Below are 50,644 nucleotides of genomic sequence, written 5' to 3'. Positions count from 1 at the left end.
GTTTACCTCACCGGGTAGCGCGATTTCTGGGTCAGTCGAGCCGCCGCAGCCCGGCCGAGAAGCGGTGCCAGTTGGCAACGTAGCGCGCTGCCGATTCAAGGAGTGTCGCTTCCGTCGCGGGATCGAGCGTGCGCACGACCTTGGCCGGGGCGCCGACGATAAGGGAGAAGTCCGGAAACTCCTTCCCCTCGGTCACCAGCGCATTGGCGCCGACAATGCAGCAGCGCCCGATCCGTGCCTTGTTCAGTACCGTGGCGCCCATGCCGATCAGCGAGCAGTCACCTACCGTGCAGCCGTGCAGGATGGCGTGGTGGCCTACCGTCACGTCGGCTCCGATGGTGAGCGGCGCGCCGGGGTCGGAGTGCAGCATGGCGCCTTCCTGGATATTGGTGCGCGCGCCAATCGCGATGCGCGTGTTGTCTCCGCGCGCCACGGCACCGAACCAGAAGCTGACATCCTCCTCCAGGGAGACGTCGCCGATGACCTGCGCGTCCGGCGCGATCCAGAACCGGCCCGCTTCCGGCAGCGTCGGTGCCGCCCCGTCCAGCGCGTAAAGTGCCATGTCTATGCCTCCCTGAAGTGCGTTCGCCTACTCGATCACAATCTTCCCACGCTCCGCGACGCCCTTCCACTTCGCCTGCTCCGCCTTCAGGAAGGCCGCGAACTCGGCGGGCCCCTCGGCAAGCGGCGTGGTGGCCTGCTCCTCGAAGCGGGCGCGAACGGTTGGGTCGCGCATCGCCTCCCCGAAGGCGGCGTAGAGCGCCTCGATCACCGCGATAGGCGTGCCAGCGGGCGCCACGATCCCGCCGGAGCCGAAGGTGGTGACGTCCTGCAGCCCGGTCGCCTCGGCCATGGTCGGCACCTCGGGAAGCTGCGGCCGGCGCGCGGTGTCCGTCACGGCAAGGGCCCGCAGCTGCCCGTCCCGCACCAGCGGGATGGAAGAGGCCGTGCTTTCCATGACGAAGCCGAGGGAGCCCGCCATCAGGTCCGTCAGCGCCGGACCGGAGCCGCGGTAGGGGATGTGTTGCGCCTGCGCGCCGATGCCCTGCAGGAACAGCTCGCTGCCCATGTGCTGGGTGGAGCCGGGGCCGCTGGAGCCGTAGTTCATCCCGCCCGCGCGCAGCTTTTGCACCAGTTCCGCCGCATCGCGAGGTCCCTCCTTCGGCACCAGCAGCACCAGCGGCGCCTGGAAGACACGGATCACCGGCACGAAGTCGCGCTCGGCGTCGTAGGGCATGTTCCGCATGATGGCGGGGTTGATGGCGAGGCTGGCAAGGCTGCCGAAGCCGAGCGTATAGCCATCCGGCGCCGCGCGGGCGACGGCCTGCATGCCGATGGTGCCGCCCGCGCCCGGGCGGTTCTCCGTGACCACGCGGCTCGCGCGGAACCGCCCCTCCGAGGCCTTGTCGGCCAGCAGGCGGCAGAAGATGTCGTTCGCTTGGCCCGGCGGGAAGGGCACGATGATCCGCACCGGCCGGGACGGCCAAGCCTGGGCGAAGGCGCGCGGCGCGGCGGTAATGCCGGCGGCGATGAGCAGCTGGGCCGCGTTGCGACGGGACAGGCTGATCATTCTTGTTGTTCCTCCAGTTCGTTCTTCATCCTGGCCCGGCGTCGAGGCCGGGCCGCCTCACTCGGCGGCCATGGCTGTCCGGCTCTCGGCGTGCAGCGTGCCGTCGGCCAACAGCGCCGCGATCTCGGCCTCGCTCAGCCCGGCCTCCCGGGCTATCGCCACCGTGTGCTCGCCAGGGCGCGGCGGCTGGCGGCGCAGGCCGGTGCGACCGCTGCCGAGCAGCACGGGCAGCGCCGGGATACCGGCCGCGGGCATGGCCGGCTGCCCGCCCGGTCCCATTACCATCTCCACCGGCAGCAGCCCGCCGGACGCCTTGAGGTGCGGGTCGTCGAACAGGTCGGCAGGCTTGGCAATGGGCGCGAATGGCAAGCCCAGCCGCTCGAAGCGGGCCATCAGCTCGGCCTGCGGCACGGCTCGGAACACCTCGGAGACCCGCGCCAGGATGCGCGGCCGGGCGGCCGCGAGCTGCTGCATGGTGGCGAGCGACGGGTCGTCCCGCACCTCTTCCAGCCCGAACTCGCGGCAGAAGGCCTGCCATTGAGTGGTCGTCACCGCACCGACGAAGACTTGGCGCCCTTCCTCCGCACTGTCGAACACGTCGTAGAGTGGCCAGGGCTTGGGCATGGCTTTGTCGCCGAAGGGCGGCGGGTTGCGTCCGGTGATAGCGGCCGCCGCCATGTGCTGCGCCACCAGCAGCATGTTCGTCTCGAACAGGCCGGACTGGACCATCCCGCCGCGCCCGGTCGCCTCGCGCTCCCGCAGCGCCGCCAGCACGGCCACAGCACCGAAGACGCCGCCCATGATGTCGTTCACCGAGGTGCCGGCGCGCATTGGCTCGCCGGGCCGGCCGGTCATGTAGGCCAGCCCGCCCATCATCTGCACCACCTCGTCCAGCGCGGCGCGGTTCTCGTAGGGGCCGGGCAAGAAGCCTTTGCAGGAGAGATAGATCAGGCGCGGGTTGGACGCGGAGAGGGCCGCGAAGCCCAGGCCGAGCTTGTCCATGGCGCCGGGCCGGAAGTTCTCCAGCACCACGTCCGCGTCCGCCGCCAGCTTCTTCACCAATGCCAGGCCGGCGGGACGCTTCATGTCCACGCAGAGGCTCAGCTTGTTGCGGTTGAACGTGGTGAAGAACCCGGCCGCCAGCCCCGTCAGGCGGCGCGTGTTGTCGCCGCCCGGCGCGGGCTCCACCTTGATCACGTCGGCGCCGAGGTCGGCCAGCACCATGCCGCAGCTCGGGCCCATGACCATGTGGCTGAACTCGACAACCCGTAGCCCTTCCAGCGGCAGGCGAGCCTTCGTCGTGGCGGGGGCGGCGTCGTTGGCGGGCGGCGGCGCGGCGCGGGCCGGACGGTAAGTGCGGGGTAGGCCGGCGGCGGCAACGCGGCCGTGCAGGAGCTCGTCGGGCAGCCCGGCCTTCAGCATTTCCCGCGCCGCGATCAGAGCGGGCAGATCGATGCCGGTGTCGAAACCCTCGGCCTCCAGCATGTGCACGAGGTCCTCGGTGCACACGTTGCCGACCGAGCCGGGCGCGTAGGGGCAGCCGCCGAGGCCACCCAGCGCCGCGTCGAGGCCGCGCACCCCTTCCTCCAGCGCGGCCAGGGCATTCGCCAGCGCGGTGCCGAGCGTGTCGTGCAGGTGCAGGTTGCCGAAGCGCTCCGGCCCCACCTCAGTCCGAACGGTCCGCACCAAGCGGCGGACATGGGAGGGCGTGGCGTATCCCAGCGTGTCCGCCAGGGCGATCACATCAGCACCCGCCCGCGCCAGATCGGCCGCCAGGGCCACGACCTCCGCCTCCGGGACCAGCCCCTGGAGGGAGCAGCCGAAGGCGGTGGAGATGCCGGCCTCAATCCGCGGCGCGCCAGCTCCGAGGCCGCGCGCCCACTCCGCAACCCGTGCCACCTCGGCCACCTGCTCAGCGCGGGCGCGGCGGACATTAGCTCGGCTATGCGCCTCGGAGGCAGAGACAGGAATGATGATCGACTGCGCGCCGGCCGCGGCAGCGTTCTGCGCGCCCCGCAGGTTCGGGGCCAGGGCGACCAGCCGCAGGGAAGGATGGGCAACGCGGACGGCGCGGACGACCTCGGCGGCGTCGGCCATCTGCGGCAGGGCGGCGGGCGGCACGAAGCTCGCCACCTCCATTTCCTGCACCCCGGCGGCGACCATGGCGCTGATCCAGCGCAGCTTGGCCGCCGTCGGCATAACGGACTTCGCCATCTGGAGGCCGTCGCGCGGCCCCACCTCTCGCACCGTGACCATGGACGTCCCTGCCGCGTTTCCTTGGCGACATTCTGTTTTCGCCAGGAACGCGGCAGAAGCGCTATTTCGTGACCGCTCCGTTCACCAGTGGTGAACGCTCAGCCTCGGGGCCGAGGTTTGATCCGCCGGCAGCAGGTGCTCCAGCAGCATCCGCGCGGGCTGGGCCAGCCGCTCGGGCGGGCGGGCCACCAGCCGCAGCCGGCGCCGTGCCCATCCCTCTGCCAGAGGCACGCCGGCAAGGCCGAGCGCGGCCTCGTAGGGCCGCGCCACGCCCTCCGGCATCACCGTGATGCCATGGCCGGCGGCCACCAGCCGGCGGCAGGCATCGGTGCTGGCCACCCGGAAGCGGTAGCGCGGGCGGCGGCCCAGCCGCTGCGCCTGCTCCTCCAGCAGCAGGGCCAGCGCGCCGCTCTCCACCGCGCCGATCAGGGGCTCGTCCAGCACCGTGCCGAAACCGAGGGTCGCCCGGCCGGCCAGAGGGTGATCGCAGCGCATCACCGCCAGCAGCCGGTCCTCGCGCCAGGGATGCACCTCCAACCCTGCGGGCACCGCGCCACCGACGGTGACAATCCCAAGGTCTGTCTGCCCCTCCAGCAGGTTCTGCAGGATGACTAGGCTCGTCTCCTCGTACAGCTCCACCTGGATACCGGGACGTGCCGTCTCGAAGGCCGCCAGCGCCTCGGCCAAGCCATGGCCAGCAATGCAGGAGGTGGTGGCCTGCAGGCGTACGCTGCCCAGCCCCCCGGCCGCGAGGGCGCGCAGGTCGTCGTCCAGCCGCGCCAGCCCGTCCTGGGCAGCGCGGGCGTGGCGGATGAGCAGGTCGCCCGCTGGTGTCGGCCGCACGCCGCGCGGTCCTCGCTCCAGCAGCGCGGTACCGCAGGCCGCTTCCAGTTGCTGCAGGCGCTTCGCCGCAGCGGAGGTGACCATGCCACAGTGCGCCGCCGCGCGAGTGAGGCTGCCCAGCTCCGCGGCCGCCAGCAGGATCCGGAGCGTGATCCAGTCAGGGGTGATCATCCTGCCCTCACCGTCCGGCTCCCGCCCCGCCCGCCGTGCCATCGATCGATGGGTTGCAGTCCATTTTTCGAAGGCAGGCCCAGCCCGCCAATCGCCAGGATAATCGAAACGGGTAAAATCGGACCCTGGTCCAAGCCGCTTGGTTCGGCTTGCCTTCCCCACTATTCGTCGTGCCCTGGTATCACGGTGTTCTCCGGCTTCTACAGAGACAACTCGCAATCCTCACGTGCAAACAGCCGGCTAGCCGGTTAGATCCCTCGCTCGGAGCTATGGACGATGCCCACCCGGAAGGCGGGCCGCTGCAGTGGCAGCCGGCTGATCGCTGTTGCTGGCGGTCTGCGTTGAAGCTGCTGACACCTGCAAGGACGCCTGTATGAGGATGCATCGCCCGAGCTCGGCTTTCGGGGCACCTGCGAGCGCATGATCGGGACTGACGAATGGGGGAATCGCAGCGGTACCCCGCTCGACGACCTCTCGCCCGAGCAGTTGGACGCGCTCCCCTACGGGGTTATCGGGGTGGACAGCGAGGGAAGGGTGACCTCTTACAACGCCACGGAGGGCCGCCTGTCGGGCCGGTCACCCGACCGGGTGATTGGGCGCGACTTCTTCCGGGAAGTCGCACCTTGCACGCACCTGCCCTCCTTCCACGGCCGGTTCCTCGATGGTGTCCGCCGCGGCCACCTCGCAACCGAGTTCACCTTTGTCTTCGGCTTTGATCCGCCCGTCCGCGTCCGGGTGGCCATGCGGAATGCCCGCGTGCCGGGCCGCTACTGGATCACTGTCCACCCGATCGGCGCCCTCGCGCCGAGTGCCCAGCGCCTCGTGTCCCGAACGGCTGAGGAGGTCGTGGAGCGGCGCAGCCGCGCCGAGCCCGTCGATGCCGGCGTATGCGAGCGCGAGCCAATCCATCGGCCTGGCGCCGTTCAGCCGCACGCGGTGATGCTTGCGTTCCACCTGGCCGCCCTTACCGTCGATGCTTGCAGTGACAACGTCGCCGACACGTTCGGCCGCGGCCCAGACGAGCTGCTCGGCGAGACGCTCGAGGAGCTTCTGCCCACGCAGCTCGTCGGCGTACTTCGTGCCGCCCTGGCCAAAGGTGCCCTCGCCGACCCGGCGCGTCCGCTGCGGCGCGATATCCGGCTCGGGGCCGAGGGGCGTCCCTTCACCGTGGCAGCGCACCGGCACGACGAGCGTCTCATCGTCGAACTCGAAGCCCTGCCCGAGCGCCCCGAGGATTTCGGGGCTGCCTCACCCTTCCAGGCGACGGACGCCGTACGCGAACTCCGCGCCGCCCCGACCCTCGCCCGCGCGTCGGCCGTCTGTGCCGACGAGATCCACGCAATGACCGGCTTCGAGCGCGTCCTCGTCTACCGCTTCGATGCCGATTGGAATGGGGAGGCGATCGCGGAGAGCCGGGTCGAGAGCTGGGACGACACCCTTCTTGGCCTTCGTTTCCCCGCCTCCGACATTCCCGCCCAGGCGCGTGCCCTCTATACCCGCGCCCCGGCCCGCTGGGTTGTGGACCGTGATGCGGTGCCCGCGGCCGTGCTCTCCGGGCCACAGGCCAGGAACACGGCGGTCGATCTCACCTACGTCGCCTCGCGCGCCCTCTCGCCCGTGCACCTCGAGTACCAGCGCAATCTCGGCGTAAACGGCTCCATGTCCGCCTCGATCCTGGTCGAGGGTGCGCTCTGGGGCCTTGTGATCGGTCATCACCGCCGCCCGCACTACGTCACGCCGGAGACGCGTGCCCTTGCCGGCCTCGTGGCCGAAGCCTTTGCGCTCCGCCTCCACGAACTCGGGAGCGTGGAGGCCATGCGCGAGCAAGGGGCGGCGCTTGCGACCCAGAACGTGCTCCTGGAGCGGCTCGCCGGCGCGGACGACTTCGTTGCGGCACTCACCTCCTCCGGAGGAGGGGCGGCCTCGCTCCTCGACCTTTTCGGTGCAAACAGCGCCGCGGTGGTGAGTGAGGGGCGAGTTGCCTGCGTCGGTAGCACGCCGCCTTGCGAGGAGCTGGCAGGGCTCGCTTCCTGGCTGCGGGCCACCCTGCCTCCGGATCAGCAGGTCTTCGCGACGGACGACCTGTCCGCGCATCACGCCCCGGCCGCGGCTTGGCGAGAGAGCGCCTCGGGGGCGCTCGCGGCCTTCGTGGACGAGGCGCGACAGCACCTCCTCGTCTGGCTGCGCCCGGAGATCACGACGACGGTGGTCTGGGGCGGCGACCCCCGCAAATCGGTCCTCGCGGACCCCTCGACCTGCGTCGTCCTGCCCCGCCGCTCCTTCGAGCGGTGGGTAGAGGAGCGACGTGGGCGCGCGGAGCCCTGGGCGCCCTGGCAACTTGGCGCGGCCCGTGCGCTCGCCGCGGCGATCGAGGGCGTTGTGCTCCGGCAAGGGCGCAAGATCGCGGAGCTCTCCGCCAAGGGGGAGGAGCTCTCCCGCGCCCTGGAGGCGAAGGACATCCTCGCGCGCGAGATTGACCACCGGGTGAAGAACTCGCTCCAGATCGTGGCAGGCGTGATGCTGATGCAGGCCCGCGGCGTCTCAGACCCGGTCGCCCGCGCCGCCTTCGAGGACACCTACGCGCGCGTGATGAGCGTCGCGCGGGTGCATGACACACTCCACCGGTCCGAGGACATCGAGAACGTCGACCTCGGCGCCACCCTGCTACGCCTCTGCGACGATCTCGCGTCGGGGATGACCGGTGCGGAACGAAGGCTGGCGGTGGCGACAGAGCCGGGCTTGATGGTTCCCAGCGGGGTGGCGGTCGCTCTGTCCCTCATCGCCACGGAACTCGTGACGAACGCGCTGAAGTACGCGTACCGCCCTGGTGAGGAGGGGCCTGTCGAGGTCAGCATACGGGGCCGCAACGGCGGGGGGGTTGAACTGCGCGTCTGCGACGCGGGCCGAGGTCTGCCGCCTGGTTGGGAAAGCAAGCCCGCCCCTGGAACGTCAGGTGGGCTGGGCATGCGGGTCATACGGGCGATGCTCGGCCGCATCGGTGCGGACATGGCCGTTGAGGGCGACCGGAACCCTGGCACGTGCTTCACGGTGCGGGCGTGACTGTTGTGATGCTCCTATAGCGGGCAAGGGGCTGCTGGAGCGGTCTGGGGTGGATGGACTGGGCGGCAGAGGTAGCCAAAGATCTCGCGGGCGACGTAGCGCTTGAGGCAACGGATGATCTCGGGCTTGCTCTTCCCCTCTGCGGTGCGACGCCTGACGTAGTCGAGCGTGGGTTGGTGCGCCCGCATGCGGACGATGACCACGCGGTAGAGGGCGGCATTCGCCTGTCGGTTGCCTCCTCGGCTGAGGCGGTGGAGGGTGGTTTTGCCGCTGGAGGCTGGTACCGGACAGACGCCGCAGAGCTTGGCCAGGGCCGCCTCCGAGTGAATGCGTTCCGGGTTATCGCCGATGAGGATGAGTATCTCGGCGGCGGTGCCTGCGCCCATGCCGTGAGCTTGCATCAGCTTGGGTGCGCTCTGCTGGGTCAGCTGACCAAGGCTGGCATCATGGTCTTTGACCTCTGCGTCGAGGGCGAGCCAGCGCCGGGCGATCGCTCGCAGGCTGGCCTTGGCCGAGGCCATGGTCGAGGTAAGCGGGCCGGGGCGCAGGGCGGCGAGATGCCGGAGCAGTGCCATCTTTCCGGTTAGGCGGTCGAGCCCCTCGCGCAGGGCTGAGGGCGCGCTGACGATGATGGCCTTGAGCGCCTGCATGGCCTGGCTCCGGGCTTTGACGGCGGCATCGCGGGCTACCTTGAGATGCCGGATCATCTCGGCCGTGCTTGTTCCGGACTTCGGCCGTGCCGTGGCCTGCCCCGCAAGAAGGCTGCGGGCGGCGCTCTCGGCATCGACGCCATCATCCTGGCCCTTCTGGTGCCGGAGTTGGCGGCTGGGACGGTTGACCTCGAGCACGGGATAGCTGTGCTCGCTCAAGAACCGGGACAGACCGGCACCGTAGGAGCCGGTACCCTCGACGCCAAAGGCGCGGATCGGGCCGAGGGATCGTGCCCAGTCCAGCAGAGCCTGGTAGCCGCGGCTATTGGCCGGGTTGGACAGGCTACCGAGGCGGGCACCGAGCGCGCTAATCGCGACCGCGGCATGGATGGACTTGTGGGTGTCGACGCCGATGACGACGTCGGTGCTGGGTAGGATCTCGCTCATGATACGACGCTCCAGGCCGAAAGGAGGCCTGACCATCGAGCAAGCGGACAGAACTGTGATGGGATGGTGTGCCCTCAAGCTCCTATGAAGTCACGATCCGCTCGACAGACAGGTGCAGCCTGGAGGGTCGACACACCACCGTCACGACACCAGGTCAGTTGCATCGAGGGTCAGGCCCTCCAGACCGCACCAGTATACTCATAGTTGCATCGATCGGCCTGGCGGTCTGGCTGGGGTAGGTTCCTGAGGAGGCGACGCCCGTCCTCCTCCAGGAGAGCCCAGCTTGCCGTTCAAGGCGAATGCCGCCCGCCGTCACCGTATTCCGAAGCAGCGGTTCCGGGCGACGAACTGGGCGGAATACGATATGGCCCTGCGCGGACGTGGCAGTCTAACCGTGTGGTTCACGGATGCGGCGACTGCCGCCTGGAAGACCGAGCCCCAAACCACCCGGGGCGGGCAGCGGCGCTATTCGGCGCTGGCCATCACTATGGCCCTGACGCTTCGGGCCGTGTTCCGCCTGGCCTTGCGTCAAACTGAAGGGTTGATCGGCTCGATCATCGCCCTGCTCGGTCTCGACCTGGCAGTGCCGGACCACAGCACCCTCAGCGGCCAAGCCGAGACGCTGAAGGTGCCCCAGCCCCAGCCCAGGGCCCGTCCCATACATCTGATCGTCGACAGTACGGGGCTGCACCTTTGCGGACCTGGCGAGTGGCTGGTCGAGAAGCACGGGAGCAGGACACGCCGGTCGTGGCGCAAGTTGCACATCGGTGTGGATGCCGACACGGGGCGGATCGTCGCGTCCACCCTGATGACAAGCGGCGTCGATGACGCCTCGCAGGTCGGTCCCTTGCTCGATCAGGCCGCGGACCCAATCGCCTCCTTCACCGACGATGCTGCCTACGACCAGGACGCCGTCTACGGTGAGGTCGCCGCGCGGCACCCCGATGCTGCCATGATCGTCCCACCCCGCTCGGGTGCTGTGCCGATTGCCACGGCCGAGACGGCGCCAACCCGGCGCGACGGGCACCTCAGGACCATCGTCGGGCGCGTGCGCATGGGCTGGCAGAAGGCGTATGGCTATGACTGGCGCGCCTTCGTCGAGGCGGACATCAGCAGGTTCAAGCGCGTCATCGGCGGCGCACTGCGTTCACGCACGGACGGGCGTCGCGCGACCGAAGTGGTCATTGCCGTCCGCACAATCAACCGAATGCTCGAGCTTGGACGGCCGGAGTACGTCCGCATCGTGTGACTGCGGACCAACTTGTGGCCTACTGCGCCTGCAAGGTCATCCGTGCAACGCAGTCTGCTGCTGCGCCACCAGCACGAGTTCGCCAGGCTATCGTCCTGACCCTCGGCTCGGTCCCCTCAGCGCCACCGGCTCCGCGCCGAAGGCTTGGTTCAGCCGGGCACGGCCGAGCCCTACATCGACTTCCGAACGTGCCGCGGCGCTTGCCGCGTCGATTGCGATCTGGCGGACGCGGACGAGATCGAACAGCGTCATCTCCCCTGCCTGGAAGGCACGGTTGCCGGAGGCGAGCTGCTGCCGCGCGATGGCAAGGCGCCTCCGGGCAATACTCTCGGTCTCCTCCGCTGCCCGCAGGGCCACCTCTGCCCGCTGCACGGCCGCGTCGGTGAGACGCCGGGTCTGAACCAGTCGGCTGGTGGCACTCGTCAACTCGGACCTTGCCGCCGCTTCGCGGGGGCGGTTGCGGGCCGCACTCGGCAAAGGCACACGGAGGCGTAGGCCGAAGCTAGTTCCCTGCTCCGTGACGGTACCCTCCTGGCGCATCACGTAGCCGCCGAGTTCAGGGTTATCGATTGGGGTTGCCGCAACGAGCCGCACTTGCGCCTCGGCGGCAGCCACTGCGGCCGAGGCGGCGCGCAGCGCCGGGTGCAGGCCCGCCGCAGCGCGCGGTTCGGCGAGACCTTCCACGCCCTGCCCCGGCGCGGCGCCCCCGGTCAGCGCGCGGTAGGCCAGCTCGGCCTCCTGCTCGGCCGCCCGGGCCTGGGCGAGGGCCAGTTCGGCCGCCACCCGTTCGTTCTGGGCGAGCAGGAGGTCCGGCTCGGCGACTTCCCCGAGGTTGAGGCGGCGGCGCACGTCGCCGAGGATGTCGCCCGCGGTCGCCAAGCGGTCGCGCTGCACGCGCGTTTCAGCGCGACGCAGCGCCACCTCCCACCAAGCTTCCCGGAGCAGGTTGGCGAGCTCCAGCCGGCGTAGGCGGAGCCGCTCATCAGCGCTCGCCACGTCGCGCACCACCGTGCTGGCAACAGCCGAGCGCTGGCCTGGCAGCCAGAGCGGCGCGGCGAGGTCCACCTGCGCCTCCCGCGCCATGCCGGGGCCACGAGTGTCCGCGCGGAAGCTGCCGGAGGCGGCGAAGCTGCCTGGGACGAGACTGTCCGAAAACGCCGAGCGGGCGCGTGCAGCCTCGCGCTGCGCCTCAATCGCGTGGCTCTCCGCATCAATGGCAACAGCGGCTTCCAGGTGGTCGCTAAGCGTACCCTGAGCGGCGATCGGCGCTGCGGTCGAGGGCACAGCAGGGGCTGCTCTCCGAGGCGTGCTCCGGCGCGTCGCCGGGGTCTGGCCGCTCCGCGCTTCACCTCGCACAGAACCATCGACGGTTCTCTGGGTCGTCCCCTGAGCGGTGCCGAGGTTGGTACCCTGCGACACCGCGGGAAGAGGGACAGCTGCTATGAAGGCGAGCATCAACGATGCCGCCGGAGCAGCCGCCATAACGTATCGCATCGGTTTACTCCGCGGCCGAGGGAAGGCGCACGGCGCCGGATTGTGGGGCGGCACCTGTCGGATCAAGCTGGTCCGCCACGGTCTTCTGCGCACGCTTGCTCTTCGGCAGGGCGAAGCGGTCGTAAAGGATGGGCAGGAGCACGAGAGTGAGCAGCGTCGCCGTCACCAGCCCGCCGATCACCACAATGGCAAGAGGGCGCTGGATCTCTGCGCCCGGCCCGTCCGCGAAAAGGAAGGGGACGAGGCCAAATGCCGCGATGGTGGCGGTAAGGACCACCGGCGTCATACGGCGCTTGGCCCCTTCCAGAACGCCTTCCCGCAGGTTCAGCCCCTCCTCGGCAATGAGGCGGTTGATGGCACTGATGAGCACCACGCCGTTCAGCACGGCGATGCCGATAAGGGCGATAAAGCCCACTGAAGCCGGAACGGACAGGAACTCACCCGAGGCCCAGAGAGCGACGATGCCGCCGATTGCCGCAAAGGGCACGTTGCAGAAGACGAGCACCGCCTGCCGGACTGATCCGAAGGTGAGGTAAAGCAGCAGAAAAATGACCCCAAGCGCCATAGGCACCACGACAGCAAGACGGGCAGAAGCGCGCTGCTGGTTCTCGAACTGCCCGCCCCATTGCAGGCGGTAGCCCGCGGGCATCGTCACCTTGGACGCTGCCGCCTGGGCGTCCGCCACGAAACTGACGAGGTCACGGCCGCCACTGACATTGGCGAGCACAGTGGCGAAGCGGGCGCTGCCTTCGCGCACCACCTGCACCGGGCCTTCCTCCTCGCCGATGCTCGCGATGGCGCTGAGCGGCACGGTCCCGCCGCCCGGCAGAACGATCGGCACGCGTGAGAGATCGATGCCCGAGCGGCGCAGTAACTCCGAGCCCCGGAGCATCAGCGGCACGCGGGGCCCTTCAGCCTCGACCACGATGCCCAATTCCTGCCCGTCCACCCAGACGCGCAGGGCTTCCTGCACGTCCCGCGCGTTCAGCCCCAGCCGCCCGGCCGCCAGCCGATCCACGCGCACGGTAAGGTACTTCATGCCCTCGTTGCGGAGAGCGAAGACATCGGTAGCCCCACTAACGCCTCGCACGGCGCCGGCGACCTCCGTCGCGATCCGGTTCAGCTCGCCGATATTGTTGCCAAAGATCTTTACAACCACGTCGCCGCGCGCACCGATGATCATCTCTTGCACGCGCATATCAATCGGCTGAGCGAAGGCGAAGGAGAGGCCGGGGAAGCGGTCCAGTACCTCCCGCACCCGCTCCATCACCCATTCGGTGGAACCGTCGGCGTCGGCGCGCCACTCCTCCTTGGGGCGAAACTGCAGGTAGAGGTCGGTCTCGTTCAGGCCGACGGGATCAATGCCCAGCTCGTCGGCGCCTGCGCGCGCGACCACTCCCCGCACCTCCGGCACCTCCGCCATGAGGGCGCGCTGGATGCGAATATCCGTCTCGGCCGCCTCCTCAACCCGCACCGTCGGGTGCTTGCGGATGCTGACCACCGGCGTCCCCTCGTCCATGGTCGGCATGAAGGTGGACCCGATGCGCGGGTAGACGAAGCCCGCAACCCCAAGGCCGAGCAGGGCCACAGCAACGATCGGCAGGGGCTTGCGCACGGCGAAGGCCACCAGGGGATCATAGGCCTTGTGGAGTTGGCGGACGAGCCAAGGCTCCCCCTCGTGCCCGGCCTTGAGCAGCAAGGCGCAGAGCACGGGCACCACGGTGATGGAGAGGAGCAGCGCCGTGCAGATCGCGAAGACGATCGCGAGCGCCACCGGCCCGAAGAGGCGCCCCTCCAGACCCTGAAGCGAGAGGAGGGGAAAGAAGACGGTGGCAATGATGACCACGCCGGAGACGAGCGGCACCGCCACCTCACGCGTTGCCTCCAGCACGAGGCCTGCCCGGTGGCGCAGGTCCACCTTCCCCGTGGCATGGGCCAGGCGGTGCGCCGCGTTCTCCACCACCACCACGGCGCAGTCCACCAGCAGGCCGATGGCAATGGCGAGGCCGCCGAGCGACATGATGTTCGCCGTCAGCCCCTGCCACTTCATCACCCCAAAGGTGCCGAGTACCGCAAGTGGCAGGATGGCCGAGACGACGATCGCCGCTCGCATGTTACCGAGGAAGAGCAGCAGCAGCACGACAACCAACACCACCGCTTCGAGCAGGACCTTTTGCACGGTCCAGACGGCGGCTCCGATCAGTTCCGCGCGGTCGTAGAAGACATTGATGTTCACTCCCTCCGGCAGGGCCGCCTCGATCTCCGGTAGGCGAGCCTTCACGCCGTCAACCACGAGGCGCGCATCGGCGCCACGCAGGCCGAGCACGGTCGCCCAGACCGCTTCCCCCCGTCCGTCTTTAGTGACGACACCGTTGCGGGCCAGGGTATCGTAGCGCACCTCCGCCACATCGGAGACGAGGACGACGCCGTTCGGCCGTGCGGCCACGACGATCGTGCGCAGCTCGTCCAGGCTGCGGATGCGGCCCTCGGCGCGCACCAGCAGCGCTTCCTCGCCGTCGCGCACGCGACCTGCGCCGTCATTGCGGTTGTTGTCGGTGATTGCCTCGCGCAGCATGGACATGGTGATGCCGCGCGCAGCCATGGCGACGGGGCTTGGCACCACCGCGTAAGTTCGCACATGGCCGCCCATGACGTTCACATCCGCCACGCCTGGCACGGCGCGCAGGATCGGGCGGATGGTCCAGTCAACCAACGTGCGCTGGCGCTCCAGCGTCAGGCCCGGCGCGTCGAGCGTGAAGAGCAGCATCTCCGCCAGCGGCGTGACGATGGGTGCCAGCCCACCTTCCGTGCCATCGGGCAGTTCGTCCATCACCTGGGTCAAGCGCTCGTTCACTTGCGCTCGCGCCCAGAAGATGTCGGTCCCCTCCGTGAACTCAAAAGTCAGCAGCGCCACCGAGTAGCGGGTCGTCGAGCGCATGGATGCGAGGTTTGGCGTACCTGTCATCGCTAGTTCGACCGGTACGGTTACGCGCTCCTCAAGTTCCTCCGGTGTCAAGCCGTTGGCGCGAAGGGAGACGAGGACCTGAGTGGGTGAGACGTCCGGAAAAGCATCAATGGGCAGGGAGCGATAGGAGGTCCACCCCCAGGCTGCGAGGCCGAGCGCGGCCAGGATGACGAGCAGTCGCTGGCGCAACGCGATGGAAACGAGCTTGCCGAGCACAGTTCAGGCCCCCTCGCGCTCAACCATGGCGCCGAGAAGGAAGAGAATGCCGCGCGTCGCCACGGCGTCCCCGGCCGTGAGGTTGCCGCCAACTGAGACGGCAGTTGGCGTCTCCGACAGCACACGGACGGCACGCGGCTCGAAGCCGCTGGAGCTTCGGACGAAAACCCAGTTGCGGTCGCGGTGGCGTACCACGGAGCCGGCAGGCACGCGCCACTGCCCGGCCGAGCCATTGGCTCGCAACGGCAGCACGGCCACAACGGCCTGGCCAGGACGCAAGTTCTCGGCGCCGCGGCTGATCTCGGCTATGGCGGCGACCGACTGTGTGGCGGCGTCCGCACGGCGCGAGAGGCGCAGGACCTTGCCCTCGGCACCCTGGGTCGGCACGAGGACCGGCGCACCCTCCTCCAGCGCCGCGGCCGCCGAGAGCGGAACCTGGATGTTCAGCCAGAGCGGCACGAGCTCGGCAAGGCTGAAAAGGGGCGCGGACTGCGCCACGCGTTCCCCGGCAACGGCGTCGCGACCCATGGCGATTCCGTCCGCCGGGGCGTGCACTGTGATGGTGGCGCTGAGCTGCCGCCCGCTGCGGAGCTGCGCGATGTCGGCTTGCTCCATGCCGAACAGGGCGAGGACCTGCTCACGCTCCTGCATCGTGGTCAGAGCGACCACATGCTCGGCACGCGTGACAAGGAGGCGGCGCTCAGCAATCACTCGGTCCCTAGCCAGGGCCTCGTCGCGCCGTAGCTTCTCGCGTGCCAGCGCCTCGCCGTTTAAGGCATCCAAGAAGAGACGCTGTGCTTCCAGCATTTCCGTGCTGCGGATACGCGCGAGCGGCTGGCCAGTGCGGACCATCTCGTCAGGCATGACGAGCAACGCCTCAATCAGGCCGCCCACCGGCGCTGCGACGACGCGGAGCTGCTGCGGAGGAATGGCGACGTTAGCGGGTAGTCGAATCTCCGCAGCCCGCTCCTCTGCCTCCACTGGCGCCCACTCGATGCCGGTACTCCTGATGCTGCGTTCATCCAGTGTGATCAGGGGCGGACTCTGCTGCGCGATCGCAGCGGACGATCCTAGAGACAATCCCAGCAGCAGAAGCAAGTTCTGGCCGATGTCCCATCGAGCGCGAAGCGACCTGGGGAGAAACAATGCGTAAGACCTATGAGTGAAGGTGACACAGGTATTAGACAGAATCCACCTAGACAAGTGGACCAACTGCAACACAGTTGAGGAACGCGACAACGGCAAGGCTGAACCGCTTCCCGTGTACCTGCTGTCGATGCCGCGGTAGCATCGCTCAGCTGCGAGACGGCTCTTGCCAAGCGCATCGAGGCCAGGCGGAGCACCTAAACGGCACCCACGGTTCTGTGCTGAAGTAGCGCTGCATGCGATCAGCAGCGGAGCGCCGCCTGCTGTGGCTTGCATGGCTGGCGCATTTGCCGATAACCCCCGCCAAAAATTGACACGCAGATGATCGATATGACGTGCGGCAAAAGACATCGCCCAGCAAAGTGGTGCAAAGATCCTGTCCTGCACGCAGGACAGGATCCGGCAGGACGCCGAGGCGACGTCAACTGCCCTGTAGCATCGTATCAACTGCACCGGGGCTGAATGCTTGAGGATTAGGCGGTCCTCCAGCAGAGCCGAAGGGTGCTGCACCGAACGCGCTCATGCCAGGAACACCGGCCCCCTGATCACGAGTTAAGCCCTCAGGCGCGCGTTCCGTTATCGCTGAGGACACGCTAAGCTGCTTGCGCTCAGAAGCGTCTACCTGCGCGACTGCGGCCGTTCCCACCAAGCAAGCAGCGAAAGCGAAACTCAATCCAGACACCTTCAACAAAAATCTCCTTACTAGGACTACAAACATGCGCATCCTCCCAACATCGGGCTGAGCCCATGTTGAGACGGTAAGCGCTAGGTATGACGCGGTTCGCAGCACGACCGCCGCCGCACTAATTAGCGGCACCGAATATGGATTCAAGGTAATGTCTTTGTAATCAAGTGTTGCCGTCGGGTCTTTGAACATCTGGATCAGAGTTCGGGAACTGGTAGGAGGTGGTCTGGTAGATCGGCACCGCCACCGCCCCGGTTGCGGCATCGGCGCGTCAGCCCGCGTGCAGGGCCAAGGTCTCGGGCTTCTGTGTCATGGCAAGCGCCTCAGGCGGCTTGGTGAAGGCCGAGCGTATCGAGCACCTCGCGGCGCAGCGCGACAAGATGCGGGTCGTCCCGATGGCGGGGGAAGGGCCGGTTAACGGTGATCTCCGTCACCAACCGGGCGGGACGCGGGGAGAAGACGAGCACGCGCTCGGCCATCAGCAGCGCCTCCTCGACATCATGAGTGACGAGAAGCGTGGTGAAACCCTCGCGCTGCCAGAGCGAAACTAACTCCTCCTGCATCCGCAAGCGGGTCAGGCTGTCCAGCTTGCCCAACGGCTCGTCCAACAGCAGCAGCCCCGGCCGGTTCACCAGGGCACGCGCCAGCGCCGTGCGCTGCGCCATACCGCCGGAGAGCTGATGTGGAAGGGCCTCTGCAAACTCATGCAGCCCGACGAGGCGCAACGCCTCCTCCACCCGCGCACCCTCGGTCTTCAACAGGCCGCGTGCCTCCAGCCCCAGCGCGGCATTCGCGCGCACGCTGCGCCAAGGATAGAGGGTGGGGTCCTGGAACATCAGCACGCGGGAAGGATCGGGCCCCGTGATCGGCACCCCGTCCGCCTCCAGAGTCCCTCGACGCGGCGGCTCCAGCCCTGCCACCAGCCGCAGCAGCGTGGATTTCCCGCATCCGGACGGCCCGAGCAGGGCGACGGAGCCGCCGGACCGGACATCAAGGTCCACATCCTCCAGCACCGGCAGGTCCTGTCCCTTGAGGGCGAAAGCGTGATGAATGCCGCGCAGGCGCAGCCCGATCGAGTTCACCACCGGACTACCCCCTTCTGCCAGGCTAGCTTCCAGTCCCGCACGCGGAAGAGCAGCGTGACGAGCCCAGTGCACATGGCCGCCATCACAAGCAGCGCGGCATAGACATTGGGGTAGGCCGCCCAGCCCTGAGACCACTGCGTGTAGAAGCCGAGACCTGCCTTCACCCCCATCATCTCCGCCACAACGAGGACCGAGAAGGAGGCGCCGAGCCCCATGAAGAGCCCGACGAAGACCGAGGGCAGCGCCGCCGGGACGGCCACCTTGCGGATCAGGAACCAGGGCTTGGCGCCCATGGTTCGCGCCACGTCGTAGAAGCTGCCGGAGACGGAGGCGACGCCGGACCAGGTGAGGACGGCGACCGGGAAGAAGCTCGCCAGCGCGATCAGGAAGGTGCTGGCCTGACGGCTGGTCGAGAAGGCGAAGAAGGCGATCGGCAGCCAGGCCGTGGCGGGCAGCGGTCCGATCAGGCGTAGCACCGGCTGCGCCCAGTAGCCGACGAGGCGCGACCAGCCCATGGCCACGCCAACCACGAAGCCAATCGCGGCGCCCAGGAGATAGCCGGGCACCAGCAGAAGCAATTAGTGCAGCACGCTTTCACCGAGCTTGGCATAATCATCAGTGAAGACCTCGAGCAGAGCCTGTGGCGCGACGAAGAAGGGGCGCGGCAGGATGTCCAGCTTCGCGGTTACTAATTCCCAGGCGACGAGGCCCGCGGCAAGGGCGATGAGCCAGGGCCCTGATGGGCGCAGCCGCGCCAGGGGCCCGGGCGCGCCTGCCAGCCCTGCGGCAAGGAACACGAGGCCCAGCACGGCCATGGCACCGCCAAGCAGCTGCGTGCGTCCGTACTCATCTGAATCCGGCCAGCCAAGGACGACGGCCGCCGCCGCCAGCCAACCGAGGCCAGCGAGGGTGCCGCCTCGCCAGACTTGCCAGGGGCGCGCTTCCCGCGCATCCGGGATGAGCCCCGCCTCCACGCTCGCACTCATGAGAGAACATCCGCGAAGACACGCTCGGAGAAGCGCGTCGGGTCGGTGTTCGGGCGCATGACCTGCACCAGCTTCAGCTCCTCGGTGTAGCGCGCGATCTCCCAGCGCAAACCGGCACCCACCGGATGGTGGTGGTGTGTATGAGCACGGATCATTTCCTCGAGGTCTGGGACGGGCGCCCGGGCGTAAGGGGCGAAGATGCGCGCGGCCTCGGCCGGGTTGGCCACCACCCAGTCCTGCGCCTCCAGCAGAGCGGCAGTAAGCGCGCGTGCGGCCGGCCGGTCGCGGCGGATCAGATTGCCTCGAACACCAAGCACGCAGCAGGCGCGGCTCGCCCAGTCCCCGGTGAGGTTGTTCGAGATCTCATGCAGCCTGTCGCGCTTCTGGATCACATAGCCCAATGGGTCGCTGAGCGAGAAGGCCCGCACCTCCCCGCGCTGCAGCGCTGCGCCTAGCAGGTCCGCCGGGAACTGGCGCCAGGTGACGTCCCGCGTCGGGTCGATGCCCTTCTGCGCCAAGAGGATTGAGAAGAAGTTCTTGTCCGGCCCCGCCATGTCCGGCACGCCGATCGTCTGCCCGCGCAGGCTCTCCAACGTGGCAAAGGCGGAGTTCGGCGCCGAGAAGAGGCGGAGGCACCCGCCATGAATCGCGCTGGTGAATTTGACGTCGAAGCCGCTCTCCAGCGGCTTTAGCCACCGCAGCGCCATGCCGACACCGGCATCCGCCTTTCCCGTTGCGATCGCTTCCAACAGCTGATCGGTGGTACCGCCAAAGTTGATCAGCTCCACCTTCAGATTATGCCGCTCGAAGATACCAGTCTGCTCGGCCACGGGAACGCCGACCGTGCACACCGCGTTCGCGTTCCAGGTCAGCTTCAGCTCACGCCGTTCCCCCGGGACCGTGGCAGGTGGCGAACCGGTGCTGGCACGGCAAATGGCGGAGGCGTCGAAGCCAAGGGGAAGCCCGGGTTCGCGTGGGGCGATGCGGGGATAGACTGCCATCCCGCCCAGCGGCAGGGCAGCACCGAACAGGCCAGCGGCGCGCAGGATGGCGCGTCGTCCGGAGCGGGACGTCGTCATGATCAAAACCTTATCAGCTCGGCGAAGTGCAGGGATGTTCTCTGCGCTGGTCCGCCTCAGGTCGGACAGTAAGTGCGCGGGGTACGACAGCATGAACGCGGTCTCTTCCGCGCATCCGTGTGCCGCGAGAGATCATCCTCATGGCATAATGCTAGTTGAACAGTTGCCACGAGGAAACAGAGACGTTTTCCAAAGTTCGTGTGAACTGCAAGAGGGACATCCTCTTGATGCATGTCCCGGTAGTGATGTCATCCCAACGCGGCTGCTCGAAAATTCCTGCACCCCAGGCGTCGCCCATGCACTGCGCACACCGGCGCGAGAAGGAAGCGCGAAAGATCCCGCGGAGGTGACAGAATTATGTGCTGGCTGTCGCTTTCACAAAACGGTTCTCAGGCCGGGCGAGTCCAAGGTGTTCCCGCGGCGTCGTGCCCTCGTAATGCTGGCGAAAAAGGCCGCGCCGACGGAGGATCGGCACAACGAGATCCACGAAATCGTCAAATTGCCCGGGGAAGAAGGGCGGCATGATGTTGAAGCCGTCCGCCGCACCGCCCGTGAACCACTCCTCCAGCGCGTCCGCGACCTGCTCCGGGGTGCCCCAGACAATGCGGTGCCCGCGCGCCCCAGCGACGAGGTAGTAGAGATCGCGCAGCGTTAGCCCCTCGCGCCGCGCGAGGTCGGTAAGCAGCTTCGCGCGAGAGCGGAGCTGGTCGGACTGCGGCAGATCCGGAAGCGGCTCGTCCAGCGGATAACCCGAAACGTCATGTCCTAGCCGGTCCGACAGCAGTGCAAGCGCCGCTGCAGGGTCAATCCAGCCCTGAAGCTGCGCGTAGAGCGCGCGGGCCTCTTCCTCCGTGCGGCCGATGACGGGGCACACGCCCGGCATGATGTGCAGGCTGGAAGGATCTCGCCCATATCGTGCCATGCGTCCCTTCACGCTACGATAGAATTCGCGCCCCTCCTCGAACGTCTGCTGCGCCGTGAAGACCACGTCGGCCGTGCGCGCTGCCAGATCCTGCCCGGGCTCAGAGGAGCCGGCCTGAATGATGACCGGATGCCCCTGCGGCGGGCGGGAGACGTTCAGTGGTCCCTTGACCGAGAAGTACCGACCCGTGTGATTGAGCGTGTGCAGGCGGGCGGGATCGACATAAACGTTCGCGGCCTTGTCCTTCACCACTGCCCCGTCCTCGAAGCTGTCCCAGAGGCCGCGGACGATATCGAGATACTCCTCGGCGATCGCGTAGCGCTCATCATGCGCCGGGTGCTCGCCGCGCGTGAAGTTTGCGGCTGAGCGCGCGTAGGAGGTGGTGACCGCATTCCAAGCCGCGCGCCCGCCGCTGATGTGGTCGAGTGAGGCGAAGACACGCGCGGTGTGGAAGGGCTCGCCATAGGTCGTCGAGGCCGTGGCGGCCAGGCCGATATGGGTCGTGACCATGGCAAGCGCTGAGAGCAACACCAGAGGCTCCAGTCTCGCAACGGTGGAAGGATGCGCGTCCGCACCAGTGGTCAGACCATCCGCCAGGAAGAATAGGTCGAAGGTTCCTCGCTCCGCTGTGCGGGCGACATGGCGGATAAGCTCGAAATTCTCCCCGCCCGCCTGCGCGTCCGGATGCCTCCATCCCGCGACATGGTGCCCGGCCATCTGCGCGAAGAGCCCAAGGCTCATCTGGGACGGGGGGACATTCCCGGACGACCGGTCCGTGCCAGCCACATGATCGTTCGTCAACGCCGTTCGTCCCTGCCAGTGCTTCTTCTGGTGGCGAAGAGCATTCCCGAAGCAGAAGCGTCAAGCGGCGCGCCCGCAGCGCCAAAGATCCGGCCGGCGGCGCTGTACTCGCGCGAGACGTATCGTTTCCTCAGAGTGGCATGGAACCGAATGTCCGTCCTTCCGCGAGCACGATATCTGGGAGGTCATTCCATTTCGGAGGCGCCCCTTCGGAATCATACTGTTTGAGCGGCCAGGACAGGCCTGACCAACGAAGGGGTAAGGATCCGGATGGTCCGATTGGTGCCACCCGTCATGGGCCGACGCGTGTTTTCGGCGGCGCTGGCCGGCCTGGCCGCCGGCCCCGCCCGCGCAGAGGAAGGCTGGCCGCAGCGCCCCCTGCGCGTCGTGATTCCCTGGCCGCCGGGCGGCCAGGTGGACCGCTACGGGCGGCCGCTTGTTGATGCGATGAGTCGGGTTCTCGGTCAGCCCGTGGTCATTGAGAACAAGGGAGGGGCGGGCGGGCTGATCGGCGCTGAGCAGGTGAGCCGCGCCCGACCAGACGGCTACACGCTGCTCCTGGCCAACAACACAGCCGTTGTGGGCAGCGTTGCCAACAACCCAGCCAATGCGCGCTTCGACACGCTCAAGGATCTCGTGCCGATCGGCATCGTCCAGGAGAGTGCTGGCCTCTTCGTCGCACACCGCTCTCTTGGGGTGAAGGATTTCCAGGGCTTCATCGAGGCTGCGCGGCAAAGCCCTCAGCCCCTTCCCTTCGCGTCCTCCGGCGCGGGCGCCGCGGCCTCGATGGCCGCCGAGGCGATACGGCGGCAATACGGCCTGCAGTTCCTTGAGGTAGTGTACCAAGGTGGCGGACCACGCATGGCTGCCGTGCTCTCGGGCGAGGTGAAGTTCACCATGTTCGACATCAACCTGGTGCGCGAGCATCTGCAGACCGGCGCGCTGACGCCACTGATCGGAACAGGTCCGACCCGCTTCGAGGAACTGCCCAACGTTTTGAGCTTTGGTGACATCAGCCTTACTGAATTTGACTTCCGAAACTGGCAGGGCCTCTTCGCCCCGGCGGGCGTCGCACCCTCTGTTCTCACGCGGTTGCGGGAAGCGCTTGCGGAGGCTGTGCAGCCGCCGGACTTCGGGCGCGTGGCCCAGGACGGCGGCAATGCCATCTTCCAGATCGGCGAGGAGGCTGAGGCCCGCATCGTGCAAGGCTTCCGCGACATCCGTGCGCTCCAGTCACGCGGTTGAGCCGTCTCGGGGGGAAATATCTGACCTCTTCCGATGCAACTGCCGAACAGGAAAGAGAGGTTCGGCCATGGCGAACGCTCTGACGAGGCCTGGATGGGCTGCAAGCATCATTGCGCAGCTGGGCAAGGCGGCAGGGGCGCTGTTCCCTTCTCCGGTCGATGGGATCAGCGCGAGTCCCGAGCTTCCCCGGGACTTCCCGGCGGCGAATTCACCGGCGGGGAACCCGCACGGAGCATCCGCGGAGGACCGAGCGGCCGTGCAGGGCCTATTACCCATTCTAGATTGTTGTTCTCCGTCAAGGACGAAAGTTGGAAGCGCATTTCATTGACCGGGACGCAAGCTCCCTCTGAACTGACGCTGTCGTCGCGCCATACCGCCGTTACTCGCCCATTCGCTGGAGACCACGCCCTTGCGACGTCGCCACCTCCTCGCTACCCCGCTCGCCCTTGGCCTTCCCAAGCGTGCCGCGGCCCAGCCAGCCGAGACGCGGCAGATCCGCATCGCCCAGCAGTTCGGCCTCATCTACCTGCCCTTCATCGTGCTGCGGGAGCAGCGCCTGCTTGAGGGGGCCGTGAAGGCCGCCGGGCTGCCGGAGCCGGAGGTGTCCTGGATCCAAGTCAGTGGCGGCGCCGCGATGAATGACGCGCTGCTCTCCGGCGGTCTCGACATCGCGGCCGCCGGGGTGCCGCCCTTCGTCCTCCTCTGGGCTCGCACGCGGTCCAACCTCAGGGTGCGCTCGCTCGGCGCGCTCGGCTCGCAGTCCATCTGGCTGAACACGAACCGCTCCGAGGTGAAGACCATCGCGGACTTCACCGAGCGGGACCGGATCGCCCTTCCGGCCGTGCGCGTCTCCTTCCAGTCCATCGTCCTGCAGATGGCGGCCGAGAAGCTCTTCGGCCCCGGCCAGCACGGGCGGCTGGACCCCATCACGGTCTCCCTTCCGCACCCGGACGCGACCGCCCAGCTCATCGCCGGGCGCACGGAGATCACTGCCCATTTCGGCAATCCACCGTTCCAGCAGCAGCAGCTTCAGCATCCCGGCATCCACAGGGTGCTCGATTCCTTCGACGTGCTGGGCGGCGCGCACAGCGGCAATCTCGCCTATGCCACGGGGCGCTGGCACGACGCCAACCCGCGCACGGCGGCCGCCTTCGTCGCGGCGCTCGACGCGGCGCATCGCTGGATCCGCGAGAACCGCCGCGCCGCCGCCGAGCTCTATGTCCGCGCCGAGCGCTCGCCCCTGGATGCCGGCTTCGTCGATGCCATCCTGGGCGAGGCCGGCATCAGCTTCACGTCGGCGCCCGCGCGCGTGCTGGCCTTCGCCGAGTTCCAGCAGCGCAGCGGCCAGATCCCCGTGAAGCCGGCGAACTGGCAGGAGCTGTTCTTCCCCGCCCTGCACAACCTGGGGGGAAGCTGATGGCGCCTGTCCTGGAGTTTCGCGATCTGACGCTGCGCTACCACACCGAGCGCGGCGCCATGGTCGCCTGCGAGGGGGTGAACCTCTCGCTGAGGGAGGGGGAGCGGCTGATCCTGCTCGGGCCTTCCGGCTGCGGAAAGTCCAGCCTGCTGGCCGCGGCTGGCGGCTTCCTGATGCCGGCCGCGGGCCAGGTGCTGCTGGACGGCGTGCCCGTCCGCGGCCCCGGCCAGGACCGGATGACGGTCTTTCAGGAATTCGACCAGCTCCTGCCCTGGAAGCGCGTGCGCGCCAACGTCGCCTACCCCCTGCGCCTCGCGGGCAGGAGCCGCGCCGAGGCGGAGGGGCGGGCCGAGGTCCTGATCGGCAAGGTCGGGCTGCGTGGCTTTGAGGAGGCCTTTCCTCACACCCTCTCGGGCGGCATGAAGATGCGCGTTGCGATCGCCCGCGCCCTGGCCGCCGCTCCGCGCGTGCTGCTGATGGACGAGCCCTTCGCCGCGCTCGACGCCCTCACCCGCCGCCGCATGCAGGAGGAGTTGCTGCGCCTCTGGGGGGAGCTGCGCTTCACGCTCATCTTCGTCACCCATTCGATCGAGGAGGCGGTGCTGCTCGGCAGCCGCGTGGCCGTGCTCTCCGCGCATCCCGGCCGGCTTCGCGCCGAGCATGCGGTGCCCGCCGGCGCCGACGACGCGGAGCGTGCCCGCCTCGGCGCACTGCTCCGCGGCCAGTTGCTGCCGACCGGCCCGGACGCGGTGCTCGCCGATGCCTGACGGATCGCTCCTCCATCCCCCCGCGCCGCCGCTGCGCACGGCGCCCCGGGCGGCCCGCCCCGGCCCGCTGCTGCAGGACCTAGCGCAGCGCGCCCTGATCCTCGCCCTCCTGGCCCTGGCCTGGGAGGGCTACGGCCGGTGGGTCGACAACGACCTGATCTTCCCGACCTTCACGGGCACCCTCGCGGCCCTGGCGCGCGTCACCGCCTCGGGCGAGTTGCCGGCGCGCGTCCTGGGCTCGCTCCGCGTGCTCGGCATCTCCTATGCCATCGGCCTCGCCGTGGCGGCGCTGCTGGTCGGCCTCGCGGTCGCATCCCGCTTCGGCAGCGCGCTCCTCTCGACCCTGACGGCGATGTTCAACCCGCTTCCGGCCATCGCCCTGCTGCCGCTCGCGCTGCTCTGGTTCGGGCTAGGCACGCCCAGCCTCGTCTTCGTCGTCAGGCATTCCGTACTCTGGGCTGTGGCGCTGAACGCGCATGCAGGGGTGCGCGCCATTCCCCCAACCCTACGCAAGGTCGGCGAGAATCTCGGCCTGCGCGGCCTTCGCCTCGCGGCCTTCATCCTCGCGCCGGCAGCGCTGCCCGCCATCATCTCGGGCCTGCGCATTGGCTGGGCCTTCGCCTGGCGCACGCTGATCGCGGCGGAGCTGGTCTTCGGCGCCACCTCCCGCTCCAGCGGGGTCGGCTGGTTCATCGCGGAGCACCGGAACAACCTCGAGATCCCGGAGGTCTTCGCGGGCCTCCTCGTCGTCGTCGGCATCGGCCTGTTGGTCGAGGGCGTCGTTTTCCGGGGCCTGGAGGCGCGCACCGTGCGCCGCTGGGGCCTGCAGCGCCAATGAGGAAAGCAACGATGGAGATCCGCTCCCTCCACCCCCTTTTCGCCGCCGAGGCGCTCGGGGTGGACCTGTCCCACCCGCTCGATGACGACGCCTTCGGCGCGCTGCGCCGGGCCTTCGAGGCGCATTCGGTGCTCGTGATCCGCGGCCAGGACATCACGCCCGCGCAGCAGGTCGCCTTTAGCCGCCTGGGCGAGCTGGAGATCCATGTGCTGAAGCAGTTCCTGCACCCGGAGGCGCCGGAGATCCTCCTCGTCTCCAACGAGACGCGGGACGGCAAGCCCATCGGGCTCGGCGATGCCGGCCACTACTGGCACTCCGACCTCTCCTACCTGGCCGAGCCGAGCCTCGGCTCCGCCCTCTATGCCCGCGTGCTGCCGCGGGATGGCGGCGACACCCTCTTCGCTTCCATGCATGCGGCCTACGACCGCCTCGATCCCACGCTGCGCGCCCGGATCCACCACCTCGAGGCGGTGCACGACTACGCCTATCGGGGCGACATCCAGGCCGATGCGGGCACCCGCCCGCGCCTGACGCCGGAGCAGCGCGCGAGGGTGCCGCCCGTGGTGCACCCGGTGGTGCGGCTGCACGACGGCACCGGGCGCCCTGCCCTCTTCGTCAACGAGGGCTTCACGCCGCGGATCCTGGGCGTGCCAGAGGAGGAGGGCCGCACCCTCCTGGGGGCGCTGTTCAAGGCATCTCTCGACCCATCGGTGCTGTACCGCCACCGCTGGCGGGTGGGCGACCTCGTGCTCTGGGACAACAGGGCCGTGACGCACCTCGCCACCGGTTGTCCCGCCGATCAGGCGCGGACGCTTCACCGAACGACCATCAAGGGGACCAGACCCATCGGCCCGCGTGCGAATGCCTTGGCGGCTGCCTGAAGTAGGGCAGTCACGGGAGGGGGCGATGAGGGGTGCAACACGTTGTAGCCTCATCGCGCTCCGGAGAATGTTTGCACCGGGGGAGGCCAAAGCCCGGATCCGCGCCGGCTACGCAGCCATCCTGAAGCTGCTGGAAGGAACAATGTCTCGCAGCCAAGCTGCCGGAGAATCTTATCGTTTCATGGACGAGCGCGAGGCCGTCGGATTCCTCCACACGGTAAGCCAGAGGCTGTACGTCGTGGATCGCGTGGCCGACCTCGCGCCGGCGATGGACATGGCGTTGCGCGGGATCTCGGCTGGCTCGACGCAGGGTGCCGACGCCTAAAGGGTCGCGCGACTTGTTCTAAATTGGCAGCGGCAGCGCCGTAGTGCCAAGAACTCCGCACTGACACTGGAGTGGCTCCAACGCGCCCGAGCTTTCTTCCCGCGCATCCGCATCGCCACCACCGGCGCCTTCTAGCCTTCACGGTGCGGCGCTGCCTCAAGGAGTTCCCAATGAGCCGAACCGCCGAAAACGGCCGGGGCAGCGCGAGGCGCCCCGGGCCGGTTGCGTTCGGCCGGTGGCCTCAGACAACGAGTGTGCCGAAGTCGTTCTGCCCGTCGGTCAGCCCCCAGGACTTCATCCAGGAATAGGTCTGGGAGAACCGGGCCGGATCTACGGGACGGGAGGGCGCATAGTGGACGAAGTGGTTGGCGAGCTCCTCCGGCTTCAGCCGATCCCGCACGGGCTGGACAATGTAGTGCTTGTAGCGCGCGAAATCCTGCGTGATGAGCGCCGCTGCGGCATCGACGGCGCGGGTATAGGCCGTCACTGCCTCGGGCGGTAGCTCCGGCGAGATGACCTGCGAGCCGCGATAGAAAATGACACCGATCAGGTGCGCCCCCTCCTTCAGCAGGAGGCTGATATAGGGCTCCATCACCATGGCGACGCGCACCTTGCCGGACTTCAGCGCCTCGTACCGGGCGAGCGGGGATCCGAGGTGCTCTACCACGATCTCGCTTCGCTCAAGCGTGCCTTCGAGCAGCTGCAGTGCCGTGTAATGCGATCCCGTTCGGTCGTTGATCGCGACGGGCACTTTGGCGAGATCGTGCGGCTCGCGGAGCGCTGAATCGAAGGTCACCAGCGCCTGCGCCGCGACCGCCGGACGAAGCGAGGCCACCACGCTGCGGCGCTGTCCCCGCTCGGACCGGTCGAAGCCGGCCCATTCACAGAGATTGTAGGCACTGGCGCTGCCGCTCTCGTAAAGGGCTTCCTTCTGCCGAACGAAGGCGTCAGCGGACGAAATGTTGGCGTCGTAGGTATCGGCGAAGGCGACATCGAGGCCTTCCTTCGCGAACAGACCGTGCTCCAGCGCGACATGGATGGGCAGGTCGAACACCGGGCTGTTCGGCGCAATCCGCAGCGTGGGCCTCGTGATCGTCTCAGACATGGGCGGCTCCTTCTCCACGTCAGAGCCTATGCAGCTAAATCCTTCTTTTCAACGTGGCTCTGCTTAATACACGAAGATTCGAGGTTGATTCACGATTTGCACCACGCAATCCTGCCCAAAGCCGATCTTCAGAGAGTGCGACATGTTCCCGCTCCGACGCCGCTCGATGTTCGCGGCCCTGCCCACCCTGGCCCTTGCCCGCCCCGCGCTCGCGACCTGGCCAGAACAGGCCATCCGCCTGATCACGCCCTTTCCGCCCGGCGCCACCAGCGACAGCGCCGCCCGCGGCATCGCGCAGGTGCTGTCACAAGGATATCAGCGCAGCGTCGTCGTGGATAACCGGCCAGGGGCCGGGGGCGGGATCGGCGCGCAACAGGCGCTCTCCGCCCGGCCGGACGGGTACACGCTTCTGCTGGTCAACAATGCCGTGCTGAGCATGGTGCCGCGCCTGTCGGAGGTAAAGTTCGATCCGACACGCGACTTTGCGCCGGTCGCCTTCCTCGGGGACAGCTACAACCTTCTCGCGATCAGCCCTCACCTGGCCGTCCAGGACTTTGCTGGCTTCGTGCGGCTCGTGCGCGAGCACCCTGGCGAGTTTGTCTACGCCTCGCCCGGTGTCGGCTCCTATGGCCATGTGGCGGGGGCGATGCTGCAGCGGCGGCTCGGGCTCGAGATGCTGCACGCGCCCTTCAATGGCATCGTGCCGGCGATCAACGCCGTGCTCGCGGGGCACGCGCACGCGGTGATGGGGCCCAACACGCTGCCCTTTGCCCAATCGGGCAACCTGCGCGGCATCGCCGTTATCGGATCGCACCGCTGGCCGGACCTGGCGGGGGTTCCGACCCTGCCGGAGCTCGGACTCGCCGACTGGTCGCTGGATTTCTGGTACGCGGTCGTCGCCCCCGCTGGCACGCCGCTCGAGCGGAGGCAGAAGCTGCAGGTGGACTTCGCTGCCGCCATGCGAACCCCGGCCGTTGGACCGCTGTTGGAGCGTGTTGGGCTGCGGCTCGCGGAGCGCTCGCTCGACGAGATCGGCGACACGATCGCTCGCGACTGGAGCACGATGGGCGAGGCGCTGAAGGCTGTCGATCTAGGATAGGCGAGATGGCTAGTAGATCTTGGGCAAGGGTTGCATTCTCCGCCACTCGCACGCGTCGCCGCAGCCAGGGTTTGGCTCGGCCTTCATTCGGATTGCGTCCATGCTCGCTAAGCGCCAAATCAGCCTCGGCCTCTTCCTCTTTGCCAGCGGCCACCATGTCGCCGGTTGGCGTCACCCGACCGCACAGGCGGACGCCACCTTCAATCCAAGCTTCATGGCGGACATGGCGCGGAGGGCCGAGGCCGCGTGCTTCGACATGGTCTTCCTGGCCGACAACAACTGCATTCAGCAGGACGACTGGCTGGCGGTGAGGCGCATGGCGCGGCCTAACATCTTCGAGCCGGTCGCCCTGCTCTCGGCGCTGTCGGTGGTGACGCAGCGCATCGGCCTCGTGGCGACCGGATCGACCACCTACTCCGAGCCGTATCAAATCGCCCGCTCGTTCGGGACACTGGATTACCTCTCCAACGGCCGCGCCGGCTGGAACATCGTCACGACCTCCAACTCGCTCGAGGCCTGGAACTTCGGCCGCGAAAGCCACCCCGCTCATGCGGACCGGTACAAGCGCGCCGCCGAGTTCGTGGAGGTAACCAAGGGTCTTTGGGACAGCTTCGAGGATGACGCTTTTATCCGGAACAAGGAGAGCGGCCTCTACTTCGATGCCTCGAAGCTGCACGTCCTCCACCACAAGGGCGAGCATTTCTCGGTCCGCGGTCCGCTCAATCTCGGGCGCCCGCCGCAAGGCCATCCGGTCCTGGTGCAGGCCGGCGGCTCGGACGCAGGGCGCGACCTCGCGGCCCGCACGGCCGAGGTAATCTTTGCCGTGAACCAGACTCTGCCGGACGCGCAGGCCTTCTACGCCGACGTGAAGGCGCGGGTGGTGGCCCATGGCCGTGACGCCGACTTGGTGAAGGTCATGCCCGGCTTCTTCCCAGTCGTCGGTCGCACCCGTGCTGAGGCGGAGGACCACATGGCGGAGTTGCAGAGCCTACTGCATCCGGATGTCGGTCTCTCGCTCCTCTCATTCCTCACCGGCGGCTTTGACCTTTCCGGCTATGACGTGGACGGCCCGCTGCCCGACCTGCCGGACACGGATGTCGGCAAGGCACGGATAAAGGTGATCGCGGACCTCGCCAGGCGCGAGAACCTCAGCATCCGGCGCCTGTACGAACGGATCGCCGTGTCGCGCGGCCACCACATGATCGTGGGCAGCGCGACCGAGGTCGCCGACCGTATGGAAGAGTGGTTCGTGGGTGGAGCGGCTGATGGCTTCAACGTCATGCCGTCGACCTTTCCCGCCGGCCTGGACGCCTTCACCAGCCTCGTGGTGCCGGAGCTTCAGCGCCGCGGCTTGTTCCGAACCGGCTACACCGGCACCACCCTCCGCGAGCATCTCGGATTGCCCCGCCCTGCCCATGTTGTTCGCGGGCAGGTGGCCCTTCCCGCCTGACGCACCGCTCCAGGATCATCGCCATGACCACCTCCCTCACCCGCCGCGCGGCCTTCGGGTTGCTCGCGGCACCCGCCCTTGCCTCCGTTGGTCGGGCGGCCGGGTGGGCACCGGACCGCCCGGTCAAGATCATCGTTCCCTTCCCGCCAGGTGGCGGGCTGGATCTGGTCGGCCGCGTGCTGGCTGATGCGCTGGCCCCGGAACTCGGCCAACCGGTGGTGGTGGACAACAGGGCCGGCGCTGCGGGCGCGCTCGGCATCGAGCAGGTGTACCAGGCCACGCCGGACGGCCAGACGCTCGGCATCACCAGCTCGGGCAACATCACCATCGGTCCGCTCCTACGCCGAACTCCTTACCAACCGATGGCGCTCACTCATGTGTCACGCCTTACGACCAGCCCGTTGATGCTCGTTGCGCGCAAGGGCCTGCCGGTGCCGGACCTGGACGCCTTTCTCACCTGGATGCGCGCGAGGCCGGACGAGGTGCGCTTCGCCTCCGCCGGCATCGGCTCCAGCACTCATCTGTCGCTGGAGCTTCTGAACATCCGCCTCGGCACGAGGACGATGAACGTACCCTACCGGGGCACCACGCCGATGCTGACCGATCTCGCCGCCGGCACCGTGGATGTGGCCTTCGCCGACGCGACGGGCTGGCCGCTGATCGAGCAAGGCGCACTCCGCTTGCTTGCCATCTCCTCAGGCGAACCCTGGGCTCGCAGCCCTGCGACACCGACGCTAGACAGCAGGGTCGGCGATTTTCGTGTCACCAACTGGTACGGGCTGGTCGCTCCACCGAAGCTTCCTGCGCCGGTTCTGGCCCGGTTTGAGGAAGAGACGGCCAAGGCCTTGGCGCTGCCCAAGGTGCAGCAGGCCTATGCGGCCTCCGGCTTCACGGCCTCGCCGCTGCCCCAGGCGCAGTTCCACCCCTTTCTGGAAAGCGAGATCAAGCTCTGGGAAGGCGTGATCGAGACGGCGAAGATCGAGAAGGAAGGATAGGAGCAAAACAGGATGTCAGCAGCCCTGCTGACCAACGTGCAGAGACTAACCTTCGCTGCTCAGCGTGAGCGTTCTAGAGGTCTTGTGCTGCAATCGTCGCGTTGCAAGCTGGCGCTGGGTACATGAACTTTCCGGACGTTCAGGGAAGGGCAACGAGCACTGTCGTAAGAGCAGGGTGGGGACGGCACCTTCGCACCCTGGCGGACGAGGAGCGGTCAGAAGGTTCCGGCGGCTGACAGGTCGCAGCTAGAAGGTCGTCCGATCACGACCGAGCGTCGGAGGATTACTCGGCCAGACTTTGAGCGCCTCCATTGCTTCAAGCAGCTCCTCGAAGCGAAAGGGCTTGTTCAGCTGCCGCTCCTTTGGCCCCAGCGAGCGGCCGTGCCAGTTGCTGGGCAGGCCCGAGTAATAGATCACCTTGATGTCCGGACGGACGGCCCGGGTCCGCTCGACGACCGCAAACCCGTTCAGCAGCTCACCCAGGTTGATGTCGGTCAGAACAACCTGACACGGCGCTGAGCCTTCGAGGTACTCCAGCGCGGCGGCTGCATGCTCGGCCATCTGTACAGTGTAGCCTGCGTCCTCCAGGGCCTGGACCATCACGTCCAGGACCAGCTCATCGTCGTCGAGGAGGAGGACGTCGCACGTCATTCGGTCACCGTTCCACGCCTACTTGGCTCTCCGCCTGTTCCGCCAGCACAAGCGCTTCAACCTACCGCCGATCATTGGTGAGAAGCCCGAACACGAAGCCGACAGCCCCGGCAATCAGGAGAGCGGGCAGCGGGTGCTGATTGAGAGCGGCGCGGGCTGTTCCCCCTGCTTGGCTGTCCCATACCGCCGCTTGGCCGTGGATCGCGGTGTCCGTCCCATCCGGGGAGATGAAGCCCGTGGCGCCGCCCTTGTGAACAGGGTCCGAGGCGGGAAAGGTGTCCTCAACCCCCTTGTCGACCTTGGCTTCAGAGGTCGCCCCGGCATGCAGATCCGAGACCCAGTGCCCGGTCTCCTCGTCCCGCTTCTGATCCGTCCTGTCCTGGTTCATGGTCCTCGTCTCCAGCATCCATTGCTCTTCTCGGGCACAGGCCCTGAGGGCGCGGCAGCCCATCGAGAGAAAAGCGCCGGACGAAGGAGGAAAGTTCCACCCCTCTCTCAGTCACCCCCCGGCCGAGTGTCAATCGGACGCGCGGCACCGGACCCGGGCCACCGATGGTTGACGCTGAGGATGCGTCGCTCTGCACCCGAGGGCATCTCGTGCAACCTGATCAGACCTGGGCCTGAGGTCTCGGATCCCAGACCGCGACCTTGTCGCGCGGGACGATTTCGACCCCCTTGATGTCCTGCTCGTCAAAGCAGAACTCGGCCAGGGCGTAGGGTGGACCGTTCAACCAGCCAGGTAGCTTGCGCGGGTCCGCGGCGTCCTGGTCCGTGGCCCAGGTCTGACTTTCGCCGAGTGGGCGTGGCTTGATGACCTTATCGATCCGCACGGTAACGAGGGTTCGGGTGCCAACGTCGGTGCACCGCCACAGCGCCGGCCCGGTCGAGAAGGTGGTCCCGATCTGGAACGCCACCCCATCGGCCCTCACCAGCCTCGCCTGTCGTACCTGGGCGGCCGCGGTGAGCGCGATGGAGACCACCTGCCGCAGCGCCTCTCCAGAGAGAGGCACGTCGAGGTTCGGGGTGATGGACAGCCGGGTGGTCGCAGCTTCGACCTCCGCGTCGCTGACGGCGGGATGCGGTTCCACGGCAATCCTCCTGTGAAGCGGGCAACCAGGGCACGCCTGACGATCTCGGTCAGGCTGCGTCCTGAACACCATCATGGCTCATCCCGCATGCGTCGAGGGCGATGGGTCCGAACGGGTCCACTTGCGTGAGCGACAGCTTCCCCTCGCGCGTGAGCTCCAGGCTGGCCAGGAGCGTGCTCGCGAGCGCCGCGCGGAAGCGCAGCAGCCGGTCCGGCGCGGCGGGCGCGATGCTTGGCAAGCAGCGCTCGAAGGGTAAGTGTCGTGGTTGCTGTTCAAGCATGGCGGTGATGCGGAGCATGGCGTCCGGGATGCGCCAGAGGTCGGGCGGCGCGGGTCGGTAGGTCGGGAGCGGCTCCGCTCGCTGTCCTTCCCTGCTCTCCAGCATGGTGAGGGTGGCCTCGAGGAAGGCCACGTACAGCTCCGCTTGGGGCCGTGGCACTGGCGCCTCGCCCTGTCCTCTGGTGAACACTTCTTGCCCAAGCTGCGGCCGGGCCGAGAGCCACGCGGCGCCCGCGCGCATGCGGGCCAGCTCGTCCAGCTGCGCGAGGCGCCGCCTTGCCTCCGCGCCGGCCTCCTCCGCCGCCTTGGGGCTGGCGGGCGCCAGCAGCTGCGCCTTGAGCAGCAGGAGCTGGCTGGCCATGACCAGCCAGTCCGCCCGCCGCTCCAGCCGAGCACCCCCGCCGCTGTTCTCGATGGCGCTCACCAGCTGGTCGGTGAGCGTCAGGATGGAGAGCGGGCCAAGATCCAGCCGCTGCCGCCGGACCATCTCGAGCAGGAAGTCGAGCGGGCCTTCGTAGCCCTCTACCCGAAGGTGCGGGGTGGCCTCACCCCGGCCGGCCTCGTGAGCGCCCCTCCCCTGCCCCTCTCCGCTGGCTTTCTCCTCCAGGCCGAGCGCCTCAGCCACGGCGCGCTCGGGCCCGACTTACCGGGGCGGACTTGTCCTTCTCACCCGCGCTCGCCGCCCCGGCAGCTTCGCCCTGCCCCTCCGTCCCGCCCGGCACGTAGTCCGGCGTGAGCACGAAGAGGAGCTCGGGCCAGTTCCGCCTGAGCCGCACCACCGCCTGCCAGGGCGACCAGTCCGCCGACCAGAAGCCTACCCGCAGCTCCGCCATCTTCTTGCGCCGCCGGTCCAGGGTGGATGACAACTCCACCACGTGCCGGAGCGGACGGGTCACGCCCCAGTGCCGGGCGAGCCAGGCCCGGCTCTCCCCCTCCTCAGGACCAAGCCGAAGGATGGTCGCCGGCACCGGCAGCAGCCGGTGCAGGTCTAAGGGGCAACTCCGGTCCGTGCGCATCCGGGAGAGCGCGCGCTGATGGTTCAGGGCCACTGCGTCCCGCAGCCGTCGCGCCAGGAGCTTGGCGCCCGCGAGGCTGATCGCCGGCGTCCCGTCCTCGGGGGCTGCCATCGGCAGCAGAAACTCCTCCTCCAGGCCGGCGAGGTCCAGCTCCCACGGGATCACGCCCGAGCCCGCGGCCGCGGCCCGGAACCGCGCCACCTCCTCGCTAGGCCCGCTCACCACCAGCTTGTTGCGCAGCCAGTCCGTGTGGGTGCGCTCGGGTCGCCAGGACGGGTCAGGTGAGTCGGGGACGTTGGTGGTGGCCACGGTCTCGTGCCTTGGCATCCTTTGCCGGCGCTCCTAGGACGCGGCCATGCTGACAAAGGCGCTCCACTCCTCGCACGAAGCCCCTGAGACGAAGGAGATCCGCATCAGCCGGGAGGGCTCCGGCCGCAATACCTGGCGCTGGTCGATCTGGAAGGGGTCGACCCTGGTGGCCCGCTCACCCGCGGGCTTTGCGGGCGCCGAGGCCGCGTACGAGGCCGGCCGGCGCGTGCTCAACCGCTGACGCTCCGACCACCGCAAAGAGGCGCGTCCCACACCCTCCCCTCCCGGCCCCGGGCTCAGAGGTCGAGCAGCCGCGCCGGGCTGTCCTGGGTGATCTTGGCTCGGCGGCGGTAGCCTTGCGTGGTGGCGATGCTTCGCTGCCGCGTGTGGTGCATTACCTGCTCGTCGAGTGCCCCCTTCAGGTAGGCCTCCGTGATGAACCCGGCTCTGAGCCCGTGCGGTGAAAGCCGCTCGCTCTCATGCACCACCAGGTTCGCCATCTCCGCCCGCCGCCGGAGGATGCGCCACACCCCTTGCGGGGTCAGCCGGTCCTCCAGCGACCCGCCGGCGCTCACGCGCCGGAACACCGGGCCCCACTGGATCTTGCTTCGCTTGAGCCAGGCCTCCACCGCCCGCACCGGGCAGGAGAGCGGGTTCAGCCCGCGCGGGACGCCGATCGAGGCTCCCTCCCCCTCCTGGTCGCGCTTGGAGCGCGGGATCAGCACCGTCATGCCCTCCGAGGTGAAGCGCAGGTGCTCGCGGTCGATTCCCACCAGCTCCGAGCGCCGCAGCGCGCCGGCGAAGCCCACCAGCAGCAGCGCCCGGTCCCGCAACCCCGCCACGTCCGTCCCGCAGCTGGCCAGCAGGCGCTTGACCTCGGCCGAGGTGAGCGCCGCCGCCGGCCGCGCGGGCTTGCCGTGGGTGGCGAGAATGCCGCGCATGGTGGCGCTGATCGCCGGCTGGCGCGTCTCCCAGAGGTGCCCGGCCTGGCGGTGGTGGTGCGCGATGGCCGCCAGCCGCCGACGCAGTCCGCTGCGGCCCAGCGTCTTGGCGAGGCTAGCCAGGTGGCCGGCAACAACCACCGGCGCTGCCGGCAGGGCTGAGACGCCACCCGCTTCGCACCAGGCGCAGAAGGCGCGCCAGTCGGACACGTAGGCGCGCTTGGTGTTCTCCGACAGCGCCTGCCCCGCATAGCCCGCCGCCCGCGCCACCGCCTCGCCAACCGGCCCGGCCAGGACGGCGAGTGCCTCCGCGGGGAGCGCGCCCGCGGCCAGGCGCACCACGGCCCCGGGGACGACCGCCGCGCTCGACCCGCCGTGTCCGCTCACGCCGCTTCCCTTACAGGCCGACAACCAAAAAGCCCGGTGTTCTCTGCCCTTTCAGCCGCGGTCCCCACCAAAGTCCCCACCCTCTTACTCCGCTCGGGCCAATCCGAAGGGCGCCCCCGCGCCCGTCTTCTGGCCGGCAAAATTGTGCCAGGAGCCACCATCGTGTGGCAACCGCCCCCTCCCAACTCTTCACGCACGATAATAATTTGTTATCGTGCGTAACTTGCCGGAAAATCCCCGTTTTGCTGAGGTTTTATGGCGAGCGACGTAGGAGAGGCCGTCCCCCTGCCCCACCGAACCCGGACTGTACCCGCCCAACGCGCCGAGCGTTCCTAGGTATGACCGCCGAGGCGACGGAGCCTAGCTCAGTGGGGTGGCGAGCCTCCACGCTGACAGGAAGATCCCAGCCGGCCTGCAGCGGCCTCTGGGTGCGTCAAGTCGCCGTCGCGAAGCTGCTTACGGTTAACGAGGTGGCTGCCTCAAGGAGCAGGAGCCACAAGACAGGGGTCACTCAGGCCTGTCTCGAGCATCCCTGCGTCCCTCACCTGTCAGAGGTGTATGTGACGGCGGGTCGCTGGCGGGAAAGCTCTCTTCTCCCTCCTCATCGACATAAGCCTGTCGCTGATCGTCACGTGTACATTCAACCTTCCAATGAACCTCGGCCCCGCCTTGAGGGTTCAGCGCGCAAGCCATTCTCCAGTGGACGTCCGCTCGTCCCTCAGGACGACCCTCCTCAAGCCAGAGAAAGTAGGCTTGTTCACGGATGCGCTCTTCGCGTTCAATCCGGGTCTCCGACATGACGACCTCCTGCTACCGCATTGCCGCGACCTGTATCTGGCATCCAAGGTCGTTGGTTTAAGGCAGTCCTGAACTTCGCTCTCCGGAAAGTTTTTCCGCCTCAATGTCTGATTGAGAGGCGGAACTTCTCAACCAAAACGGCGCTCGATGGCATGAAGAGCAAGGAAAGCTGCTCAGAAGGCGGCTGCCTCATCCCAGGCGTTCGGGCCATCGCCTTGCCGAAGTCGGCCTGGCCGTGTCCGGGCGAGTGAACCAGGGGGACGAACATCTCCCGCCCGGGAAGCCATGCTCCGCCTTGAGCCGCTCGAAAATCCGCCGTGCCGTGTGCCGCTGCTTGCCGGGGCGGCCCTGATCCTCCTCCAGGGTTCGGAGCACTGCTCCAAACGCCGAAGGCTCGCGTCGATCACCGGCCGCAGCGGGTCGAGCTTGGGACAGACCGGTGGCTTGCTCCGCCGATACCCCGGCGGCACCGCAAACCGCAGCATCTTGGCCACCGTCTTGGCGTCAATGCCAAACACCCGCGCCGCCTGCCGCTGGCTCATGCCATCCACATGGCAACCACGCCGAACCCCCGCATAAAGATTCACGACCTTCATCCCCCAGGCCTTTCGTCAGAACCTCCGACGAAAAGCCCACCAGCGCTCCTTTTTCGCGCCGCCGCTACAGCCAGACTACCCGGCCGCCTCCATGAGGGATTTTGTCTCCGCCGCTCTCACCTTCAGGCGCTGAAACCGGCGGCGGCCGCTACGTAAACCGAACGCTCCGGCGGCGGGGCGGCGGCTTACCGCGCCTTGTCGCACGGAAACGGACAGGCCGTTTCCGGCCAGACCCGGGCACGCGGCTTTGCGCCCAAGCCGGTCGTGGAGGCTCGCGGCTCGCCAGCCAGGAGGCGGGCATGGCGCGAACAATGTGGCGAGCCGAAGTTGCGCCAAGGGGCGGACCCGCCCGCCTCATTGAGCGTTGTCCCAGCAGGCCACAACTGCCTTTACTTGCTCCGCCTGCGCCGCGACACGAGTTCGCGGCTCGTTCAGCCGAGGAGACGGCGCACAACTTCCGCCGCGTCCGTCGGCTTCTTGCACCGGGGCACATTGCCGTACTTGCGCGGGATGTGGACCGCATCGTAGCCGGTCGCGAACAGGAAGGGGATCGCGCGGTCCATCAGCGCGTCCGCGACAGGGTAGGCCGTCTCTCCCTGCAGGTTGATGTCGACCACGGCCCCGTCCAGCTGATCGGTCTCGTCGAGGAGGTCGAGCGCTGCATCGACGCTGGGCGCGGGTCCGATCACCTTGGCTCCCTCGGCCCGCAGCGCCTTGCTGAGGTCGTCGGCCAGGAAGTACTCGTCCTCGACGACGAGCAGGCGAAGGCCGGCGAGACGGGAGGTCATGTGGAGCGTCTCCGACTTCTGGTCCGCTCGAGCGGCATGTCGATCGTGCAGCGCAAGCCCGCCTCGTCGTGCTCGAACGAGGTCTTGGCATTGAGGCTGTAAGGCAGGGCGCGCTCGATCAGCTCGCGCCCATAGCCACGAGGGGCATCACCGTTGTTGCTGGGCGGCTGACCGCCTCTCTCTGCCCATTGGAGCGCGAGTCGCTCTCCCCTCCCTTCCCCGTAGGTCCGCCACGTGACGGTGAGCCGGCCATCGCTGTTCGAGAGGGCGCCGTACTTGCGGGCGTTCGTGGCAAGCTCATGGAGTGCGAGGGCAAGCGTCTGCACGACCGAGTGGCGGACCCGCACCGAGGGGCCGTCGACGTCGAGGCGGCCGGGCTCCGCCCTTGCCCCGAGCGCGTCGAGCTCCATGTGGATCAGACCGTCCATAGTAATCGGCTCCTCGTCAGAGCGGGAGAGGAGGCCCTGCACGCGGGCGAGCGCCTCCAGCCGGTGGTTGAACTCTTCGCGGAACCTCTCGGTCGGACCGGTCTGTTCCATGGTCTGCTGCGCAATGGAGCGCACGACCGCGATGAGGTTGCGCGTGCGGTGCTGGAGCTCGGCGACCATCACCTCCTGGCGCTCCTGCAACTCCTTCAGCTGCTGCACATCGGTGGTGGTGCCGAGCCACTCCAGAAGGCGGCCCGCCTCGTCGCGGACCGGTACCGAACGGGTGTGGTGCCAGAGATACGCGCCATCGGCGGCGCGGCGGACTCGGTATTCCACGTCGAGCCTGCCGTGGGGGCGAGCCGCTTCCCAGGCCCGCATCGTCGCGTCGTGGTCGTCGGGGTGGATGGCGTCGAGCCAGCCGAGCGCCAGGCTCTCCACCGGGCTCTGGCCGGTGAACGCCTGCCATTGCGGGCTCGACCAGGTCCAGCGGCCCTCGTCACAGGAGCGCCACACGAGCTGCGGGATGCCCTCCATCAGGGTGCGCAGCCGCTGCTCTCCCTCGGCCAGGGCCTGCTGCGTCCGCCGAACCTCGGTGACGTCCTGCCCGATCTTGATGAACTCGCGAATCTGACCGTCCGCGCCCACGAGAGGCTGGGTCGAGCCCTCGATGAAGATGCGCGCGCCATCCTTGCGCTGATGCCAGCGGACGTTGGGGGCCAGCCCCGTCCGTGCGGCGGTGTCCCGCTCGTCACGCGGAGCGCCACTGGCGACATCCTCAGGCAGGAAGGTCAAGTCGACAGAGCGTCCGAGCATCTCCTGCTCCGACCACCCATACACGGCGGCCGCGCCGGACGGCCAGGAGGTGATGAGCCCGTCCCGGTCTGTGGTGAAAATCGCGTAGTCCCGGACGCTCTCCAAGAGAAGCCGGAACCGCTCTTCGCCCGCACGCAACGCCCGCTCGGCGCGCTTGCGGTCGGTGACCTCCTCGTAGAGCACCGCCACGCGATCATTTTGCCTCGGATAGGCAACGGCCTCGAACCAGCGATCCGAGCCAAATCGGTGTTCGATCCGCTGCGGCTCCCCCGTGGCAACAACGTTCGCGAAGTGCTGCGTCCAGACCGGATCGAGATCGGGGAACAACGCGCTCGCCGTTCGGCCTCTCGCGGCGGCGACCGGCGTGCCGAAAAGTCGCTCGAAGGCCGGGTTCAGCTCGAGATAGAGCTGGTCGACCGCTTGCCCCTGTGCATCACGCACGAGTTCCAGCTCGCTGTAGCCCTGGCCCATCGTCTCGAACAGGGTGCGGTGCTTGTCCTCGCTCGCGGCGAGCGCCGCCTCGGCCCGGGCGCGTTCTGCCGCGGCCCAGGTGCGTTCGCCGACCTCGTGCACGAGCGAGACTTCCGCGTCGGTCCACGCGCGCGGCGTCCCGGAGTGCACGCCGAGCTCCGCGACCAGCCGACCGTCCTTGACGAGCGGCGCGACGATCGCCGCCTGAACGCCGACCGCGGCCCATGCCGCACGCTCCGTCTCGTCGAACCCCGGGTCAGCATTCACGTCCGCGACGGCGAGCCCTTCGCCGCTGTAGCGCCTCGCCATCACTTCGGCCCCGAACGTCTCGTAGCTGAAGTGATCCGGGAAGGGGGCCGGTGAAGGCCGGCCGGGAGCCGCGGGCCGGATGAACTGGCCACGGATCACCCCTCTCTCCGTGCCAGGCTCGCCCGTCACCTCCGCGTACATCGAGCGGTCGGCACCCAGGTGCTCGCCGAGCAGCCGGGTCGTGGTGGCCTGTATCTCTCGAGCGTCGGCGAGGGGTCGAAGCGCATCGCTCAGCTCCAGCAGGAACGCTCCCCGCTCCTCGCTCTCGCGAAGTTCGCGCTCGGCATGGGCACGTTCCACGGCCGCCCAAGTCCGTTCCGCCGTCTCCTCCGCGAGCGCGGTCTCCGTCACGGTCCAGCGCCGCGCCCTGTCCTCGACCACGAACAGCGCCGCCTGAAGCTCGCCGGCCTTGACGAGAGGGACGTCGACCCAGGAGGCCACCCCGTGCGCGAGGCAGTAGTCCCTCTCCGCCGCGGCGAACGTGCCATCGGCCACATCCTCGACGACCCAGGTCCGCCCGTCGCGTATGCGGTCGTAGATGAGGCGGAAGGCGTCGTTCGGGTAGCGCCCGACGAGGCTCGGGAGACCCGGGGCTGCGTCGTCGCCCCAGATCTCGCAGTAATCCACGCCGCGCGGCCATTCCGCGTAGTAGGCGCGGCTGGCGCCCACCGCCTCGCGCAGCCGCCGCACGGCTACCCGGATGATCTCAGGAGGATCCGCGAGGGGCCGCAGCGCGTCGGCGAGTCCCAGCAGGAAGGCCCCCCGCTCCTCGCTCTCCCGCAGCGCAGCTTCGGCGCGCTTGCGGGCGTCGATGTCGACGTTGATCCCGACCCACTTTTCGATCCTTCCGCCCGGATCGAGTACGGGAGCGGCACGGATGTTGGTCCAGCGCCAGCCGCCATCGGGAGACCGCAGCCGGAACTCGGCATCCACGAGCCCGTGGACCGTGACCGCCTCCCGCCACTGCCGCTCGGCATAGGCTCGGTCATCCGGATGGACTGCGTCGAGCCAGCCGTAGCCGAGCCACTCCTCCAAGGTCTGGCCGGTGTAAGCGCGCCAGCTCGGGCTGTCCGCGACAACCAGGCCACTGCCGTCGGCCTCCCAAGCTGCCTGAAGAAGGCGATGGCGCGCCTCGTTCTCGCGAAGCGCTTCCTCGGTCGCGCTCAGGCGCTGCACCTTGAGCAAGCGGTCGATCACCGGGCCGAGGATCGTGGCGTAGGTGCGCAGGAATTGGCTGTCGGCATCACCGAAGGCGCGCGGCTCGGAGGCATCCACCTGAAGCAGGCCGAAGGGCCGCCCGCCGGGGAGGAAGATCGGCACGTTGGCGAGCGCCTGGACGCCGGCGTCCTTCAGGAAGGCCGGGAAGTCGAAGCGGCTCTCGCTCGCCAAGTCGTTGGTGATGACCGGCTCGCCCCTTTCGACGGAGTAGGTCTCCGAGGAGTGCTCGCCCATCGGAAGCCGCAAACGCCCGACGACGCCCTCGTCCCAGCCCACGCCCGCCCGCACGAAGAGGGTCCCCCTCTCGTGCTCGATCTCGAGCACCTTGGCGTGCCCCGTCCCGAGAGCGTCGGCGATGAGCCGGCAGGCCCGGGTCAGCACCGCGTCGAGGTCGTCCGAACGCAAGGCGAACTCACCGAAATCAGCGAGCGCTTGCTGGCGCTTCTCCATCTGACCGATGTCGGGCATTCCCCCTCCTCGATGCCCCAGGCCTACGCTCCTCGCCAGCGCCGCTCCAGCATCGTCTGGATCAGGTCAACTCGCGACGGGCGAAATCGATGCTCCACCGTGGCATCGGCCCTCGTCGGCCATGGCCCGGTTTTGCGCGTAGAGCGCCTCGCGCCTGCGCGTGTCGCCGTCGAGGATCGAAGTCCCGGGCGCGTGGACCACCATGTCCGGGGGCTGAAGGTCCCGCAGCCCCGACGGGTCGCCGGCGCCCGCCTGGGTTTCTGCCTCGCGCACACGCGGCGAGGGGGTGGTCCGGGCGTGGCACGTCGGGTGCGGGCACGGCGGTCTCCTCTCGAGAGGGCCCGGAAGGGGCCCAGCGGTTTCGGCGCGCCGATGCACCCCGGATCGGGTCCGGATACTTGAACCGTGCGGCAGACGACCGTGCACCGCCTTGCTCGAAAGTCTGGTGCGGATCGCCAGCAGCGGTTCCGTCCTCCAGCGAGGAAGGTCCGCTTTCGCATGACGGCCACCCCGTAGCTGCCGGGCTGCTTCCGGCCAGACCCGGCTATCCGGCGTGCTATGGGAGGTCAAGTTCGGGTCAAGTGCGGCGGTGGAACAGGCTGCGGCTGAACTAAACCGTAGCCAGCAACGGTGCAATCCCGCTCTCCGGACAGAACTTCCTGCGATAGAGTGCCGCATGGATCTGGATGAGGCTCCCTCCCCTTCCCCTGCCGCCCTCAGTGCATCTGGAACAAGGTGGCGGAGCAGGTCCGGTAGCAGGTCTGACCGTCAACACAGCAAGGCGCGATGGACGACTGGGGGAAGGCGGACTTGGTCAGCCAGCCAGTTCTGATGTTGCTTTGCGCCTGTCCCGGCCGTTCGGATGCCTTGGCTGACGTTCCGAGAGCGGACGTGACCTCGGTAAACAGCGACAACTGGGTTGGGTACAAACCGGCTCCCGGCTTTGACCGCCTTCCCGTATTCCGAGCAGGTCAGACCGCTACGGAGCGAGGCGCCGGATCGTTTCGGCAATCTCCTCGCGCTTGTAAGGCTTCGAGAAGAACACGCCGCGAGCCGGCATGTCCTCGGGGCGCGGCGTCCGTCTGCCCGAGATGATGATGATCTCGATCGGCGGCCAGCGATCGCGGATCATCGCCGCCAGCTTCATGCCGTCGGCTCCGCCGGGCATGTCGATGTCTGTGAACACGATGCGGATGTCGGGCCGGGTCTCCAGAATGGCGACGGCGTCCTCCGCGCCCGCGGCCTCGACCGCCTCGAAGCCCGCCTCCTCGACCACATCCACCGCCATCATCCGCAGGATCGGTTCATCCTCGACCACGAGAACGACCGGTCTGCCCGGGGGCGCTGCCTGACCCACGATCTACTCCCTCACGAACGTCGCAGCTGGGCGAGCGACGCCCGCATAAGTGCCCGAAATCCTGTAGGCGGATAACGAAGCTCGACCCCGCCCGTTCCCACCAACCCCATCCGGATCAACCGCGACCCGAAGCCCTTCCGGCCGCCGGCCACAGGCGCGGCGGGCTCAGGGCCGCCGAGTTCCGTCCACTCGAAGACGATCTGAGCGTCGTCGCCGTCTCCCTCGGCCCGCCACTCTATGCTGACCCGGCCTCCCGGCACCGACAGGGCGCCGTACTTCGCGGCATTGGTCGCCAGTTCGTGCAGCAGCAGCGAGAGGGACAATGTGGAGCGCGGCCCGAGCTCCACGTCGGCGCCGTGCATCTCGTAGCGGTCACCTTGTCCCGAGCCGGCCATTGCAGCCCGCACCACCTCGTGGGCCGAGGCACTGGCCCAGTTCTTCTGCAGCAGCACGTCATGCGCGGAGGAGAGGGCGTGGATACGCCTCTCAAAGGCGTTGACCGGCTCGCGGTCACGGACCGGCCGAAGGGTCTGCCCGGCGATCGACAGCACCATGGCCAGGGTATTCTTCAGCCGATGGGAGATCTCCTGGTTCAGGACCTCCTGCGCCGCCTCGGCCCGGACCCGCTCGACGGCTGAGCGCAGTCGTGACCCCACCTCGTGGATGAAGGCGAGTTCCTCCGCTCTCCAGGCCCGTGGCTGATCGGTGCAGACGAAGAGCATCGCCACGAAGGCACCGCGCTCGAACAGGGGCGTGTTGACGAAGGCCCGAGCGCTCCGCGCCTCCAGGGCCGTCGCGTGGGCACGGGTGCGGGCGTCGGTGCGACAGTCGGTGACCACGACTGTCTGACCGTCCTTGAGGTCCTCGATGTAGGAGCCGTAGTCCCGGAAGTGGAGCGTGCCCGCCAGGGTCTCGGCCCCGCCGGCCGTCCAATCGTGCTCCACGGTGATTGTCTCCCGGACCGGGTCGACGTCGCCGTAGCCCACCAGCATGGCGTCGAGCGTGGTGCCAAGCGTCTCACAGGCCGCCATGACCATGGCCTCGCCGTCGGTCAGGTCGCGGAGACGGTCGCCCAGTTGCATGATCGCCGTCTGGCGCCGCCCGGCGAGGTGGCGCTCCGTCACTTCCTGGAAGATGACTGTGAAGCGGTCACCTTCGATCGGGTACATGCGCCCCTCAAACCAGCGGCCGATGCCGCCTACTTCCCGGACAAAGGTCGTGGGCTCGCCAGTCTCGACCACCCGGGCCGGCTCATCGATCCAGGCCTGCTCGATGCTGGGTAAGAGTTCGCGAACGGTGTGGCCGACAGCGCTTCTCTGATCCAAGCCGACCTGCTCGGCCCAAGCCGAGTTCACGTCGAGGTAGCGCCAGTCCGTTACCTGACCCCTGGCATCGCGCACCAGCTCGCCCAGGATGATGCCCTCGCGCAGCCGCTCGAATAGCCCTCGCCAATGGGCCTCGCTGTCTCGCAGGGCATCCTCGGCCGTTCGCGTGTCGGTGACGTCCCGCGACACCGACAACAATTTCTCCGGCTTGCCGTCCGGCCCGAAGATCGGCGTGACCAGCACGTCCCAGTAGCGAGGTGTGCCGGCCATGGTGGTGGCGTGGCCGCGGAAATGGCTGCGCTCCCCCGCCCGCGCCCTGGCTACAGCCGCCTTGGCCTCGCTGTGCCCCTCGCCGTGCCAGAAGTCGGGCCAAGGGCAGCCCTGGATGAGGTTGAAGTCGCTCACCTCCATGACGCGCTGGCCGCCATCGCTCATGAAGACGAGATTGCCGTCGAGATCGAGCACCTTGATGCAATCGGCGGAGGCAGCCAGGACACTCCTCAGAAAAGCTTCGCTCGCAGCCAGGGAAGCGCGGCTCGCGGCCAGTTCCGCGAGGTTCGCCTCACGGCTGAGGAGACTGGCTCCCAGCGCGTCGCAGACCGCAACAATGCCGAGGCAGACAGCACCGAAAAGCAGGGTCGATAGCCAATCCTGTGGCGACAGGGCGAGGCTGAAGACGGGCGCGAGGAAGAAGGAGGCGGCGAGGATCATGGACAGCCCGGTCGCGAAGAACCCGGGGCCACGTCCCAGGGTGAGGCCCGCCGCCATCAGTGCCGGGATGAAGAACAGGAACGGGAGATCGGGTGCCGGAAGGATGCTCCGAACCGCCGTGGCGGCGAGCACGATGATCGCCGCGGCGCCGTAGCGCTTGGCAGCCGGCCAGCGGCGGCCGGCGAGAAGACGGAGTAAGCGTTCCAAAACGGGCCTCTCCGCGTGCCGAGGCCGTCGGCCAACCTCCTGTCCACGGGCAAGACCGGGGCCTTGGTCGAGAGAAGCCGGCAGAGGCAGCCGGCAGGCGCTCTAATCCTGCCGCATCATAGCAATCACGATCACCTCGCTCCAGAGTGGGCGGGGGGTTCAACGACTGCACTGGGTCAATATCGGCGGGAGAAGGCGACGCCATCCTTCGCCTTCTTACAACCGCTGGTAGGTGTGTCGCACCTAGTTCCCTATGGCGAACTGGACGGCGACCGATATCTGGAGCGCAGGGGTATCGCGGTTCAGCCCAGCGCCTCCGGCCACCCCGACAACGGCGCCGTTTGGCAGGCGATGGCGAAAGCCAACCTGGAGCAGGCTGAAGTCCCGGTCTCCACGCTCCTGCTGCGAGAGAGCGTAGGTGAGGACGAGGGCCAGGTCGCTTGTGACGGCCTGGCCGATGGAGGCGTTAAAGAGGTAGCGGTTGGGGCGATCTCCGGGTTGCGGATCGATGCGGGTGGTCAAGCCTAAATTGGCGTGGATCCCAAGCGGCAGGCGGCCCGGTCGGAAGGTCTTGCCAACGAGCGCCACGCCCTCCGCCTCGTAGGCGGTGCGACCGGGGCCGTAGATCGTGCGGACGCGGCCGAGGAGGCCGATTGCGGGGGCGGCGCCCCGATCCTCGGAGAGCTGGTAGAGGAGGCCGAGGCCGCTGGTGCCGCCTGCGCGGGCGCGCTCGCGCTCTTCCTGTTGTTGCGGCAGGGCGTCCCCGTCGGTGAGGTCGACGGCGGTGCCGAGGCGACGCCGGGTCTCAAGATTGCCGTAGGCGCCGGTCTGGCCGAGACGGAGCTCCAGCCGGGGAAGGACACCCATCTCGTATTCAGTCTGGATGGCGCCGGTGTCGCGGACGCGGCCCTGGCGCGCGCGCTCATAGATGCCGACGAAGCCGACTTCGGCGGTGCCGGGGGCGGCGGCGATGGGATCGGTGATCTCGAACGGGTCATCGGCGAGTTCGATCGGCTCGTCCTGGGCGGCGACAGGGGTGGCAGCGAAGAGGAGGAGAGCGAGAACGCGGCGGGACATCGTGCCTGCCCTTAGGTCGAATAGGCGCGGGGCGCCAGCGAGCCGGGGAACGGGTGGGGAAGGTGGGTCGAGAAGTGAACAGCAGCGGCAGGATGGAAGGGCAGGTGCAATCCCGTCCTGCGGCCCTGGACAGGCCAGGATTTTCCCACAACGACCCGGCATTGGCTGGAGCGTTACGCTCTCTGGATTGGCCTAGGAGGCGGATGAGGAGAATGGCCAAGCAGGACGCGATGATGAGGCGCCAGCGTGTGCTGGCTGACTTCGGAGACTTCGTGCTCGACCACGAGGATCTGGACGCGATCCTTACCGAGGGCTGCCGTCTTATCGCCGGGGCCCTGGGCACCGATCTGGCCAAGGTCATGGAGATCGACCGGGCGACGAACACGGGCTTCGTGCGGGCCGGTGTCGGCTGGCGCCCAGGGATCGTCGGCCACGAGCATGTCAGCCTGAGCGATCGCTCGTCCGAGGCCTATGCGATCGAGAAAACAGAGCCGGTCATCACCAACGATATCGCGCACGAGGTACGCTTCGAGTTCCCGTCTTTCCTGCACGACCACGGCGTTGTCGCGCTGGTCAACGTGCCCATCCTGCTGCCTGGCCGGAGGCCGTGGGGAGTCCTGCAGGTCGACGCGCGTGAGCCACGAGAGTTTGGCCAGAAAGACATCGAGTTCCTCAAGACCTACTCCATGGTGCTGGGGCCGGTCATCGACCGCCTGCGCGTCACGGCAGAGCGAGAGCAGGCGCGCAACGGGCTGACGGAGCGCGAAGAGCGGCTCACCCGCGTGCTGGACGGCATGGGCGAGGGCTTCGGCCTGCTTGCCCCCGACTTCACCATCCTAGAACATAATCACGAAGCCCTGCGCCTGGACGGACGTCCCCGCGACGAGGTTGTCGGGCGCTCGCACTGGGAGGTCTACCCGGGCAGTGAGCAGTCCGAGGTGGGGCGGCTTCTCAGGAAGGCCATGGCTGAGCGTGTGCCGGTCTCGCTAGAACACCAGTACGCCTGGGACCAGGGGCGCTCCCGGTGGCTGGAAATGCGGGCGTTCCCGGCAGCGGACGGCGCCTCGGCCGTATTCTGGCGTGACGTCACTGATCGCCGGCGGGCCGAAGACGCACTCCGCGAGAGTGAAAAGCGCTATCGCGCTCTCTTCGAGAGCATGGACGAAGCCTACGCCGTCGTCGAGGTTCTGAAGGACGATGGCGGCCGGTGGGCGGACTTCCGGTTCCTCGAGGTCAATCCGGCCTTCCTGGAGCACACGGCCATGCCCTGGCCGGTCGGTAAAACCGCCTCGGAACTGCTCGGAACGCCCAATCCGCGCTGGACCCAGTTCTACGGCCAGGCGCTCGACACCGGGCGGTCGATCCGGGTGGAGGAGGACGAGCCGACGCTCGGCCGCACCTTCGACCTCAACATCTTTACCTTGGACCGTGATCGGAACCGCGTCGCGGTGCTCTTCACCAACATCACCGAGCGCAAGAGGACTGAGGCAGCGTTGCGGGGGGCGATGGAGCGCCAAGCCTTCCTGCTCACGCTCGGCGATGCCATGCGTGCGCAACCGGGTGCGCAGGAGATGGTCGAAATTGCTTGCCGCCTTCTCGGCGAGCGCCTGGACGCCTCGCGGATCATGGTTGCGGAATTCGACGAGGGGCGAGGCCTCGCCCACATCTTCCATGGCTGGTTCGCTGACGGCGCGACGCCGTTCCCGACAGTGATGCGGCTGGCGGACTACGAAGGACCGATCCTGCGCGATCTCAGGGCCGGTCGGACGGTCCGAATAGAGAATACCGGCCCACCCTTCGAGCGGACCGACCTCGAAGCCATCGCGGAGCTCGGCGTGAAGGCGTTGCTCAGCGTCCCACTGATCGTCGAAGGCAGGCTCGTGGTGAATGTCAGCGTGCACCAGCACGCCGTACGCCGCTGGACCGAGGGCGAGATTGAACTCGTGCGGGAGGTCGCCGAGCGGCTGTGGGCCGACCTGGTGCGGGTCCGGGCGGAGGCCGCGCTGCGGGAGAGCGAGAACCGGTTCCGGGCTTTTGCGGAAAACTCGGCCGACGTGATCTGGATCGTGAGCGCTGACGGGAGGCGGCTTGAGTATCTCTCGCCCGCTTTTGAAAGGATGTTTGGGGAGGATCGGGCGAAGATTACCGCCGACCTCCGCCGCTGGGCGGAACTCGTGCATCCCGAGGACCGGGTGGAGGCGATGCGGGCCATGCCGCGCGCCCTCGCGGGAGAGATGGCCATCGTTCACTACCGGGTGCTTCGCCCGTCGGACGGCCGCGTCGTGCACCTCCGTGACACAGGGTTCCCCATTCGGGATGAAGCCGGGGGCATCGCCTGGATCGGCGGCATCGTGCAGGACGTGACAGACATCCACGACGCGACGGCGGCGCTCGAGGCGCAGAAGGAGCGGTTCCAGACGCTGGCCGAGGGCATCCCCCAGCTCGTCTGGCGCTCGAGGGACGCGGGACAGTGGACCTGGGCCTCCCCGCAGTGGCAGGACTACACGGGACAGTCGGACGAGGAGAGCCACGGCCTGGGTTGGCTCGATGCGGTGCATCCCGAGGACGGGGCACGGACAATGGCGGCCTGGCACGCGGCGCGGCGGCACGGGCAGTTGGACGTGGAGCACCGAGTGAGGCGCGCATCCGACGGCGCCTGGCGCTGGCATCAGACCCGCTCCCTGCCCGTTCGCAACGGCCCGACCGCCGAGCAGCCGGAAGGCCGCATCGTTGAATGGCTCGGGACGACGACAGACATCGGGGATCTTAAGCGGCTCCAGGGCGAGCAGACCGTGCTGGTCGCCGAACTCCAGCACCGCACGCGCAACCTGCTCGGGGTGGTACGCAACGTCGCTCGCCGCTCAATCCCACCGCAGCCGGGGCGGGACGAGTACGATAGGCGCCTGGCCGCTCTCGGGCGGGTGCAGGGATTCCTGGCCCGGAGCAGCCGCTACAGGGTGGCGCTGCGCGACCTCGTCGAGGCTGAGATCCAGGCCGCGGGCGACGATTCATCGGACCGGGTGACGGTCGAGGGCCCGCCCGTGGACCTGCCCGGCGAGGGCGCACAGCCCGTGGCGCTCGCGCTGCACGAGCTGGCCACTAACGCGGTGAAGTACGGCGCCATCGCGCAGCCAACGGGTCGGCTTTCCGTCACCTGGCGGGTCGAGGATGCGGAGGACGGGGCTCGGCTGGTCATTGCCTGGCGCGAGAGCGGGGTAGCGATGCCCGATGGCCCGCCCGTTCGCCGAGGCTATGGGAGCGAGCTCATCACCCGGGCGTTGCCCTATCAGATGCGCGCGGAGACGGCGCTGGAGTTCACCCCTGACGGGGTGCGCTGCTCCATCTCGCTCCCCGCCGGAGCGTTTAGGGTCGTGGAGGAGGTAGGATCATGAGCGCGGCAGGTGAGGCGCTCCGGAGCCGGCACATCGTCGTGGTGGAGGACGAGTACTCTATTGCCGAAGAGGTCGGGGAAGCTCCTGCACCTCCGCGAATTAGCGGCAGGCAGCTTTCGTAACTTCAAGCTTGGGAGCTACCATTCCGCTCCCGGCCGAACCTGGCCATTCAGAACGGCGTTATGAGTCCTTCCTCTGCCTTCCCGTACGATAATGGGGGATTATCGTGCCTGCGCAGAAGCTCAAGGGGCAGGTTCTTGAGCAATGT

At 68.1% G+C, this 50,644-nt stretch carries 39 protein-coding genes and 1 pseudogene; 13 read left to right on the top strand and 27 right to left on the bottom strand.

Features of this window, described 5'->3' with window-relative positions:
- Positions 1-31 precede the first annotated feature (31 nt).
- The 4 genes from D9599_RS23875 to D9599_RS23860 all read right to left on the bottom strand — a co-directional run bounded on the left by D9599_RS23875 (position 32) and on the right by D9599_RS23860 (position 4,840).
- On the bottom strand, positions 32-562 hold the full coding sequence (locus D9599_RS23875; RefSeq protein ID WP_198383805.1) for a gamma carbonic anhydrase family protein: 531 nt from the start codon (positions 560-562) through the stop codon (positions 32-34).
- Between the two features lie 27 nt (positions 563-589).
- The gene (locus D9599_RS23870; protein ID WP_198383804.1) at positions 590-1,570 is read right to left on the bottom strand and encodes a tripartite tricarboxylate transporter substrate binding protein; all 981 of its coding nucleotides are present in this window, start codon (positions 1,568-1,570) and stop codon (positions 590-592) included.
- Positions 1,571-1,627: 57 nt separating this feature from the next.
- Positions 1,628-3,826 (bottom strand): hydroxymethylglutaryl-CoA lyase, encoded by a 2,199-nt coding sequence (locus tag D9599_RS23865; protein ID WP_198383803.1) that lies wholly within the window; start codon positions 3,824-3,826, stop codon positions 1,628-1,630.
- 81 nt (positions 3,827-3,907) lie between these two features.
- Complete coding sequence (locus D9599_RS23860) at positions 3,908-4,840, bottom strand: LysR substrate-binding domain-containing protein (protein ID WP_198383802.1); 933 nt, start codon at positions 4,838-4,840, stop codon at positions 3,908-3,910.
- 420 nt (positions 4,841-5,260) lie between these two features.
- Between D9599_RS23860 and D9599_RS23855 the strand changes: the two genes are divergently transcribed.
- Complete coding sequence (locus D9599_RS23855) at positions 5,261-7,900, top strand: histidine kinase dimerization/phosphoacceptor domain -containing protein (RefSeq protein ID WP_198383801.1); 2,640 nt, start codon at positions 5,261-5,263, stop codon at positions 7,898-7,900.
- 14 nt (positions 7,901-7,914) lie between these two features.
- On the opposite strand, the gene D9599_RS23850 is transcribed toward D9599_RS23855, so the two are convergent.
- Positions 7,915-8,997 (bottom strand): IS110 family transposase, encoded by a 1,083-nt coding sequence (locus D9599_RS23850; RefSeq protein WP_198383800.1) that lies wholly within the window; start codon positions 8,995-8,997, stop codon positions 7,915-7,917.
- A gap of 283 nt (positions 8,998-9,280) precedes the next feature.
- On the opposite strand from D9599_RS23850, the gene D9599_RS23845 reads away from it, so the two are divergent.
- Positions 9,281-10,246 carry an IS5 family transposase gene (locus D9599_RS23845; protein WP_198383799.1) on the top strand — a complete coding sequence of 322 codons (966 nt, stop codon included), beginning with the start codon at positions 9,281-9,283 and terminating at the stop codon, positions 10,244-10,246.
- A gap of 87 nt (positions 10,247-10,333) precedes the next feature.
- Here the strand turns inward: D9599_RS23845 and D9599_RS23840 are convergent, their stop codons facing one another.
- From D9599_RS23840 to D9599_RS23810, 8 genes are all read right to left on the bottom strand, one after another.
- A complete protein-coding gene (locus D9599_RS23840) occupies positions 10,334-11,530 on the bottom strand; it encodes a TolC family protein (protein WP_198383798.1) in 1,197 nt (398 codons plus the stop codon).
- Between the two features lie 214 nt (positions 11,531-11,744).
- On the bottom strand, positions 11,745-14,921 hold the full coding sequence (locus D9599_RS23835) for an efflux RND transporter permease subunit (RefSeq protein WP_198383797.1): 3,177 nt from the start codon (positions 14,919-14,921) through the stop codon (positions 11,745-11,747).
- Between the two features lie 3 nt (positions 14,922-14,924).
- Positions 14,925-15,902 carry an efflux RND transporter periplasmic adaptor subunit gene (locus D9599_RS23830; protein ID WP_198383796.1) on the bottom strand — a complete coding sequence of 326 codons (978 nt, stop codon included), beginning with the start codon at positions 15,900-15,902 and terminating at the stop codon, positions 14,925-14,927.
- A 1,173-nt stretch (positions 15,903-17,075) separates the two neighbouring features.
- Entirely contained in the window at positions 17,076-17,837 is a 762-nt protein-coding gene (locus tag D9599_RS23825; RefSeq protein ID WP_309228700.1) for an ABC transporter ATP-binding protein, read from the bottom strand.
- Positions 17,831-18,403: an ABC transporter permease subunit gene (locus tag D9599_RS31550; RefSeq protein WP_309228699.1), complete on the bottom strand. Its 573-nt coding sequence runs from the start codon at positions 18,401-18,403 to the stop codon at positions 17,831-17,833. Before D9599_RS31550 ends, D9599_RS23825 begins: the two co-directional genes overlap by 7 nt.
- 12 nt (positions 18,404-18,415) lie before the next feature.
- The gene (locus D9599_RS23820; RefSeq protein ID WP_198383794.1) at positions 18,416-18,823 is read right to left on the bottom strand and encodes a hypothetical protein; all 408 of its coding nucleotides are present in this window, start codon (positions 18,821-18,823) and stop codon (positions 18,416-18,418) included.
- Positions 18,820-19,902, bottom strand: a complete 1,083-nt coding sequence (locus D9599_RS23815; protein WP_198383793.1) for an ABC transporter substrate-binding protein — start codon at positions 19,900-19,902, stop codon at positions 18,820-18,822. The genes D9599_RS23820 and D9599_RS23815 overlap by 4 nt, the downstream gene beginning before the upstream one ends.
- A gap of 355 nt (positions 19,903-20,257) precedes the next feature.
- On the bottom strand, positions 20,258-21,565 hold the full coding sequence (locus tag D9599_RS23810) for an LLM class flavin-dependent oxidoreductase (RefSeq protein ID WP_198383792.1): 1,308 nt from the start codon (positions 21,563-21,565) through the stop codon (positions 20,258-20,260).
- A gap of 330 nt (positions 21,566-21,895) precedes the next feature.
- On the opposite strand from D9599_RS23810, the gene D9599_RS23805 reads away from it, so the two are divergent.
- From D9599_RS23805 to D9599_RS23780, 6 genes are all read left to right on the top strand, one after another.
- Positions 21,896-22,870, top strand: coding sequence for a tripartite tricarboxylate transporter substrate binding protein (locus D9599_RS23805; RefSeq protein ID WP_198383791.1), 975 nt, complete (start codon positions 21,896-21,898; stop codon positions 22,868-22,870).
- A 409-nt stretch (positions 22,871-23,279) separates the two neighbouring features.
- On the top strand, positions 23,280-24,287 hold the full coding sequence (locus D9599_RS23800; RefSeq protein WP_198383790.1) for an ABC transporter substrate-binding protein: 1,008 nt from the start codon (positions 23,280-23,282) through the stop codon (positions 24,285-24,287).
- On the top strand, positions 24,287-25,054 hold the full coding sequence (locus D9599_RS23795; protein ID WP_198383789.1) for an ABC transporter ATP-binding protein: 768 nt from the start codon (positions 24,287-24,289) through the stop codon (positions 25,052-25,054). Before D9599_RS23800 ends, D9599_RS23795 begins: the two co-directional genes overlap by 1 nt.
- Complete coding sequence (locus tag D9599_RS23790; RefSeq protein ID WP_198383788.1) at positions 25,047-25,892, top strand: ABC transporter permease; 846 nt, start codon at positions 25,047-25,049, stop codon at positions 25,890-25,892. The genes D9599_RS23795 and D9599_RS23790 overlap by 8 nt, the downstream gene beginning before the upstream one ends.
- Before the next feature lie 11 nt (positions 25,893-25,903).
- Positions 25,904-26,773, top strand: a complete 870-nt coding sequence (locus tag D9599_RS23785; protein ID WP_198383787.1) for a TauD/TfdA family dioxygenase — start codon at positions 25,904-25,906, stop codon at positions 26,771-26,773.
- 181 nt (positions 26,774-26,954) lie between these two features.
- The gene (locus tag D9599_RS23780) at positions 26,955-27,098 is read left to right on the top strand and encodes a hypothetical protein (protein ID WP_198383786.1); all 144 of its coding nucleotides are present in this window, start codon (positions 26,955-26,957) and stop codon (positions 27,096-27,098) included.
- Between the two features lie 241 nt (positions 27,099-27,339).
- Here D9599_RS23780 and D9599_RS23775 read toward each other — a convergent pair whose 3' ends face one another.
- Entirely contained in the window at positions 27,340-28,203 is an 864-nt protein-coding gene (locus D9599_RS23775) for an ABC transporter substrate-binding protein (protein WP_198383785.1), read from the bottom strand.
- 142 nt (positions 28,204-28,345) lie between these two features.
- On the opposite strand from D9599_RS23775, the gene D9599_RS23770 reads away from it, so the two are divergent.
- The 3 genes from D9599_RS23770 to D9599_RS23760 all read left to right on the top strand — a co-directional run bounded on the left by D9599_RS23770 (position 28,346) and on the right by D9599_RS23760 (position 31,747).
- Positions 28,346-29,302: a tripartite tricarboxylate transporter substrate binding protein gene (locus tag D9599_RS23770; protein ID WP_198383784.1), complete on the top strand. Its 957-nt coding sequence runs from the start codon at positions 28,346-28,348 to the stop codon at positions 29,300-29,302.
- 100 nt (positions 29,303-29,402) lie between these two features.
- The gene (locus tag D9599_RS23765) at positions 29,403-30,752 is read left to right on the top strand and encodes an LLM class flavin-dependent oxidoreductase (protein WP_198383783.1); all 1,350 of its coding nucleotides are present in this window, start codon (positions 29,403-29,405) and stop codon (positions 30,750-30,752) included.
- Positions 30,753-30,775: 23 nt separating this feature from the next.
- On the top strand, positions 30,776-31,747 hold the full coding sequence (locus tag D9599_RS23760) for a tripartite tricarboxylate transporter substrate binding protein (RefSeq protein WP_198383782.1): 972 nt from the start codon (positions 30,776-30,778) through the stop codon (positions 31,745-31,747).
- A 246-nt stretch (positions 31,748-31,993) separates the two neighbouring features.
- On the opposite strand, the gene D9599_RS23755 is transcribed toward D9599_RS23760, so the two are convergent.
- The 5 genes from D9599_RS23755 to D9599_RS23735 all read right to left on the bottom strand — a co-directional run bounded on the left by D9599_RS23755 (position 31,994) and on the right by D9599_RS23735 (position 35,108).
- On the bottom strand, positions 31,994-32,398 hold the full coding sequence (locus D9599_RS23755) for a response regulator (protein ID WP_198383781.1): 405 nt from the start codon (positions 32,396-32,398) through the stop codon (positions 31,994-31,996).
- Positions 32,399-32,459: 61 nt separating this feature from the next.
- Positions 32,460-32,786 carry a hypothetical protein gene (locus tag D9599_RS23750; RefSeq protein ID WP_198383780.1) on the bottom strand — a complete coding sequence of 109 codons (327 nt, stop codon included), beginning with the start codon at positions 32,784-32,786 and terminating at the stop codon, positions 32,460-32,462.
- Positions 32,787-33,006: 220 nt separating this feature from the next.
- Complete coding sequence (locus tag D9599_RS23745) at positions 33,007-33,486, bottom strand: hypothetical protein (RefSeq protein ID WP_198383779.1); 480 nt, start codon at positions 33,484-33,486, stop codon at positions 33,007-33,009.
- A gap of 49 nt (positions 33,487-33,535) precedes the next feature.
- The gene (locus D9599_RS23740) at positions 33,536-34,390 is read right to left on the bottom strand and encodes a ScpA family protein (protein WP_198383778.1); all 855 of its coding nucleotides are present in this window, start codon (positions 34,388-34,390) and stop codon (positions 33,536-33,538) included.
- Entirely contained in the window at positions 34,383-35,108 is a 726-nt protein-coding gene (locus tag D9599_RS23735) for a hypothetical protein (protein ID WP_198383777.1), read from the bottom strand. The genes D9599_RS23740 and D9599_RS23735 overlap by 8 nt, the downstream gene beginning before the upstream one ends.
- Positions 35,109-35,136: 28 nt before the next feature.
- Between D9599_RS23735 and D9599_RS23730 the strand changes: the two genes are divergently transcribed.
- Positions 35,137-35,331: a hypothetical protein gene (locus tag D9599_RS23730; RefSeq protein ID WP_198383776.1), complete on the top strand. Its 195-nt coding sequence runs from the start codon at positions 35,137-35,139 to the stop codon at positions 35,329-35,331.
- Positions 35,332-35,386: 55 nt separating this feature from the next.
- Here the strand turns inward: D9599_RS23730 and D9599_RS32335 are convergent, their stop codons facing one another.
- The 8 genes and pseudogenes from D9599_RS32335 to D9599_RS23695 form a co-directional block, all read right to left on the bottom strand.
- On the bottom strand, positions 35,387-36,418 hold the full coding sequence (locus tag D9599_RS32335) for a tyrosine-type recombinase/integrase (RefSeq protein WP_198383775.1): 1,032 nt from the start codon (positions 36,416-36,418) through the stop codon (positions 35,387-35,389).
- Between the two features lie 507 nt (positions 36,419-36,925).
- On the bottom strand, positions 36,926-37,216 hold the full coding sequence (locus D9599_RS32485; protein ID WP_198383774.1) for a DUF2934 domain-containing protein: 291 nt from the start codon (positions 37,214-37,216) through the stop codon (positions 36,926-36,928).
- Between the two features lie 184 nt (positions 37,217-37,400).
- Positions 37,401-37,812: pseudogene (locus tag D9599_RS31540) on the bottom strand (IS21 family transposase); the annotation flags it as partial.
- 431 nt (positions 37,813-38,243) lie between these two features.
- On the bottom strand, positions 38,244-38,600 hold the full coding sequence (locus D9599_RS23715; RefSeq protein ID WP_198383773.1) for a response regulator: 357 nt from the start codon (positions 38,598-38,600) through the stop codon (positions 38,244-38,246).
- On the bottom strand, positions 38,597-42,307 hold the full coding sequence (locus D9599_RS23710; RefSeq protein ID WP_198383772.1) for a PAS domain S-box protein: 3,711 nt from the start codon (positions 42,305-42,307) through the stop codon (positions 38,597-38,599). The genes D9599_RS23715 and D9599_RS23710 overlap by 4 nt, the downstream gene beginning before the upstream one ends.
- 979 nt (positions 42,308-43,286) lie before the next feature.
- Positions 43,287-43,664: a response regulator gene (locus D9599_RS23705; RefSeq protein ID WP_309228698.1), complete on the bottom strand. Its 378-nt coding sequence runs from the start codon at positions 43,662-43,664 to the stop codon at positions 43,287-43,289.
- Between the two features lie 11 nt (positions 43,665-43,675).
- Positions 43,676-45,907 carry a PAS domain-containing protein gene (locus D9599_RS23700; RefSeq protein WP_198383771.1) on the bottom strand — a complete coding sequence of 744 codons (2,232 nt, stop codon included), beginning with the start codon at positions 45,905-45,907 and terminating at the stop codon, positions 43,676-43,678.
- A gap of 243 nt (positions 45,908-46,150) precedes the next feature.
- Positions 46,151-46,984: a hypothetical protein gene (locus tag D9599_RS23695; RefSeq protein ID WP_198383770.1), complete on the bottom strand. Its 834-nt coding sequence runs from the start codon at positions 46,982-46,984 to the stop codon at positions 46,151-46,153.
- Positions 46,985-47,196: 212 nt separating this feature from the next.
- Here D9599_RS23695 and D9599_RS23690 point away from each other — a divergent pair, with 212 nt between their 5' ends.
- A complete protein-coding gene (locus D9599_RS23690) occupies positions 47,197-50,376 on the top strand; it encodes a PAS domain S-box protein (RefSeq protein WP_198383769.1) in 3,180 nt (1,059 codons plus the stop codon).
- Positions 50,377-50,644 lie beyond the last annotated feature (268 nt).

Source organism: Roseomonas sp. KE2513 (assembly GCF_016107305.1).
Lineage (GTDB): Bacteria > Pseudomonadota > Alphaproteobacteria > Acetobacterales > Acetobacteraceae > Roseomonas.
Note: the sequence above shows the minus strand (reverse complement) of the source record. Positions and strands in the feature narration are given on the sequence as shown.

What these genes read in the sequence shown, in the direction of transcription:
- D9599_RS23875 (WP_198383805.1), bottom strand. Translation starts at nt 562, where the DNA reads ATGGCACTTTACGCGCTGGACGGGGCGGCACCGACGCTGCCGGAAGCG.
- D9599_RS23870 (WP_198383804.1), bottom strand. Translation starts at nt 1,570, where the DNA reads ATGATCAGCCTGTCCCGTCGCAACGCGGCCCAGCTGCTCATCGCCGCC.
- D9599_RS23865 (WP_198383803.1), bottom strand. Translation starts at nt 3,826, where the DNA reads ATGGTCACGGTGCGAGAGGTGGGGCCGCGCGACGGCCTCCAGATGGCG.
- D9599_RS23860 (WP_198383802.1), bottom strand. Translation starts at nt 4,840, where the DNA reads ATGATCACCCCTGACTGGATCACGCTCCGGATCCTGCTGGCGGCCGCG.
- D9599_RS23855 (WP_198383801.1), top strand. Translation starts at nt 5,261, where the DNA reads ATGATCGGGACTGACGAATGGGGGAATCGCAGCGGTACCCCGCTCGAC.
- D9599_RS23850 (WP_198383800.1), bottom strand. Translation starts at nt 8,997, where the DNA reads ATGAGCGAGATCCTACCCAGCACCGACGTCGTCATCGGCGTCGACACC.
- D9599_RS23820 (WP_198383794.1), bottom strand. Translation starts at nt 18,823, where the DNA reads ATGAGTGCGAGCGTGGAGGCGGGGCTCATCCCGGATGCGCGGGAAGCG.
- D9599_RS23815 (WP_198383793.1), bottom strand. Translation starts at nt 19,902, where the DNA reads ATGACGACGTCCCGCTCCGGACGACGCGCCATCCTGCGCGCCGCTGGC.
- D9599_RS23810 (WP_198383792.1), bottom strand. Translation starts at nt 21,565, where the DNA reads ATGAGCCTTGGGCTCTTCGCGCAGATGGCCGGGCACCATGTCGCGGGA.
- D9599_RS23805 (WP_198383791.1), top strand. Translation starts at nt 21,896, where the DNA reads ATGGTCCGATTGGTGCCACCCGTCATGGGCCGACGCGTGTTTTCGGCG.
- D9599_RS23795 (WP_198383789.1), top strand. Translation starts at nt 24,287, where the DNA reads ATGGCGCCTGTCCTGGAGTTTCGCGATCTGACGCTGCGCTACCACACC.
- D9599_RS23790 (WP_198383788.1), top strand. Translation starts at nt 25,047, where the DNA reads ATGCCTGACGGATCGCTCCTCCATCCCCCCGCGCCGCCGCTGCGCACG.
- D9599_RS23785 (WP_198383787.1), top strand. Translation starts at nt 25,904, where the DNA reads ATGGAGATCCGCTCCCTCCACCCCCTTTTCGCCGCCGAGGCGCTCGGG.
- D9599_RS23780 (WP_198383786.1), top strand. Translation starts at nt 26,955, where the DNA reads ATGGACGAGCGCGAGGCCGTCGGATTCCTCCACACGGTAAGCCAGAGG.
- D9599_RS23775 (WP_198383785.1), bottom strand. Translation starts at nt 28,203, where the DNA reads ATGTCTGAGACGATCACGAGGCCCACGCTGCGGATTGCGCCGAACAGC.
- D9599_RS23770 (WP_198383784.1), top strand. Translation starts at nt 28,346, where the DNA reads ATGTTCCCGCTCCGACGCCGCTCGATGTTCGCGGCCCTGCCCACCCTG.
- D9599_RS23765 (WP_198383783.1), top strand. Translation starts at nt 29,403, where the DNA reads ATGCTCGCTAAGCGCCAAATCAGCCTCGGCCTCTTCCTCTTTGCCAGC.
- D9599_RS23760 (WP_198383782.1), top strand. Translation starts at nt 30,776, where the DNA reads ATGACCACCTCCCTCACCCGCCGCGCGGCCTTCGGGTTGCTCGCGGCA.
- D9599_RS23755 (WP_198383781.1), bottom strand. Translation starts at nt 32,398, where the DNA reads ATGACGTGCGACGTCCTCCTCCTCGACGACGATGAGCTGGTCCTGGAC.
- D9599_RS23750 (WP_198383780.1), bottom strand. Translation starts at nt 32,786, where the DNA reads ATGAACCAGGACAGGACGGATCAGAAGCGGGACGAGGAGACCGGGCAC.
- D9599_RS23735 (WP_198383777.1), bottom strand. Translation starts at nt 35,108, where the DNA reads ATGCCAAGGCACGAGACCGTGGCCACCACCAACGTCCCCGACTCACCT.
- D9599_RS23730 (WP_198383776.1), top strand. Translation starts at nt 35,137, where the DNA reads ATGCTGACAAAGGCGCTCCACTCCTCGCACGAAGCCCCTGAGACGAAG.
- D9599_RS32485 (WP_198383774.1), bottom strand. Translation starts at nt 37,216, where the DNA reads ATGTCGGAGACCCGGATTGAACGCGAAGAGCGCATCCGTGAACAAGCC.
- D9599_RS23715 (WP_198383773.1), bottom strand. Translation starts at nt 38,600, where the DNA reads ATGACCTCCCGTCTCGCCGGCCTTCGCCTGCTCGTCGTCGAGGACGAG.
- D9599_RS23710 (WP_198383772.1), bottom strand. Translation starts at nt 42,307, where the DNA reads ATGCCCGACATCGGTCAGATGGAGAAGCGCCAGCAAGCGCTCGCTGAT.
- D9599_RS23695 (WP_198383770.1), bottom strand. Translation starts at nt 46,984, where the DNA reads ATGTCCCGCCGCGTTCTCGCTCTCCTCCTCTTCGCTGCCACCCCTGTC.
- D9599_RS23690 (WP_198383769.1), top strand. Translation starts at nt 47,197, where the DNA reads ATGGCCAAGCAGGACGCGATGATGAGGCGCCAGCGTGTGCTGGCTGAC.